Origin of the sequence: Citrobacter sp. CK202, assembly GCF_030333225.1 — a bacterium.
In the GTDB taxonomy this organism is placed as follows: domain Bacteria; phylum Pseudomonadota; class Gammaproteobacteria; order Enterobacterales; family Enterobacteriaceae; genus Citrobacter_B; species Citrobacter_B koseri.
The window spans coordinates 397257-454486 of record NZ_JAOWGI010000025.1; the positions used below are offsets into that span (position 1 = coordinate 397257).

Here is a 57230-nt window from a genome sequence, read left to right on the forward strand (position 1 = left end):
GCCCACTTCATCCTGGAACTTGTTCCACGCCTGTGGGGAGTTCCAGCCTGGCGCCCAGGCAAACGGAATCTGCGAACGCGGCGCGCCCGGCTGGTTGTTCCCTTCCATTGAGAAGGCGAACATGGTGTCTTTATCCTGCGGCTGACGCGGCTCGTGAACGCTGATGTTAGCGCGCATCGCGGTACGACCGCTGTAACGGTGCGGCTCACGCGCCAGTTTCTGCCCGCGAATGCGGAAGGTCGCGTCCGGCGCGGCATCTTTAATGCCCGCCAGTTGCGGCATTGCGGCGATCGCGGCGTCAATAACGTGGTCCAGTTGCGTCCAGTCCACCTCGCGGTTCTGCACGGTGCTGTGCAGCGAGTGCAGCCAGCGCCAGCTTTCCAGCATCACGGTGTTGCTGTCGTAATAGGCCGGGTCATAAACCTGGAAGAAACGCTGCGCGCGGCCTTCGTTGTTGATGACCGTACCGTCGCTTTCCGCAAAACTTGCGGCGGAGAGCACCAGATGCGCATTCTCCATAATTGCCGTGCGCTGATGGTCAACCACCATCACCAGCGGCGCTTTTGCCAGCGCGGCATTTACGCGAACGGCGCTTGCATGACGGTGCAGATCGTTTTCCAGCACCACGACAGCGTCGGCACGACCGGTTTCCAGTTCGGTCAACGCGTCATCCAGCGAACCGCCGCCCATCATGCCCAGCCCCATGCTGTTGACCGAGCGGGCAATCATGGTGATGCCGACATCCGAACCACGGCCTTTCAGCGCTTTCGCCACGTTGGCGGCCGCCTGAATCACTTCCGCGCTACCGGCGTTGGTGCCGGAGATAATCAGTGGTTTCTTCGCACCTGCCAGCGCCTGAACGATGACGTCGATTTTGTTCTGCAAATCGCTGCTGATGCCGTCGACCACCGGTGCGCTGTCGTCCAGCGCATGAGCGATGGCAAAGCCTAAACGCGCCTGATCTTCCACCGGCGCACGGTAAGTCCATGCCGCGATGTCGTCCAGACGGGTGTTGTCAACGTTGGTCACAAACAGCGGATGCTTAGCGCGCTGGCCGATATTGAGGATGGCCGCAATCTGCCAGTCGGCCACTTTCTGGGCCGCCGCCATTTCACGTGCTTTGCCTTTCACCGCCTGGCGAACCGCCAGCGCAACGCGCGCGCCGGTCTGGGTAATATCTTCGCCCAGCACCAGTACCGCATCGTAAGATTCGATGTCACGCAGCGCCGGAGTATGAATGCCGCCTTCGCGCAGCACTTTCAGCGCCAGTTGCAGACGTTCCTGCTCGCCCTGAGCGATACCGGTATAGAAGTTATCCGCGCCCACCAGTTCACGCAGCGCGAAGTTGCTCTCAACGCTGGCGCGCGGAGAACCGATGCCGATCACTTTCTTCGACTGACGCAGAATATCCGCCGCGCCCTGCATCGCCTGTTCGGCGTTGAGGGTGATCAGGTCATCGCCACGACGCTGAATCGGCTGACGAGGCCTGTCTTTCAGGTTCACATAACCATAACCGAAACGACCACGGTCGCAGAGGAAGTAGTGGTTAACGGTCCCGTTGTAACGGTTCTCGATACGACGCAGTTCGCCGTAGCGCTCGCCCGGGCTGGTGTTACAACCGATGGAGCACTGCTGGCAGATGCTTGGCGCAAACTGCATGTCCCACTTACGGTTATAACGCTCGGAGTGCGTTTTGTCGGTGAATACGCCGGTCGGGCAGATTTCTACCAGGTTGCCGGAGAATTCGCTTTCAAGCGTACCGTCTTCAGGACGACCGAAGTAGACGTTGTCATGCGCGCCATATACGCCCAGATCCGCGCCGTCTGCGTAGTCTTTGTAGTAACGCACGCAGCGGTAGCAGGCGATGCAGCGGTTCATTTCGTGAGAGATGAACGGCCCCAAATCCTGGTTGCGGTGAGTACGCTTAGTGAAACGGTAACGACGGAAGTTGTGGCCCGTCATCACGGTCATATCCTGAAGGTGGCAGTTACCGCCCTCTTCACAGACCGGACAATCGTGTGGGTGGTTGGTCATTAACCATTCCACCACGCTTTCGCGGAACTGTTTCGCTTCTTCGTCATCAATAGAAATAAAGGTGCCGTCGGTGGCAGGCGTCATACAAGACATCACCAGGCGACCACGCGTATCTTCCGCGTTTTGATATTGCTTCACCGCACACTGGCGGCAAGCACCGACGCTACCCAGCGCCGGGTGCCAGCAAAAGTACGGAATATCAAGGCCGAGGGACAGACATGCCTGTAGCAGGTTGTCTGCGCCGTTGACCTCATATTCTTTGCCGTCTACATGAATCGTAGCCATAGTCAGCATGCTTCCAGTTGGCTTAGTCAGGGACTAAGCGTTAATCGAATGACTTATCGCGATGCAGGGGTAAGCCCGCAATTACCAGCGCTCTTTCAGCAGGTTCGGCTGTATACCACCAATCACATGGGTATTGCTGAACGGCTGCTTGATGCCAGCTTCGAATTCTTCGCGGAAATATTTAATGGCGCTCTGCAACGGTTCGACCGCGCCTGGCGCATGCGCACAGAAGGTTTTACCCGGCCCGAGGAAACGACACAGTTGCTCAAGTGTCTCGATATCCCCAGGCTGGCCTTCGCCGCGTTCCAGCGCACGCAGAATTTTTACACTCCACGGCAGACCGTCGCGGCACGGCGTACACCAGCCGCACGATTCACGCGCAAAAAACTCTTCCAGGTTACGCACCAGCGACACCATGCCAATTTCGTGGTCAACGGCCATCGCCAGCGCCGTACCCAGACGGCTGCCCGCTTTACCGATGCTTTCAAATTCCATCGGCAGGTCGAGGTGCGCTTCGGTCAGGAAGTCAGTTCCCGCGCCGCCTGGCTGCCAGGCTTTGAATTTCAGGCCATCGCGCATGCCACCGGCGTAATCTTCGAGGATCTCACGCGCGGTAGTGCCGAACGGCAGTTCCCACAGTCCCGGATTTTTCACGCGACCGGAGAAGCCCATCAGCTTGGTGCCCGCATCTTTGCTCTTCGAAATGTTCTGATACCACTCCACGCCGTTCGCGAGGATCGCCGGGACGTTACACAGCGTTTCCACGTTGTTGACGCAGGTCGGCTTGCCCCATACGCCGGAGCTTGCCGGGAACGGCGGCTTAGAGCGCGGGTTGGCGCGACGACCTTCGAGGGAGTTAATCAGCGCGGTTTCTTCACCGCAGATGTAACGCCCTGCCCCGGTGTGGACAAACAGTTCGAAGTCGAAACCGGTGCCCATGATGTTTTTGCCGAGCAGACCGGCTTCGGTCGCTTCCGCGATTGCGCGGCGCAGATGCACAGCCGCTTCGATGTATTCGCCACGCAGGAAGATGTAGCCACGGTACGCTTTCAGGGCAAAGGCGGAGATCAACATACCTTCCACCAGCAGGTGCGGCAGTTGCTCCATCAGCAGACGGTCTTTATAGGTGCCCGGCTCCATTTCATCGGCGTTACACAGCAGGTAACGGATGTTCATGGATTCATCTTTCGGCATCAGGCTCCACTTCAGACCGGTGGAGAAGCCCGCGCCGCCGCGCCCTTTCAGGCCAGCGTCTTTCACCTGATTGACGATCTCGTCAGGAGACAGCCCGGTCAGCGCTTTACGCGCGCCTTCGTAGCCGTTTTTACTACGGTATTCGTCCAGCCATACCGGCTGCTTGTCATCGCGCAGACGCCAGGTCAGCGGATGCGTTTCGGGAGTACGGATAACGTTTTTCATTTATACCGCTCCAGTAGTTCGGGAATGGCTTCCGGGGTCAGATGGCTGTGAGTATCCTCATCAATCATCATGTTCGGCCCTTTGTCGCAGTTCCCCAGGCAACAGGTCGGCAGCAGCGTAAAGCGACCGTCAAAGGTCGTCTGCCCCGGCTTGATATTGAGTTTTTTCTCCAGCGCGGCCTGGATCCCCTGATAACCGGTGATATGGCACACCACGCTGTCACAGTAGCGGATCACATGGCGACCGACCGGCTGGCGGAAGATCTGGCTGTAGAATGTAGCGACGCCTTCGACATCGCTCGCCGGAATACCCAGCACGTCGGCGATCGCGTAGATCGCGCCATCCGGCACCCAGCCACGCTGCTTCTGTACGATTTTCAGCGCTTCAATGGACGCCGCACGCGGGTCTTCGTAGTGGTGCTTCTCGTGCTCAATGGCTTCACGCTCTGCCGCACTCAGCTCAAAAGCCTCGGTTTGTGGTTGTTGATTCTCGTGCATAATTAGCGGTCCACATCTGACATAACAAAATCGATACTACCTAAATGAACGATCAGGTCAGACACCAGGCTGCCGCGCACCGCCACCGGAATCTGCTGCAAATGCGCATAGCTCGGGGTACGGATACGAGTACGGTAACTCATGGTGCTGCCATCGCTGGTCAGGTAGTAACTGTTAATACCCTTGGTCGCCTCTACCATCTGGAAGGATTCATTCGCAGGCATGACCGGGCCCCACGACACTTGCAGGAAGTGGGTGATCAGGGTTTCGATATGTTGCAGCGTGCGCTCTTTCGGCGGCGGCGTCGTCAGCGGGTGATCCGCTTTGAACGGGCCTTCCGGCATGTTATTGAGGCACTGCTCAAGGATGCGCAGACTCTGACGCAGCTCTTCGACTTTCAGCATCACGCGGGTATAGCAGTCGGACACGCCGCCGCCAACCGGGATTTCAAAGTCAAAGTTCTCGTAGCCAGAGTACGGACGTGATTTACGCACGTCGAAATCAATACCGGTCGCACGCAGCGCGGCGCCTGTACAGCCCCAGTCCAGCGCTTCTTTCTTGCCGTAAGCGGCAACGCCCTGAGAACGCCCTTTCAGGATGGTGTTGCGCAGCGCCGCTTTCTCGTAGGAGTCCAGACGCTTCGGCATCCAGTCCAGGAAATCACGCAGCAGGCGATCCCAGCCGCGCGGCAGGTCGTGCGCGACGCCGCCGATACGGAACCAGGCCGGGTGCATACGGAAACCGGTGATCGCTTCCACCACATCGTAAATTTTCTGACGGTCGGTAAAGGCGAAGAAGACCGGGGTCATCGCGCCGACGTCCTGAATAAACGTCGAGATGTACAGCAGGTGGCTGTTAATGCGGAACAGTTCGGAGAGCATAACGCGAATCACGTTTACGCGATCCGGTACGGTGATACCCGCCAGTTTCTCTACCGCCAGTACGTACGGCATTTCGTTGACGCAGCCGCCGAGGTATTCGATACGGTCGGTATACGGAATGTAGCTGTGCCAGGACTGGCGTTCGCCCATTTTCTCAGCGCCACGGTGGTGGTAGCCGATGTCAGGCACGCAGTCGACAATTTCTTCGCCGTCAAGCTGAAGTACGATACGGAATGCGCCGTGTGAGGACGGGTGGTTCGGACCGAGGTTGAGGAACATAAAGTCCTCGTTTTCGGTGCCGCGTTGCATCCCCCAGTCTTCCGGTTTGAAGGTCAGCGCTTCCATCTCCAGATCCTGCTTGGCTTTGGTCAGCTCAAACGGATCGAATTCGGTGGCGCGCGCCGGGTAGTCTTTACGCAGCGGATGCCCTTCCCAGGTCGGCGGCATCAGCAGACGCGTCAGGTGCGGGTGGCCGTCAAACGTGATGCCAAACATCTCCCAGGTTTCACGCTCGTACCAGTTGGCGTTCGGGAAGAGTTTGGTAAACGTCGGCACATGCAGGTCGTTTTCAGACAATGCCACCTTGAGCATGATGTCGCGATTGCGGTCTATTGAGATCAGGTGGTAGAAAACGGAAAAATCCGCAGCGGGTAATCCGTCGCGGTGCGTGCGCAGACGCTCGTCCATGCCGTGTAAGTCAAACAGCATGACGTAAGGTTTCGGCAGTTTCTTTAAGAAATCGCCAACTTCCAGTAATTGTTCACGCTTGACCCAAACAACGGGTACCCCGGTGCGGGTCGCCTGAACGGTAAAGGCATCCGGCCCAAAACGGTTGCGCAGTTCGCCAATGACCGGGTCATCCAGATGATCCCGGGTTTGCCATACAGCGTCTTGCGCGGTTAAGTCGGTCATATTGTTCACCATTGCAAATGGTCCGTGGTAGTCGGCAGTGCTTCGCGTTATTTATGTAGTGATAAGCGAAGTGAAGTCTGCTGCCGACAGGCGCAAATTAAATCTCGTCTGGTGTACGTAGATTCGTTACTGCAATGCGTTCGCCGCGTTTACGTTCGCGCTCTGACTGCATATTGGCGCGATAAACGCCCTGATCGCCAACCACCCAGGAGAGCGGACGACGTTCTTTGCCAATAGATTCCTGCAACAACATCAGCGCCTGCATGTACGCTTCAGGGCGCGGCGGGCAGCCCGGGATATACACATCTACCGGGATAAATTTATCAACGCCCTGCACAACCGAATAAATATCGTACATACCGCCAGAGTTAGCGCATGCCCCCATGGAAATCACCCACTTCGGCTCCAGCATCTGGTCATACAAACGCTGAATGACAGGCGCCATCTTGGTAAAGCATGTTCCCGCTACCACCATCAGGTCGGCCTGACGCGGCGAAGCACGCAGTACTTCCGCGCCGAAGCGCGCCACGTCATGCACGGCGGTAAAAGAGGTCACCATCTCGACATAGCAGCAGGAAAGGCCGAAGTTATACGGCCAAATTGAATTCTTACGACCCCAGTTAACCATGTCATGCAGCGCATGTTCGAGCTTGCCCATGTACACGCTTTTGTTGATTTCTTGCTCCAGGGGGTCGGTTACGATCTCCTGTTTTTGCAGGGGGTAACGGTCATTCTCACCGTTGGGATCTATGCGGGTGAGCGTATAATCCATCTTAATGCCTCGCGGTTAGCGTTGACGATTAGCGATACTGTTCGTTTCCGGGTTCATACGCTCGCGGCGTGAACGCGCGGGCGTCCAGTCCAGCGCGCCAATACGCACCAGATAAACCAGACCAGCCAGTAACACAAAAATAAAAATTGCAGCTTCCACAAAGCCTACCCAACCGCTTTCACGGATAGAGGTCGACCATGCGAACAGATACAGCGCTTCAACGTCGAAGATAACGAAGAACATGGCTACCAGGTAAAACTTGGCAGACAGGCGTAAGCGGGCGGAGCCGACCGAGTCGATACCTGATTCAAACGGGGTGTTTTTCGACCTCGCGCGTGCGCGACCGCCTAAAAACCAACCGCCGACGAGCATCAGGCAGCACAGGCCAATGGCAATAATAAGAAAGATAGCGAATGCCCAGTGATGAGCGATGATTTCAGTGGATGTTGACATACTCATTGCTTACTCATCAAAAGTAGCGCCAAATTCTCTGCTCTTTTCGGCAGATGAACGCCACATCGATTCATGGGGAGGAATAAAAAAAACCTTACAATCACTGTAGAAAATGATTAAACAGCTAATTGATGTGGTTTTTTACTCCTTTCTATAACCTTTTGTCAACTTTAACAAAAGTTTCCTCACATTAATTTACATCGACCCAACACCATTAACATTTAATGCCATTTTGACTGATTTCGATCGCATCACCAGCCCGAATTTAATGTTGTTGAATCGTGTCCGTTGTGAAGTAAATGAGATAATACACTCCTATTTTGACAGGATTTTACGCAGATGCCTCCCCCTAAATGGGAGTATTTTCTTGATCTGTGACACGCTTTTGTTAATCCGCCATAAAAAACAGCAACAATTTCTCTAGTTTTTTAACATGGAAACAAAACCAGACCGTCAGTGCCTATTTTTCATCCAAATTAACAGGTTAATGACTACTTACTGATTTTTTAGGCTTTTTCCCGCATTTACGTCCGAAACGCCGGTAAATTGTATAAAAAAAGAACCGCTGGATGTTTTTTCAGCATCAGCGGCCCTTTTTTACACTTACATTTTATAACGTTTTTTTTGTGACTGGCTACTCAAAGTCACCTTCAACCATCAGCGAATCGTCTCCTCCTTCGGGAGTAAACTGACTGTATTGCCAGGGGTTTTGGTAACTGTCCATCGCCTGATAGATAACCTGCGCCAGTTCGTTCTGGCCTGATGGATCGCGACACAGTAAGTATTCCGTGTCTGGCAACGGCGGTAATCCATCCGCAGCGCCGAGCACGCGTAAATCCGGGCTCATCATCTCAACCGGTCGCGCGGTGATTCCCAGTCCGGCTTTTACGGCCGCGCGTACCGCCGCTAACGTTGAGGCCACATAGGCAAGGCGCCAGGGAATATTCGCCGCATTCAACGTCGCTAATACGATATCGCGGAACGGGCTGGGATCGTCTAACAACACCAGCGGGATCGGTTCCCCCTTCTGTAACACATATTCCGCCGCGCAATACCAGTGTGTCGGCGATGTGCGCAGGTTCAGGAACTCGAAAGATCCCGGACGGTGCGTAGTGACAATCAAATCCACTTCCTGCGATTTCAGCATATCCACCATAAAGGCGTTACGTTTCACCCTCACATCCAGAGCAAGCTTCGGGTAAACCGAACTGATCCGATTGAGCAAGAAAGGCAATATCGTATCGGCGGATTCATCAGAAGCGCCAATTGTTAATACGCCCTGAAGATTGCTAAACATCAATGATGAGCACGCCTCATCATTAAAGCGCAGGATTTTTCTGGCGTAACCCAGAAGCTGAATACCGTGTTCAGTCAACAGCTTGTTACGACCATGACGGGCGAACAACTCCTTACCCACAAGCTGCTCAAGACGCTGCATTTGCTGGCTCACCGCAGACTGAGTACGACATACCGCCGCCGCCGCAGCGGCGAACGTGTTCAGATCGGCAACAGCAACAAACGTTCTCAGCAGATCGAGGTCGAGGTTAATTATCGGACGATTTGCATTTATCATAATTTTTCACTTACTGGCGGGTCATACCATGCTGACCTGGTTAATGCTGTGTGTTCATAAACAAACAATTCCATTTGTAATGTGCTTCCCTCGCCGTTTCACTTGCGTAACCAAGTGAAAGTAAAAATGTATTTGGTGCTGCTAACAACCTCTTCTCCTTTCTTTTCGAATAATCCCAGAGGTCATTACCAGGGATATATCGAGGAGAAGACGCATACCTTTTTAGGTAACAACGGAATTCTGCTAAGGATAAACGTGTAATTTTGTAAATGTAAAAGAAGTTAACGGACATTTACCGACACAAAAAAAGCCTACTGAGCAACAAGTTAGTTATAGATGCTCGTCATAAAAATTAGCAGACAACGCAGACTGCGCACCATTTCCTGGGGCTTATCTTAACCCAAAACCACTATATTTATAAGCCTTAATACGAATAATCTGAAGCGTGATTATGTTATCTTAACTAAGAAAATTATGTATTATTAATCTCACCAGCAAGTGCTTTTTAAATATTAAATAATAATTAATTAAGATCGCCACTACTCATTAATTCTACTTAACAATAGATTTACACCCTAACGTTTACAGATCATGGCGATAACAGTAGTTTCGTAAAAGCATTCAGTATTTTCCTGATAATTGAGTTATGCTGACGCCGCTAACACTTTCCTCCCTGAGTTTAGACTATTTTTTAACAAAACATACAACCACACAAAAGCCTGATACCAAAAACAAAAAACCAATAAAATAAATAAAAGCAGTAATAAAAACTGCAAGAATGGCATTAAAGCAGGACTTAACAGCACAATCCCACACTAAGCCTGAGCAAAATCTTCTACTGCTGACCCTTCAAAACTCACCGCTGTGGGAGTACATTGTTCCGTGCTGACTTCCACGGCAGGGAGTGGCGATAACAGCTAAAAAGGTCAAGATTCATGTCCCCCATTGAAAAATCCAGCAAACTAGAAAATGTCTGTTATGACATCCGCGGCCCTGTTCTGAAAGAAGCGAAACGCCTGGAAGAAGAAGGCAATAAAGTTCTGAAACTGAACATCGGCAACCCCGCCCCTTTTGGTTTTGAAGCGCCTGATGAGATCCTGGTCGATGTCATCCGCAATTTGCCAACGGCGCAGGGGTATTGCGATTCAAAGGGTCTGTATTCCGCACGCAAAGCGATCATGCAGCATTACCAGGCGCGCGGCATGCGCGACGTCACCGTAGAAGATATCTATATTGGTAACGGCGTATCCGAATTGATCGTGCAGGCAATGCAGGCGTTGCTGAACAGCGGGGACGAAATGCTGGTTCCCGCGCCGGATTACCCGCTGTGGACAGCGGCAGTCTCGCTCTCCAGCGGCAAAGCGGTACACTATCTTTGCGATGAATCTTCTGACTGGTTCCCGGATCTCGACGACATCCGCGCCAAAATCACGCCGCGTACCCGTGGCATTGTGATAATCAACCCGAATAACCCAACCGGCGCGGTTTACTCCAAAGAGTTGCTGATGGAGATCGTTGAGATTGCCCGTCAACATAATCTGATCATTTTCGCCGATGAGATTTACGACAAGATCCTCTACGACGACGCTGAGCATCATTCTATCGCCGCGCTGGCGCCGGATCTGCTGACCATTACGTTCAACGGGCTGTCCAAAACCTATCGCGTCGCCGGATTCCGCCAGGGCTGGATGGTGCTGAATGGGCCGAAAAAACACGCCAAAGGCTACATTGAAGGGCTGGAGATGCTGGCGTCAATGCGTCTGTGCGCCAACGTTCCGGCGCAGCACGCGATCCAGACGGCGCTGGGCGGCTACCAGAGTATTAGCGAATTCATCATGCCGGGCGGGCGTTTGTATGAACAACGTAACCGTGCGTGGGAGCTGATTAACGATATTCCGGGCGTTTCCTGCGTGAAACCGCGCGGCGCACTGTATATGTTCCCGAAAATAGATGCGAAACGCTTTAACATCCACGATGACCAGAAGATGGTGCTCGACTTCCTGTTGCAGGAAAAAGTGCTGCTGGTGCAGGGAACCGCGTTCAACTGGCCCTGGCCGGATCACTTCCGCATTGTAACGCTGCCTCGTATTGACGACATTGAAATGTCGCTGAGTAAATTCGGGCGCTTCCTGTCAGGGTATCATCAGCTGTAACCGTAAACTGGCCGTCGGATGCAACGTGAGAAAGACGAGTATTTGCATCCGATGGCCTTCTCTGCGCACAATGCCCCTCAGGTTGTCATCATGAAAAGGTCACTATGAAGCAGAGCCATTTTTTTGCCCACCTCTCCCGCCTGAAACTGATTAACCGCTGGCCATTGATGCGCAACGTGCGCACCGAAAACGTCTCCGAACACAGTTTGCAGGTGGCGATGGTCGCCCACGCGCTTGCCGCTATCAAAAATCGCAAATTCGGCGGCCAGGTCAACGCCGAGCGTATTGCGCTACTGGCGATGTACCACGATGCCTCTGAAGTGTTGACCGGCGATCTCCCGACTCCGGTGAAATACTTCAATTCGCAAATCGCGCAGGAATACAAAGCGATTGAGAAAATTGCCCAACAAAAACTGGTGGATATGGTTCCTGACGAACTGCGCGATATTTTTGCACCGCTGATCGACGAGCATGCTTACAGCGAAGAAGAGAAATCGGTTGTGAAGCAAGCCGACGCGCTTTGCGCCTATCTGAAGTGTCTGGAAGAGTTATCGGCGGGCAATAATGAATTCCTGCTGGCAAAAACGCGACTGGAAAAAACCCTGGCGTCGCGCCGCAGCGAAGAGATGGACTATTTTATGGCGGTGTTTGTGCCCAGTTTTCACCTCTCGCTGGATGAAATCAGCCAGGATTCGCCGCTATAAATCGTTTTGCCGGATGGCGACGTAAACGTCTTATCCGGCCTACTGCTACATTTGTAGGCCGGATAAGCGAATAGCGCCATCCGGCAAAAAATCAAAACGGAAACAGCACCGGGATCATCACCACGCATACCGCCATAACGATTATCGTAAACGGCACCCCAATCTTAACAAAGTCGCTAAAACTGTAGTTCCCCGGCCCCAAAACCAGCGTGTTTACCGGCGAGGAGACCGGCGTCATGAACGCCGCCGACGCCGCCATTGCCACCACCATCGCGAAAGGATACGGTGACACCCCCATCGACTTCGCTGCCGCAAGGGCTATCGGCGCCATCAGCACGGCGGTCGCGGTATTGGAAATAAACAGCCCGATGGTGGCGCACAGCACAAACAGACATGCCAGCATCATATAAGGGCCATAGCCGCCGCCGACATCCATCAATCCTTTAACGACCAGATCAACGCCGCCGGTCTTTTGCAACGCCAGCGCAAAAGGCATCATCCCGACAATCAGGATAATGCTCGGCCAGTGAATCGCTTTGTAGGAGCTTTCTGCATCAATACAGCGGAATTTCCCCATCAGCAGGCAAGCAATGATTGCCGCGATCGGGTTAGGGATCTCATCGGTCAGCATCAGCGCAACCATCAGCACCAGACAGAAGATCGCATGCGGCGCCTGGCTGTGCGCCGGGGAGGCGTCACTCACTTCCACAGGCATATTCAGCACCACGAAGTCACGGCCCTGCTTCGCCAGTTGACCAATCAGCTTCCAGTTTCCCACCACCAGAATAATGTCGCCCATTAACAGCGCTTCATCCGCAAGCGACCCTTCGATTGCCACGCCGTCACGCTTCAGACCGACGACATTCAGGCCATAGCGCGTACGAAAACCGATCTCGCGCACCGATTTGCCAATCAGTTCCGATTCGGGAATCAGGGAGATTTCCGCCATCCCCACGTCCAGCGCCTGATCGGAAAAATACTCGCCGCGTAAAACCATCGGCTCCAGCAGTTGCTCGCTGCAAAATTCCCGGAGATCCACCTCTGCGGCAGACATATCGATCAGTAACACATCGCGGGCGCGAAATTCCGACACCCCATTGACGTTAACAATAACACGCCGAAAGCGCCGCCAGCGTTCAACGCCGATCACGTTCGCGCCATAGCGCTCACGCAGCTTAAGGTCATCCAGACGCTGGCCGACCATCGGCGAACCCGGGCGAATGGCAAGCCGACGAGCGCGACCGGTCAGACGGTACTCTTTGATTAAATCGCGAAAGGCGCGACGCTTCCAGCCATCACGCTGCTGTGACGCATCATCCCCTTTCAACATAAAGCGCATCACCAGCATGTAGATAATGCCGAGGAACAGCACCACCAGCCCAATCGGCGTGACGCTAAAGAAGCTAAAACCGTGCAGCCCTTCGCGCAGCAGTTCACTGTTCACCACCAGGTTGGGCGGCGTCGCCACCAGCGTCATCATGCCGCTGATAAGACCGGCAAAACTGAGCGGCATCATCAGGCGTGAAGGCGAGGTCTGCATACGCATAGAAACGCTTAACACCACCGGGATGAAAATCGCGACCACGCCGGTTGAACTCATAAACGCGCCAAGCCCGGCAACGGTGATCATCAGCAGCACCAGCATTTTGACTTCGCTGCTACCGGCCATTTTCACCAGCCAGGCGCCCATGACCGTCGCGACGCCGGTACGCACCAGCCCGTCGCCGATAATGAACAAGGCGGCAATCAGAACAACGTTAGGATCGCTGAAGCCGGAAAAGGCCTCTGAGATGCTCAATGTTCCACTCAGAACAAAGGCGACAATGACCAGCAAAGCAATCGCGTCCATGCGCACTTTGCCCGTCGCAAACAAGATAACGGCAATCGCCAGTAAGGAGAGAACCCATATCAATTCACCGTTCACAACATATCCTTGTTAAATGAGAGGGATGGACTGATTCTGCCATAAAAAAGCCCCAACAATGCGGGGCTAAATCATGTTCAGGTATTTCTAAGAACGACCACGTTTCCGTTGGGCTGTTTGGTCACGGAAATGTGCTCAAGGCTGCTCAGGGCAAAATCGACGTCCGCAATGCGGGGCGTGTCCTCAGGCGCATTGACCGCAATGACATGACACCCGGCGGCCAGCCCGGAGAGAATCCCGGCAGGCGCGTCTTCCACCACCGCGCATTCCTGCGGCGAGAGGCCGAGCAGTTGGGCGCCCAGCAGATAGGCATCCGGTTCCGGTTTGCCGCGTTTCACGCGTTCAGCGGTAACAAACACCTCTGGCGCAGGAAGGCCGGCCGCCTGATGGCGCGCCCGCGCAACCGGCATCGAGCCTGAGGTAACGATAGCCCAGGGGATACCGGCTTTATTGAGATGGTTCAGCAATTCGACCGCGCCCGGCAACGCCACAATCCCTGCCGTATCCGTCGCTTCTATCTGTTCCAGACGGGTAAACTCTGCGGCGATCTCCTCTTCCGGCTTTCCCGCCATGAAGTGTCGCAGAGAAGTGATAGCCTGCTTGCCATGAATAAAGCTCAGCACTTCATCATGCGTGAGGCCAAAACGATCGGCCCAGTTGCACCATGTCCGCTCTACAACGGGTAAGGAGTCAACCAACGTTCCATCCAGATCAAACAGAAAGCCTTTGCACTGCACGCTCACCCCCTCAGGCATTGATAATCTGATTAATTTCGTTCGAGCTCAGGTGATACTGGCGCGGGCAGGAGTGCCAGACATTCAGCATACGCTGGTATTTTTCCCACATCGGCGTCTGGGCATTAAAGCCATGCGTACCGGCATCAAAGTGGGTATAGCGCCCTTCCACGTTCACCATAAAGCGAACGTAGCCCAGATAACGCGCTTCGGTTGCGGCATCAAACCCGAGGAACGTCACACGACGCTCGTCAATGGTCTGCGCGTCTTTCAGGTTAGTCCAGGACACATGTAAGGCGTGATACATCTCCATGATATCGATAATCGTGCGGCAGGTTTCTTCCTTCAGTTCGCCAAACTCACGATCCAGCTCACGCATCTGCAAGCCGTAGCCGCGTTCAATGATCGTTTGCAGACGGCGATAACGCTCGGCGTTGGTCGGGTCGAGCATGGTCATCATTTTGTACTGGTTAGACAAAATCAGACGTTGAGCGTTGGTCATTTCCATTTTGGGACTCCTGTATCACTCTACTGCGGTCAAAAAAAGAAGGCATTGGTATGCCTTCTTTTATATGCGTAATCAGGGGTCAATTACAAATCATCAAGGAAAGTTTTATCCAGTTGTTTGAAGGCGCGCTTAAGCGTGTCAGCTAATGCCTGGTAATCCGGCTTGCCTTCTACTGGCGACAACGCCTGCCCGGCTTCCTGCAATTTTCCCCGAACCTCATAGAACCAGTTCAGGATGGAAGGCGGGAGTGGCGTAACGGAGCGTTTTCCCAGCCACCACATGCCTTGCATCGGTAAACTGAGCGCAAACAGAGCTGTGGCAACCGCCGGGCCTAACTGACCGCCCAGCGCGATTTGCCAGCACAGCGTAAACACCGCGATCGGCGGCATAAAGCGAATGGCGTAACGCGTCATACGAATCACGCGGTTCTCAACAAAGACCGGCGCAAGGCGCTTTTCCATCGGCCACGTCTTTGCGTAGTGCTGCCCCCGGCGAAACAAACTAAAAAAATTCACGGAGCGATTATCCGGTGTCGACATGGCTTTACCTCAACTTCACATATAAAAATTCAAAAATTTGTGCAAAACAACAACTGCAAGGGACATCGTTCAAAACATTTTGTCATTGATACCCACTATCAGGTATCCTGTGTCGGCCTCTAAGGCCAGTAGTCCAAAATCATTGAGTCGTCAAATTTACATATAGTATGCCATTGGCTGAAAAATACGCAAAATGGCATAGACTCAAAGGTATTTCTTCCATCATGCCGAAAAAGATTATTGCGCATGATGTTAATCATAAACGTCAGCGTCATCATGCGTTACGCTCTATGGCTCACTGACGTTTTTTTAGCCACGTATCATAAATAGGTACTTCCATGTCGAGTAAGTTAGTACTGGTTCTGAACTGCGGTAGCTCCTCACTGAAATTTGCAATCATCGATGCAGCGAACGGTGAAGAATACCTTTCTGGTTTAGCCGAATGTTTCCATCTTCCTGAAGCACGTATCAAATGGAAAATGGACGGCAATAAACAAGAAGCGGCTTTAGGTGCAGGCGCCGCTCACAGTGAAGCGCTGAACTTTATTGTTAATACTATTCTGGCACAAAAACCAGAACTGTCTGCGCAGTTGACCGCAATTGGTCACCGTATCGTACACGGCGGCGAGAAGTATACCAGCTCCGTGGTCATTGATGACTCCGTTATCCAGGGCATCAAAGACGCTGCGCCGTTCGCTCCGCTGCACAACCCGGCTCACCTGATCGGGATTACTGAAGCGCTGAAATCCTTCCCGGAACTGAAAGAAAAGAACGTTGCAGTGTTCGACACCGCGTTCCATCAAACCATGCCGGAAGAGTCTTACCTGTATGCCCTGCCGTACAGCCTGTACAAAGAACACGGCGTACGTCGTTACGGTTTCCACGGCACCAGCCACTACTATGTGACTCAGGAAGCCGCAAAAATGCTGAACAAGCCGGTTGAAGAACTGAACATCATCACCTGCCATCTGGGCAACGGTGGTTCCGTTTCTGCAATCCGCAACGGCCAGTGCGTTGACACCTCTATGGGTCTGACCCCGCTGGAAGGTCTGGTGATGGGCACCCGTACCGGTGACATCGACCCGGCAATCATCTTCTTCCTGCATGACAACCTGGGCATGAACATCGATCAGATCAACAAAATGCTGACCAAAGAATCAGGTCTGTTGGGTCTGACCGAAGTCACCAGCGACTGCCGTTATGTTGAAGACAACTACACCGCTAAAGAAGATGCGAAACGTGCGATGGACGTATACTGCCACCGTCTGGCGAAATACATCGGCTCTTACACCGCGCTGATGGAAGGTCGTCTGGACGCAGTGGTCTTCACTGGCGGTATCGGTGAAAACGCGGCGATGGTGCGTGAGCTGTCTCTGGGTAAACTGGGCGTGCTGGGCTTTGAAGTCGATCACGAACGTAACCTGGCTGCCCGTTTCGGCAAATCTGGTTTCATCAACAAAGAAGGTACCCGTCCTGCGGTGGTTATCCCAACCAACGAAGAACTGGTTATCGCGCAAGACGCGAGCCGTCTGACTGCCTGATTTTACACCGCCAGCCTAGCTGGCGGTGCTGTTTTGTAACCCGCCTGAAACCGGCGGTAACGAAAGAGGATAAACCGTGTCCCGTATTATTATGCTGATCCCTACCGGAACCAGCGTCGGCCTGACCAGCGTCAGCCTTGGCGTCATCCGTGCTATGGAACGCAAAGGCGTTCGTCTGAGCGTCTTTAAGCCAATCGCCCAACCGCGCGCGGGTGGCAATGCGCCAGACCAGACTACCGCTATCGTTCGTGCAAACTCGTCTGTCCCGGCGGCTGAACCGCTGAAGATGAGCCACGTTGAATCTCTGCTGTCCAGCAATCAGAAAGATGTGCTGATGGAAGAGATCATCGCGAACTATCACGCGAACACCAAAGATGCGGAAGTGGTGCTGGTTGAAGGCCTGGTTCCGACGCGTAAACACCAGTTCGCTCAGTCTCTGAACTACGAAATCGCGAAAACGCTGAATGCGGAAATCGTCTTCGTGATGTCTCAGGGCACCGACACCCCGGAACAGCTGAATGAGCGTATCGAACTGACTCGCAGCAGCTTCGGCGGCGCGAAAAACACCAACATCACCGGCGTTATTGTTAACAAACTGAACGCACCGGTTGATGAGCAGGGCCGTACCCGCCCGGATCTGTCTGAGATTTTCGACGACTCTTCCAAAGCGAAAGTGGTGAAAGTCGATCCGGCTAAACTCCAGGAATCCAGCCCGCTGCCGGTTCTGGGCGCGGTGCCGTGGAGCTTCGATCTGATTGCAACCCGTGCAATCGACATGGCGCGTCACCTGAACGCTACCGTTGTGAACGAAGGCGATATCAACACCCGTCGCGTGAAGTCTGTCACGTTCTGCGCACGCAGCATTCCGCACATGCTGGAGCACTTCCGTGCAGGTTCTCTGCTGGTGACTTCTGCTGACCGTCCTGACGTACTGGTTGCGGCTTGCCTGGCGGCAATGAACGGCGTAGAAATCGGCGCTCTGCTGCTGACCGGCGGCTACGAAATGGACGCGCGCATCTCTAAACTGTGCGAACGTGCTTTCGCAACCGGCCTGCCGGTATTCATGGTGAATACCAACACCTGGCAGACCTCTCTGAGTCTACAGAGCTTCAACCTGGAAGTTCCGGTTGATGACCATGAGCGTATCGAAAAAGTTCAGGAATACGTTGCTAACTACATCAACGCTGACTGGATTGAATCCCTGACCGCGACCTCTGAGCGCAGCCGTCGTCTGTCTCCGCCTGCATTCCGCTACCAGCTGACCGAGCTGGCGCGTAAAGCCGGTAAACGCGTCGTTCTGCCGGAAGGCGACGAACCGCGTACCGTTAAAGCGGCAGCCATCTGTGCTGAACGTGGCATCGCGACTTGCGTCCTGCTGGGTAACCCGGAAGAGATCAACCGCGTTGCCGCCTCTCAGGGCGTAGAACTGGGCGCTGGCATTGAAATCGTCGACCCGGAAGTGGTTCGCGAAAGCTATGTCGCTCGTCTGGTTGAGCTGCGTAAGAGCAAAGGCATGACCGAGACCGTCGCCCGCGAACAGCTGGAAGACAACGTGGTTCTCGGTACGCTGATGCTGGAACAGGATGAAGTTGACGGTCTGGTTTCCGGTGCGGTTCACACCACGGCAAACACCATTCGTCCGCCGCTACAGCTGATCAAAACAGCGCCAGGCAGCTCTCTGGTCTCTTCCGTATTCTTCATGCTGCTGCCGGAACAGGTTTATGTTTACGGCGACTGCGCGATCAACCCGGACCCGACGGCAGAACAGCTGGCTGAAATCGCCATCCAGTCTGCGGAATCCGCAATTGCCTTCGGTATCGAACCGCGCGTTGCGATGCTCTCCTACTCCACCGGCACCTCTGGCGCAGGCAGCGACGTAGAGAAAGTGCGTGAAGCGACCCGTCTGGCGCAGGAAAAACGCCCTGACCTGATGATCGACGGCCCGCTGCAATACGACGCCGCAGTCATGGCTGATGTTGCGAAATCCAAAGCGCCGAACTCTCCGGTTGCAGGTCGCGCGACCGTGTTCATCTTCCCGGATCTGAACACCGGTAACACCACCTACAAAGCGGTACAGCGTTCTGCCGACCTGATCTCCATCGGGCCGATGCTACAGGGTATGCGCAAGCCGGTGAACGACCTGTCCCGTGGCGCGCTGGTAGATGATATCGTCTACACCATCGCCCTGACCGCGATTCAGTCTTCACAGCAACAGCAGTAATCTGCTTTGTGTGCCGGATAGCGACGCTAAGGCGTCCTTATCCGGCCAGCACTTCATACCTAAGGTCTGGAAATAGCGATTATTTCCAGATTTTTTATGCCCGCCGAACCGGCATGAACGAAATCCTATTTTCCTGCTTAGCTGCGCTGTATCAATGAATAACTATTCCTCTGTTCGCATAATTATCTCTTTGCCTTGCAACAGGGATAGTGTGTTATGTCCGCAGTAACAGAATCGCAATCGCGGCCTGCCAAAAAATGGGCGATGCCCGATACGCTGGTGATTATTTTTTTCGTCGCCATTCTGACCAGTCTTGCCACCTGGGTTGTTCCCGTCGGAATGTTCGACAGCCAGGAGGTGCAGTATCAGGTTGACGGGCAGACGAAAACCCGCAAAGTGGTCGATCCCCACTCTTTTCGTATTCTCACCAACGAAGCCGGTGAAGCGCAGTATCACCACGTCCAACTCTTTACAACCGGCGATGAAAGACCCGGCTTAATGAATTTCCCGTTCGAAGGATTAACCTCCGGTTCTAAATTCGGCACGGCCGTCGGCATCATCATGTTTATGCTGGTGATCGGCGGCGCGTTCGGCATCGTCATGCGTACAGGCACCATTGATAACGGTATTCTGGCGCTGATACGCCATACGCGCGGCAATGAGGTGTTGTTTATCCCGGTGCTGTTCATCCTCTTCTCACTGGGCGGCGCGGTTTTTGGCATGGGGGAAGAGGCCGTCGCCTTTGCGATTATTATCGCGCCGCTGATGGTGCGCCTGGGCTATGACAGCATTACCACCGTACTGGTCACCTATATCGCCACCCAGATTGGTTTTGCCAGTTCATGGATGAACCCGTTTTGCGTCGTGGTCGCGCAGGGGATTGCGGGCGTACCGGTCCTTTCCGGCTCAGGCTTGCGCATTGTTGTGTGGTTCGTTTCCACGCTGATTGGTCTTCTTTTTACCCTGACCTATGCCGCGCGGGTGAAAAAGAATCCCCATCTGTCGCGCGTCCATGAATCCGATCGCTATTTTCGTGAGAAGCAGGACGAAATCGCCCAACGTCCTTTCACCGCTGGCGACTGGCTGGTGCTGATTGTGCTGACCGGAGTGATGATTTGGGTTATCTGGGGAGTGATTGTTCACGCGTGGTTTATTCCTGAGATTGCCAGCCAGTTCTTCACGATGGGCGTGGTCATCGGCATCATTGGGGTTATTTTCCGCCTCAACGGTATGACGGTGAACATCATGGCCTCCTCGTTCACCGAAGGCGCCAGAATGATGATTGCCCCGGCTCTGTTGGTCGGCTTCGCCAAAGGTATTTTATTGCTCGTGGGCAACGGCGAGGCGGGCGACGCCAGCGTGTTAAATACCCTGTTGAACAGTATTGCTCACGGTATTAGCGGTCTGAACAACGCTGTCGCCGCATGGTTTATGCTGCTGTTTCAGGCCGTATTCAATTTCTTTGTTACCTCCGGTTCCGGTCAGGCAGCGTTAACGATGCCGCTTCTGGCTCCGTTAGGCGATCTGGTAGGCGTAAACCGTCAGGTTACGGTACTGGCCTTCCAGTTTGGCGATGGCTTCAGTCACATCATCTATCCAACGTCCGCATCGTTAATGGCGACATTAGGCGTGTGCCGGGTCGATTTTCGCAACTGGCTGAAGGTTGGCGCGACGCTGCTGGGGTTGCTGTTTATCATGTCCAGCGTGGTGGTTATCGGCGCGCAGTTGATGGGATACCATTGATCAAAAATGCCGGATGGCGACGCTGGCGCGTCTTATCCGGCCTACGAGTCAGGTTATTGTAGGCCGGATAAGCGGTAGCGCCATCCGGCAACAACACATCATTATTACAGCAGCGTTTTCGCCGCTTCCACAATGGCTTCTGCGGTCAAACCATACTCCTTCTGCAAGAAATCCTGCGTCCCGACCTGACCATAACGTTAACTAGTGCGTCTTATCCGGCCTACGAGTCAGGTTATTGTAGGCCGGATAAGCAGTAGCGCCATCCGGCAACAATACATCGTTATTACAGCAGCGTTTTCGCCGCTTCCACAATGGCCTCTGCGGTCAAACCATACTCCTTCTGCAAGAAATCCTGCGTCCCGACCTGACCATAACGCTCTTTAACGCCGACGCGGAGCATGGGCACCGGGCACGTTTCAACCAGCACTTCAGCCACGGCCGACCCAAGTCCATTATGAATGCTGTGGTTTTCACAGGTGACGATTCGCCCGGTTTTCTCCGCGTAATTTTTCACCAGCATGCGGTCGATAGGCTTGAGGGTAAACATATCGATAACCGCCGCGTTCACGCCATCCTGCTCCAGCTGGCGCGCCGCCTCCAGCGCCTCGGCAACCATAATGCCGTTGGCAATCAGCGTGATATCACTGCCTTCACGCAGAACATTCCCTTTACCGATGGTGAACGTCGATCCCGGCGCATAAATGCTCGGGGCCTGTTTGCGGATAGTTCGAACCCAGTAAAAACCCTCAAGATCGATAAGCTGGCGCAAAATATCCTTAAACATGACGGCATCGGTCACTTCCAGCACAACCGAATGCGCCAGCCCGCGCACAATGCCCATATCTTCAAAAGACATATGGGTACCGCCGTTATGGCAGGCAGTCACGCCGGCATCCGACGCGATCACCTTGACGTTGTTGCGCTGGTAATCGAGCGACATAAACAGCTGATCAAAACAGCGACGGCTGGCAAAGGCGGTGAAGGTATGGACAAACGGTTTGCGTCCGGTGAGCGATAGCCCTGCCGCAGTGCCGATCACATTGGCTTCCATGATGCCGCAGTTGATCACATGCTGAGGATAATCCCTCGCAACACCATCCATCGCCATAGAACTCATGAGATCCGCTTCAAGTGCGATAATCTGGCTTCCGGCCTCTATCTGCTCCGCCACAAATCCGGCGTACACTTTACGCATTTCCATGCTCTCTTTTTGTCCCGCGGGTGCAACCTTAATCATGCGCGGCCTCCAGTTGGCGAATCGTCTCGTTAAGCGCCTTTTTCATCTCATCGGTCAGACGCAGGTGGTGGGAGTTGCTTAATTGCTCCAGGTAGGGCACGCCCTGTCCTTTAATACTGTCGAGGATCACCACGCGCGGACGGGCATCCGCCGCCGGAACCGGCTGAACGACCTCCAGCAGCCGGGCAATGTCATCGCCTTTCACGGTGACAACATCAAAACCGAAAGCGCGGAATTTCCCTTCCAGATCGAACGGGCAAATAATCTCATCCAGTTCGCCGTCCAGCTGCTGCTTGTTCCAGTCGATAAACACCGTCAGGTTGTTCAGGCGATGATGGGCGATAAACTGAAACGCTTCCCAGCACTGCCCTTCGTTCAGCTCGCCGTCGCCGACGATACAAAATACCCGATTCGGGCGCCCGGCAAGTTTGTGCGACAGCGCCATCCCCCCGGCAATCGAGATCCCCTGCCCCAGTGAACCGGTCGTCGCATCCACGCCGCGCGTTTTTAACCTGTCTGGATGGCTCGGCAAACGGGTGCCGTTCTGGTTAAGCGTGTTCAGTTCTTCTGTCGGAAAGTAACCTTTAATCGCCAGCGTGCTGTAGAGCGCCGGGCCAGCATGACCTTTAGACAGCACAAAGTAATCGCGCTCCGGCCAGTCGGGGTCGGCCGGGTCAATCTTCATCACCGCGCCGTACAGCACCGCCAGCGTCTCCACTACCGACATGCTGCCACCGTAGTGGCCAAAGCCAAGCTGCGTCAATGACTTAAGAGTGGCAACGCGAATATCGCGCGCCAGTTGAGTAACTTCATTCACATTCATAATTTGGCTCCGGTATTCTCCTGCGTGTTACCCCCCGCAGATTTGTTTTTCGCAAACACGTTGTACGCCACCAGCAGCACGAACAACGCTACAACAAGCCCTGTGATGGCAAGCGGCGACAGGTAGCGCGCCAGATTGCCCAGCACAATCCCCACAGCGCCGAAATCAGCGTCTGAGAAAGTCGTATTCGCAAAGCCGATCGCCCCCAGCACGGGCAGCAGCAGAACGGGCAGGAAAGTAATCAACAGACCGTTGGCAAATGCGCCGATCATCGCGCCGCGACGCCCGCCGGTGGCATTACCAAATACGCCAGCCGTCGCACCGGTAAAGAAGTGCGGCACCACGCCCGGCAGGATCAGCACCAGCTTCATCTGTCCGAGCAGGAACAGACCGACCAGGCCGCCGAGGAAGCTAAACAGGAAGCCAATCAGCACCGCGTTAGGCGCATACGGATAGACGACCGGGCAGTCCAGCGCCGGGCGGGCGTTCGGCACCAGTTTTTCTGAGAATCCGGTAAAGGCCGGTACGATTTCCGCCAGAATCAGACGTACGCCCTGTAGGATGATGAACACACCCGCCGCAAAGGTGATCGCCATAATGATGGCGTAGACCAGGTAGTTCTGACCGCCGCTGAAGGTGCTCTCGACATATTCACGCCCTGCGCTCACCGCCATGATCAGATAGATAATCATCATGGTCAGAGAGATAGAGATCGAACTGTCGCGCAGGAAGCTTAAGTTTTTAGGCAGGTTCATCTCTTCGGTAGAGCGGGAACCTTTACCACAAAGGCTGCCGATCCAGCCGGACAGCACATAACCCAGCGTGCCGAAGTGACCAAACGCGATATCATCAGTGCCGGTGATACGCTTAATATAGCGCTGCGCCAGCGCCGGGAAAAAGGCCATCACCAGCCCCAGAATCAGCGATCCGGTAAAGACGAGACCAACGCCGTCAAAACCGGCAACCGTCAGGATTACACCGATCATACAGGCCATATAAAACGTATGGTGTCCTGTCAGAAAGATGTATTTCAGACGGGTAAAACGGGCGACCACAATATTTGCCACCATGCCAAAGGCCATGATCAGCGCCGTAGACGCCCCGTATTTTTCCAGAGCGATGGAAACAATCGCTTCGTTATTTGGAATAATCCCCTGGATATTAAACGCATGTTCAAACATTCCGCCGAGTGGATTTAAAGACCCGACCAGTACCGTTGCGCCGCCGCCCAGTACAATAAAACCTAAAATAGTTTTAATCGTGCCTTTCACCACATCGGAAAACGCTTTTTTCTGCGCGACAAGGCCAATTAAGGCAATTAACCCCACCAGCACCGAGGGCACTTTTAAGATATCAACAACAAAATTCAGCGTTTCAAGGATAAACATATCCGCCTCGCTTGCAATAAGGTTATTGTTTGGCGAACCAGGCGCGCAGCTGCGCTTCAAGTTCATTAATATCGATAATGTTATTAATCACCACCAGCTGACTTTCCGGCACGCTGGCGCTGGCGGCAATATCTTTCGCCATGACAAACAGATCCGCAGCGCCAGGCGTCGCCGAGGAGAGGTCGGAATGCTCAACATCGGCATCAATTTCAAGCTTCCTGAGCACTTTTTTAATATTCATTTCGACCATAAAACTACTGCCCAGGCCAGAACCGCAAATAGCCATAATTTTCATTATCATCACCTTCTTTTAAGTAGAGTACGCCCGCATCACGCAGGCGCGTAATGTGTCAGGTAATTCGGAATGCGTAATTAAATTAGAAACGTGCGATTATTGTTTTTATTTCCTCCAGCGACTTCGCCTGATGTAATTTATCCATATCGTCATCGCTGGAAAATAACTCTGCCAGCGCCGAAATCATTTCAATATGGCTGTGTTTGTCGGGTGCCGCGAGCATCACGATGATATCCACCGGATCGAACTCGCCCGCCCCAAATGAGACACCCTGCTCCAGCTTTAACAACGACAAGCCTAATCCCTTTGCTCCCTCTTCCGGTCGCGCATGCGGCATCGCCAGACCCGGCGCCAGAACGTAATACGCGCCCAGCTTATGATGCTGCTCAACAATCGCCGTCACATATTCAGGTGTGATAACGCCAGCATCCAGCAACGGTCTGGCGCATATTTCCAGCGCCTGCGGCCAGTTTTCCACTCTCGCCTGCCGCATGATGGTTGCATCAGTTAGCCAGTGATTGAGCACATATCCTCCTCGCGTGATTGCCAGATATGAGCAAACTTTATTCAAGCGCTGAAACCTTATCTGTGATCATATTCACAAAGATAGCGCTATCAAAAGTTATCAGTCAGATATGTGATAGCGCTATCAAAATACAATCAACGCGTGAAATCACAGCCTTAAACCGGATTTAAGGCGTATACTGCTATTCCCGTGAAGCGATGAATGACAATAAAAAAACATCTCAATACGTTGTAATTGCGCAGGAATCTGTATGTCTATAACTCGAAAACGGCGTAGTACTGGTAAGGTGACCATCGCCGATGTTGCTCAGCTTGCCGGTGTCGGCACCATGACCGTGTCCCGTGCGTTACGCACGCCTGAGCAAGTTTCCGATAAACTCCGGGAAAAAATCGAAGCCGCAGTGAATGAACTCGGTTACATGCCCAATCTTGCCGCAAGCGCGCTGGCTTCCGCCTCGTCACGGACCATCGCGATGGTCGTCCCGAACCTCACGGAAGCCGGTTGTTCAGAAATGTTTGCCGGACTTCAGCAAGTTTTACAGCCTGCGGGATACCAGATTATGCTGGCGGAGTCCCTTCACCATCTCGAACAGGAAGAGAAACTGCTGGAGACGCTGCTGGCCTCCAACATCGCCGCCGCCATCTTACTCAGCGTCGAGCACAGCGACACGGTGCGTCACTGGTTAAAAAACGCGTCGATTCCGGTGATGGAAATTGGCGCCATTCGTACCGATCCGATCGATATGAATATCGGTATCGATAACGTCGCGGCAATGTACGAACTGACCGAAATGCTCATCCAGCGCGGTTATCAGAATATTGGCCTGCTTTGCGCCAATCAGGAGCAGTGGATCTTTCAACAGCATTTGCAGGGCTGGTACAAGGCGATGTTGCGCCACCATATGTCGCCCAATCGAGTGATTAACGCCGCCCTGCCGCCAAACTTTTCCACCGGCGCTTCGCAGCTTCCCGAATTTATTCTGGCGTGGCCCGAGCTGGACGCGCTGGTGTGCGTATCCGATGAGCTGGCTTGCGGTGCATTATATGAGTGTCAGCGCAGACGGATCAAAGTCCCTGACGATCTGGCGGTGGTAGGATTCGGCGACAGCGATGTGAGCCGGGTTTGTCAGCCGCCGTTAACGACAATGGCCGTACCGCATCGTAAGATAGGCCTTGAAGCCGGACGCGCGCTGCTGGAACGTCTGAAGGATGGCAACTGGAGCGATCGGAAACAGATCGCCTCCAGTTTATGCCTGCGGGATAGCTGTTAGAGACCTTATTCCGTCTCTTCTTGCTTCTCTTGCTTTGCCGATTCATTGTTGGCATTGCGGGTCATCCACAACGCCAGCGCTTTCAATGAGTCCGGGGTGAACTCATCGCAACGCGCCGTAATTTCTTCCGGCGTCAGCCAGCAGACTTCGCTGACCTCTTCTTCCTGAAGCGCGAATGGCCCATGAGAAACGCAGCTAAATAACCCGCCCCAGACACGGCAATTATCATCTTCAAAATAGAACTGACCGTGCTCAGCAAACGGCACGCCTGCGATACCCAGTTCTTCTTCCGCTTCACGTCGTGCAGACTCCAGCAGTTGCTCATCGGCCTGCACCACTCCACCTGCGGTGGCATCTAACATGCCGGGCAAAAAGTCTTTTGTCTCAGTACGGCGTTGAACCAGAATTTTGCCCATACCATCATGCACGACGATATACGTTGCACGATGACGTAAGCGCTGCGCTCGCATTTGCTCCCGGCTGGATTGCGCAATGACTTCGTTCTCTTCATTCACAATATCCACCCATTCAGTACTTGCCAAACGACGCTGTTCCACCATCAGGAAACCTTCTTTTTCTGGCGCTCTTACGGCGCATTTACAATTGTGGGGTAAATTACGGATTAATCGCGACCTGCGCAATGATACTTTGATCATTGAGTGCGATTACGCTCAAAACATTATCATCCAGAATGCCGTAGCTTGCTGCAAACCCACCTTTCGGGATGCTGACTGAGCCTGGATTAAAGTGATACAGCTCGCCGCGTTTTTCAGCGACCGGCAGATGAGTATGCCCATAAGCAAGAACGTCGCCCGCATTTAACGCGGGTACATTATCCGCCCCGAACAGGTGTCCGTGGGTCAGGAAGATGCGCCGGTTTTCCAGCAGCACTTGCTGCCACGGCGCGGTTATCGGGAAGTGGAGCAGCATCTGATCCACTTCGCTGTCACAGTTTCCCCGTACCGCAATAATACGCGCCGCCTGCTCGTTCAGGCGTTCTGCCACCTGCGCCGGTGCGTAGCCTTCCGGCAGCGCGTTACGCGGCCCGTGATAAAGCACATCACCCAGTATCACCAGCCATTGCGCGCCACTTTGCGCAAACCGTTCAAGTACGCGCTCTGTCGCAGGTAACGAACCATGAATGTCCGATGCAAACATCAGTTTCATCACTCACTCCTCGTCATAAAAAACCGTTCTATGATACTGGATTATACGCGGATTATCAGCCGTAACGCTTTGCGGAAAGCGCAATAAAACGTTGAACGGAGGCGCGCTGCCACTGGAATGCTGCATATTCCGCCAGTGCCTCAGGAATCTCGTCGCCGTTCAGTACGAGGCGGTTAAGCATGAGCGCCAAATCGGTATCCGCAATACACCATTCGCCAAATAAATTCGGCTTACCGTGAGCGAGCAAACCACTGGCCGTCGTCACCAGTTTTGCCGCGCTCTCTTTCCCCGCTTCGCTTAACGGGCCTTTCCTGGCCGCCGCAAAGACCACATCCGTCGAACGTTCCTCGCGAATGGGCATTAAATCACTGCGTAACCACGCCTGAATCTGGCGCGCGCGGGCGCGTTTTTGCAGATCGTGCGGGTAGATGCGCTCCCACTGCGGCGGCGCAAAGCGATCTTCCAGATACTCGGTAATCGCCGACGACTCGCTAAGCTCGAAGCCATCGATTTCCAGCACCGGGACGCGGCGCGTTAACGCGTAGCCCTGCCATGAGGGCTGCAAATGCTCGCCGCTGCTCAGGTCAACGGTTTTGAGGGTAAAAGGCAGTCCTTTCTCCTGCAAGGCAACATAAACGGATAAGACGTAAGGAGAGAAAAAGTTAGCGTCTGACCAAAGCGTAATCTCGGGTTTGCTCATAATGTCCTCTTCGTTCTTTGGGCTTTCTCTCAAAATATAGAGTCTTTCGCATACTGTCACCTGATGAAAACTCATACTGAGCCCGGCAACAGAACGCGCAAGACTGCGGCCTTAGCAGAAGCCTGAGAGTCAGAGCGAATAACGCGGCCGGGTTCTCGTGTATCATGCAAAGGTTCAACCATGGAGGACGCCTGCAATGTCACAACCTGACGCTATTATTCGTATAAAAAACCTTCGTCTGCGCACGTTTATCGGTATCAAAGAGGAAGAGATCCTCAACCGCCAGGATATCGTTATTAACGTTGCCATTCACTATCCGGCGGAAAAAGCCCGCGTAAGCGAGGACATCAACGACGCGCTGAATTACCGCACCATCACAAAAAACATTATTCAGCATGTGGAGAGCAACCGATTCTCGCTGTTAGAAAAATTAACTCAGGATGTGCTCGACATCGCACGCGAACATCACTGGGTCACTTATGCTGAAGTAGAGATCGACAAACTTCATGCGCTGCGTTATGCCGATTCCGTCTCCATGACGCTCAGCTGGCGACGTTAAGCGCTATCCGGGAGGAAACATGCAGATTCTGATTACCGGCGGTACTGGCCTGATAGGACGCCACCTGATTCCCCGTCTGCTGGAGCTGGGGCATCAGGTGACGGTCGTCACACGGAGTCCCGATAAGGCGCGTCAGCTTCTCGACTCCCGAGTTGCGCTGTGGAAAGGGCTGGAGGACAGGCAAAACCTCAACGACATAGACGCCGTGGTCAACCTTGCTGGCGAGCCTATCGCCGACAAACGCTGGACCGCGCAGCAAAAAGAGCGTTTGTGTCAAAGCCGCTGGTCCATCACGCAAAAGCTGGCAGATTTGATCAACGCCAGCGAGACGCCCCCGGCCGCGTTAATTTCCGGGTCTGCCGCAGGCTATTACGGCGATCTGGGCGAAGTTGTCGTAACGGAAGAAGAGCCGCCGCATAACGAATTTACCCATAAGTTATGCGCGCGTTGGGAGCAGATTGCCTGTAGCGCGCAAAGTGATAAATCGCGCGTTTGTCTGCTACGCACCGGCGTCGTCCTGGCGCCGGAAGGCGGCATTCTGGCCAAAATGATCCCGCCGTTTCGCCTGGGGCTGGGAGGGCCAATTGGCAATGGGCGTCAGTATCTGGCCTGGATCCATATCGATGATATGGTAAACGGTATTCTCTGGCTGCTGGATAACGACCTGCGCGGCCCGTTCAATATGGTTTCGCCTTATCCGGTTCGTAATGAACAGTTCGCCCATGCGCTGGGTCATGCGCTGAACCGCCCCGCAATCCTGCGCGTTCCCGCGACCGTCATCCGCCTGTTAATGGGGGAATCATCGGTACTGGTGCTGGGCGGACAGCGCGCATTGCCAAAAAGACTGGAGGCGGCGGGGTTTTCATTTCGCTGGTACGATTTAGAAGAAGCGCTGGCCGATGTGATCCGTTAAACCATTCACCTGGTCACTGTAGCCATTCCAGTGGTAAGGTAGTATGCCTGACTTCTGGAATGGCGATTTTATGGCGATAATAACCACCTCCCGATTGACCCTCTCCCTTTTTCAACCTACTGACTGGTCCTTTTTTCTCGCACTGCGTGAAAACCCTGAAATCATGCGTTATATGGCTGATATCACGCCGGAAAAAGACACTCGCCTGCTGTTCGCCCGTCGCCTCGTCTCAAAGCATACCTTCGTCATCCGCCTGCATAACAGCGATAAGCCTTTGGGCGACATTGGCTTACAAATTAGCCACCATTATCCGCAGGAAGCCGATATCGGCTATACGGTGCTCCCGGAAGCGCAAGGGAGAGGGATCGCCACAGAAGCCTTATATGCCGTCTGCGATTACGCCTTTACGCATACCAGCGTGAAAGCGATAAATGCCTATGTGCTGGCAGAGAATCACGCGTCTGTGCGCGTGCTGGAAAAGCGTGGTTTTACGCGGACTCAGGTGCTGGAAAACGCCTATGAGGTGAACGGCATCCGGTATGACGAATGGGTATACCGTCTGGAAAGCGAAATGGGGCGATAATCGCCGGATGGCGGCGATGCCTTATCCGGCCTACGTGTCGGCCCGGTAAGCACAGCGCCACCGGGCAAAATTGTTTCTCTGAGCGACGGATAAACCGCTACTTCAGCGAGCCTTTCAGGAACTGTTGCAAACGCGGGCTTTGCGGGTTGCCGAATACCTGCTCTGGATCGCCTTCTTCTTCGATTTTCCCCTGATGCAGGAAAATCACATGGGTGGAAACATGGCGGGCAAACCCCATTTCATGCGTCACCACCACCATCGTTTTCCCCTCTTCCGCTAACTGCTGCATGATACGCAAGACTTCGCCTACCAGTTCGGGGTCAAGCGCCGATGTCGGCTCATCAAACAGCAGTACCTCAGGTTCCATCGCCAACGCGCGGGCAATTGAGACGCGCTGCTGCTGACCACCTGAGAGGTGTACCGGGTATTTTCCCTGCGCACGTTCATCAATACCAACTTTCGCCAGGTATTTCACCGCACGCTCGCGCGCTTCATGTTTGCTTAATCCCAGCACCTGAATCGGCGCTTCCATAACGTTCTCCAGCACCGTCATGTGGCTCCAGAGATTGAAGTGCTGAAATACCATCGTCAGGCGCGTACGCAGCAGCCGCAGTTGGTTTTTATCGGCGACCTTGAGCTGGCCGTCTTTATCACGCACCAGGGAAATATTCTGGCCGCTCACCACAATCGACCCTTCGCTCGGTTTTTCGAGGAAGTTAATACAGCGCAGAAAGGTACTCTTACCGGAGCCAGACGATCCGATAATACTGATCACATCTCCGGCGTTAGCCTGTAGCGATACCCCTTTCAGCACCTCATGTTCGCCGTAGCGCTTGTGCAAATCGATAACGTTTAATTTATTCTCAGACATCGTATTCTCAGTGCGTTGAAGAAGGTTTCACATGCTGGAGCCAGCGCTTTTCCGCTTTACGGAACAGGCTAATCAGGACATACGAAATAATCAAATACAGCACAGCGGCAATGCCGAATGCGGTAAACGGTTGATAGGTTGCCGAGTTAATATCACGGGCGATTTTCAGCAAATCCGGCACCGTCGCGGTAAACGCCAGCGCGGTTGAGTGCAGCATCAGGATCACTTCGTTACTGTATGCTGGCAGCGCGATACGCAGCGCGGAAGGTAAAATAATACAGCGATACATTTTGAACGATGAGAAGCCATACGCCCGCGCCGCTTCAATTTCCCCGTGCGGTACTGAACGGATGGCGCCAGCGAAAATCTCCGTGGTATAGGCGCAGGTATTCAGCGTCAACGCCAGAACGGTACAGTTAAGACCGCTACGGAAAAACGCGTTGAGGAGATCGGTTCCTTTTACGATCTCCAGCGTGTACATCCCGGAATAGAACACCAGCAGTTGCACATACAGCGGCGTACCACGAAAAACATAGGTAAACAACCAGATGGGGAACTGGATAAATTTGTTGCTGGAAACGCGGCCAATCGCCAAAAACAGCGCCAGAATGCCGCCCATCACCACCGAGGAGATCAGCAACCACAGCGTAATGGCCACGCCGGTAAAGCGATAGCCATCGCTCCAGAGCAGGGATTTCCAGTACTCCTGAATAATCTCGATCACAGGTCAGCCCTCTTCACACCCACGGAGTAGCGGCGCTCGAGGAACAGCAGCACACCATTGGAAACCGTTGTAAATACCAGATAAATCAGCCCGCACACTACGGCGAAATAGAATGGCTCCCAGGTGCTCTTGCCGGCCAGCTGCGTGGCTTTGACCACATCTTCCAGCCCGAGCAGCGAAACCAGCGCCGTCGCTTTGAGGATAACCTGCCAGTTATTACCAATCCCCGGTAAGGCGTAGCGCATCATCGCCGGGAACATAATCCGCCGGAATATTTGCGAACCGGTGAAACCGAATGCCGTCGCCGCTTCAATATGCCCTTTTGGCACCGCCATAAACGCGCCACGGAAGGTTTCCGTAAAGTACGCGCCATAGATAAAACCCAGGGTGATAATACCGGCGACCATCGGATCAATATCAATCTGCCCTATTCCCATCGCGTCGGTCACCGCATTGAGCGCGATTTGCAACCCGTAGAAAATCAGCAGCATTAAAACCAGATCCGGCACCCCGCGAATCAGGGTGGTATAGCCTTCGAAAATAAGTCCCGTCACCCGGTTTTGCGAAAGTTTCGCGCCCGCGCCGACAAGACCGATCAGCACGGCCAGCACAACTGAGCTGAGGGCCAGCTCAAGCGTGACAAGCGCGCCCTGAAAAATAACACCTGAAAACCCGTACAACATGCTGCCTGTCCTGTCGTGTGTGGTGAGTAAGACGCCTCTTTTGATCTCAGTCGAGCCGTTAAATGCCGGATGGCGGCTTTGCCTTATCCGACCTACAAAATCTCTGTAGGCCTGATAAGCGCAGCGCCATCAGGCATAAAATCAGCGCGTCAAAAATCTGCGGGCGTTATCTGCACCAGCGGCGATTAACCGCCGTAAACATCAAAATCAAAGTACTTTTTCGCCAGCTTCTCGTAAGTACCGTCAGCACGCATTTCCGCAAATGCTTTGTTCAGGGCTTCGCGCAGTTCGTTATCCTCTTTGCGCAGCCCCATACCCGTACCCACACCGAACAGTTTCTCGTCTTTCACCGACGGGCCGCCGAATTTGTAATCTTTGCCTACAGGCTGCTTCAGGAAGCCTTCGCTGGCTGCGACTTCATCCTGGAAAGCGGCATCGATACGCCCTGCCGTCAGGTCGGAATAGATATTGTCCTGACCCTGGTAAGAGACGATTTCAATGCCTTTCGGCGCCCAGTGCTCATTACCAAACGTTTCCTGCGTGGTGCCCTGCAATACGCCAACACGCTTGCCTTTCAGGGACTCAACGGTCGGCTGAATATCAGAATCTTTGGCGACGACCAGGCGAGAGTCTGCTGCATAGAACTTGTCGGTAAACGCGATTTCCTGCTGACGCTTTTCGGTGATGGAAAGCGAGGACATGATGGCATCGATTTTCTTCGCTTTTAACGACGGGATCAGCGCATCCAGCGGGTTTTCCACGAAGGTACATTGTGTATTAATGCGTTTGCACAGCTCTTTGGCCAGATCGATATCAAAACCGACCAATTCACCCTGTGCATTTTTCGATTCAAAAGGGGCATAAGTCGGATCGGTACCGATACGAACTTTTTGCGGAATGGCTGCAAATGCTGCGGTAGCACTGGAGAAAGCCAGGACCAGAGAAAGAGACAACACCAGTTTTTTCATAACTATCCTCAACAGACTGTCTTTTATAGGGGATCTTTACAGGACCAGGTGTAGTTATCGTGCCATTAATCGGGCCGACAAGGCAAAGCATTCTACCCTGTCAGCCGGTTTATTTTGCATGAAAAGCGCTTAAGTATGCATTCATGCTCATTTTGACAGCGACAAACGCACCATGATGGTGCAAATCTCTCATCACGCACCGTGATGGTTAACCAAAACGGTGCGCAACACTCCCCCGCAGCGACCGGTCAGTCGCCGTAGACGTTAAAGTCAAAGTACTTTTTCGCCATCTTGTCGTAGGTGCCGTCAGCACGCAGATCGCTCAGCGCTTTATCAAACGCCGCTTTCAGCTCGGTATCGTCTTTACGCAAGCCAACCCCGGTGCCGTCGCCAAAGTACTTTTTATCTTTCACGGAAGGACCGGCAAACGCATAGTCCTTGCCCGCAGGCTGTTTGAGGAACCCTTCGCTGGCCGCAACTTCATCCTGCAATGCAGCATCAAGACGGCCCGCCGTCAGGTCGGAATAGATGAGATCCTGGTTCGCGTAGGCCACAACATCCACACCTTTGCTACGCCAGTTATCATTCGCATAGGCTTCCTGAGTGGAGCCTTGCAGTACGCCAACGTGCTTGCCCTTCAGCGAGTCAATCGTCGGCTGGACAGATGAGCCTTTCGCGGCAATCAGGCGCGAGTCGGCGGCATACAGTTTGTCGGAGAAGGCAATCTCCTGCTGGCGTTTCTCGGTAATGGAGAGCGATGAAATGATGGCATCGATTTTCTTCGCTTTCAGGGAAGGAATCAGCGCGTCAAAATCGCTGCCGACCCAGGTGCATTTGATCTGCATACGCTTGCACATCTCATTGCCCAGATCGATATCAAAACCGACAAAATCCCCTTTGGCATCTTTCGATGAGAAAGGCGCATATGTCGCGTCTGTACCAATACGAACCGTCTGCGGTAGCGCTGCGTAGCTGGCCGCCGTTGCGGAAAGTCCTACCAGCAAAGACAAAGCGAGAACTGTCTTCTTCATACATAACCCTCAAGTGGCGTAATTTTATTATGTTTTGCATTGTGTTGTGTGTTTGCAGACTTTTTCATGCAGGTCTTATGCCATTTTCACGTCGGCGTCCCTATTTGACGTTAAATATGTTAATAAAACGTTGCAATATTGTCCTGATGTTGAAGATAGCAGGTATGACGGTTGAACCGCAGCGTTTCGGTCGCTTTTAGCGAATTAAATGTTGAGGATATGATCGCGGTTACAAAATTGCCCTGAAACAGGGCAATTTGTGCAAAAACGCACTGTGAACGGGCAGCGTTATGCGCCCTGCCAACGGGTGAAAAGATCGTGCGGCAACGTGATATCAAACTGATCCAGAACTCGATTAACCGTCTGATTAATCACATCATCCAGCGTTTGCGGGCAATGATAAAACGCGGGAACCGGTGGCATAATAACGGCGCCAATTTCAGCCGCCTGAGTCATGAGGCGCAGGTGTCCTAAATGCAGCGGCGTTTCCCGCACGCACAACACCAGCGGGCGGCGCTCTTTCAGGACAACATCCGCCGCACGGGTGAGAAGTCCGTCAGTATAGCTGTGTACAATACCGGAGAGCGTTTTGATCGAGCACGGTAAAATCACCATCCCCGCCGTCTTAAAGGAGCCAGAAGAGATACTGGCGGCAATATCGCGCGCATCATGGGTGACATCGGCCAGAGCCTGCACCTCCCGCAAGGAAAATTCGGTTTCCAGCGCAAGCGTCTGACGCGCAGCCGGACTCATCACCAGGTGGGTCTCCACATCCGCCACGTCACGCAGAACCTGCAACAAGCGCACGCCATAAATCGCGCCGCTGGCGCCGCTAATCCCTACAATGAGTCGTTTCATGATTTTTGCCCTTTCTTGCGTCTGGGCTGACTTTGCAGGATTTTACGGGGCGTTGCAAGCAAGGGCGCGGATTGCGCGCCCTTGCCGGGAGGAGAGATTAACCTTCGTTATGCATTTCCAGGTTTTCCACTTCGTTCTGACGCTGCATCGCTTTGACATCGTCGTTACGCAGGGAATCCAGATAATCGAGATACTGCTGGTCAACGTCTTTCGTGACATACACGCCGTTAAAGACCGAACATTCAAACTGCTGAATATCCGGGTTCTCAGCGCGAACAGCTTCAATCAGATCGTCCAGATCCTGGAAGATAAGCCCATCAGCGCCGATGATCTGGCGAATTTCATCCACTTCACGACCGTGAGCAATCAGCTCATTTGCCGTTGGCATATCAATACCGTAAACGTTCGGGAAGCGAATTTCCGGCGCAGCAGAAGCCAGATAGACCTTCTTCGCGCCTGCTTCACGGGCCATCTCAATAATCTGTTCAGAGGTGGTGCCGCGCACGATGGAGTCATCCACCAGCAGGACGTTCTTATCGCGGAATTCAGCGCGGTTGGCGTTCAGCTTGCGACGCACGGACTTACGGCGCAACTGCTGGCCCGGCATGATAAACGTCCGGCCAACGTAGCGGTTTTTCACAAAGCCCTGGCGGTACGGTTTACCCAGAATGCGGGCGATTTCCAGCGCGATATCGCAGGAAGTTTCTGGAATCGGGATCACCACGTCGATATCCAGATCTTCCCATTCACGGGCAATTTTTTCGCCCAGCTTCGTCCCCATATTCACGCGGGCGCTGTAGACGGAAATTTTGTCGATGAACGAGTCCGGGCGCGCAAAGTAGACGTATTCGAACAGGCACGGATTGCTGACCGGGTTATCCGCGCACTGGCGGGTAAACAACTGGCCTTTTTCGGTGATATACACCGCTTCGCCCGGCGCCACATCGCGCAGGAATTCGAAGCCCAGCGTATCAAGCGCCACGCTTTCGGACGCAACCATATATTCAGTGCGACCATCGCCAATGTCGCGCTTGCCCAGCACCAGCGGGCGGATGCCGTTCGGATCGCGGAAAGCCACCATACCGTGCCCGATAATCATCGCCACGCAAGCATACGCGCCGCGAATCTGGCGGTTGGTCGCGGCAATGGCGGCAAAGATGTTATCGGCTTCCAGCGGGTAATGACGGAAGTTATCCAGCTCGCTGGCAAAAATATTGAGCAGGATTTCAGAATCTGACGTGGTGTTGATGTGACGACGTTTTTCTTCAAACAGCTTTTTACGCAGCTCATGCGCGTTGGTCAGGTTGCCGTTATGAGCAAGCGTGATGCCATACGGCGAGTTGACGTAAAAAGGTTGAGCTTCGGAGGCGCTGGAGCTGCCAGCCGTTGGGTAACGCACATGCCCGATGCCCATATTGCCCTGCATACGCTGCATATGGCGAGCTTCAAAAACATCGCTCACCAGTCCGTTTGCCTTACGCAAGCGGAAGCAGTTGTTGGCATCAATGGTGATGATGCCAGCGGCATCCTGACCACGATGCTGGAGCACCGTTAACGCGTCATAAATCGACTGGTTTACCGGCATAACACCGGCGATACCGACAATACCGCACATACGTCTTTTCCTCGTTAAGCCACATCTCAGAACCGTTACGTTCTGGGCAAGAAACTTGACGAGCTTTGCAGATAGTCAAAGAACCATCTGATGATGAAACTGAACTGCGGGATAAGCTGCGACTTGCTCCAGTCTTCGCTTTTCGACAGGCCGGTAAACGTATCGAGAAAGAACAGAATGGCGGCGACGATTAACGCTCCTCGCAGCGCGCCAAAACAGATCCCCAACACCCTGTCAGTACCCGACAGGCCGGTTTTCTCCACCAGCTGACCTATCACAAAGTTCACGATAGCGCCGACGATAAGCGTCGCGATAAACAGTATCGCGATAGCAATCCCATTTCGAACCAGTTCGTCTTCAAAGCCCGTAAACCAGACAGACAGGTAAGTGTAGTAATGGCTGGCGACAAAGAAAGCACAACCCCATGTCACCAACGATAACGCTTCACGAACAAAGCCACGGATCAGGCTAACCAGACAGGAAAAACCAATCACCGCGATAATGGCGTAATCAATCCAGACCATATGTGTCCCACGATTTTACGCCCTGTCGTCCTGTTCGGGGCGCATTCTAACAGAAAAAGAAAACGTTTGCGTAGGGATTTCCTTCCCGTGCGTAAATAAAAATGGCGCTGAAAAAATATTCAACGCCATCAAACTTTTTGCCTCTTCGGGCATTGCCGGATGGCGGTGCAAGCACCTTATCCGGCCTACAAAACAGTACACCGTAGGCCTGGCTGAACTCCGCGCGGATGGCGGGCAAGCACCTTATCCGGCCTGGAAAACAGTACATCGTAGGCCTGATAAGACGCGCAGCGTCGCCATCAGGCAGCGGTGGCTTAGTTCGGGCTGTAACCCATCACCACGCCACTCAAACCGGAGATCTGCTGTAACTCGCCAAGAGAATTTTTCAGCTTGTCTCTTGAGGCGTCAGGCCCGACGAGGATACGGGTTATTTTACCCTGTACCGGCGTTGACGGAGAAGTATATACCCGGAAGCCCGCGCCACGAAGTTTACCCACTATCTCATTGACCTTATCGGCATTTTTCAATGCCCCCAACTGCACAACGTACGCTTTACCCGTTGGCGCGGGTTTTTCTTCAGCAGCAGGTTTCGGCTCAGGCGCCGGTGTCGGCGTTGCCGCTACCGGTTGCTGCGGCTTCGGCTGTGGCTTCGGTTTTTCAACCGGTTTCGGCTTCGGTGGCTCAACAGGTGCGGGGACAGGATCGAAACTGGCGTTGTTTTCCGCAGCAAAACGGGAAGGGTCCAGAGACGGCGCTGCCGCATCTCCGGCACGCACCTCCTCAGCAGCGCCTTCAGGCGGCTGGGTCGGTAACGCCTGTGTTGCGGCTGGCATCATATCAGGCTCATCGCGATCGCCAGGCTTTGGCACCAGCGGGATCGCCGCAAACTCATCCTGATAGTGTTTTTTCTGCCCGTCGAGCAACCCGGGAAGCACAATCACCCCGAGAGCGACCAGCACGATTGTGCCAACTAAACGATTCTGAAACTTACTCGCCACCGCTTCTCCCCGCGTCCATCACTTCCATGACATGTGCAACCGTGTGAAATGATCCACACACCAGCACGGTATCTTCTGGTTTCGCCTCTGCCAGCGCTGCATGCCACGCCAGCGCGACACTGTCATAGACAGTGCCTTTGCCCAGATGTTCCAGCAATTGCTCCGCCGTCGCGCCGCGCGGCCCTTCCAGCGGCGCGCAATACCAGCCGTCGACCACGCTTTTCAGCCAGGCTAACGTCCCTGCGATATCTTTATCATGTAGCATACCGATAACGGCAAGTATACGCCCGTTTTTCGGCAACATTTTCAGGCGCTCTGTCAGATATTCCGCAGCATGGGGATTATGTGCGACATCCAGAATCACCCGTGGCGATTCGCTCACTATCTGGAAACGACCGGGCAAAATCGCCCGGGCAATACCGTCACGAATCGCCTGCTCGCTGATGTTCAGCCCGCTGGCGCGCAGTGCCGCCAGCGCGGTGGCGGCGTTAGGCTGAGGCACCTGCGGCAGCGGAAGATTCGCCAGCGTACCTTCGCCGTCCGTAAACGACCAGCCGTCGCCCGTCACATCATAATGCCAGTCCACGCCGCGACGCTGTAACTGCGCCCCGGTTTCCTGCGCCACATCGGCGATGGTATACGGCATTTCCGGTTCGCCGACGATAGCCGGTTTTTCCGCCCGGAAGATCCCCGCCTTCTCACGCCCGATACTTTCGCGGTCCGGCCCCAGCCAGTCGGTATGATCCAGCGCAATGCTGGTCACTACCGCAACATCCGCATCAACAATATTGGTCGCGTCCAGACGTCCGCCCAGCCCGACTTCCAGAATCACCACGTCAAGCTGAGCCTGCTTAAACAGCCACAGCGCCGACAGCGTGCCGTATTCAAAGTAGGTCAGAGAAATGTCTTCGCGCGCGGCCTCAATCTCGGCGAACGAGGCGGTATGAGCAGACTCCGGCAACTCGTTCCCCTGTACGCGAACGCGCTCGGTATAGCGCACCAGATGCGGAGAACTGTAGACGCCCACTTTATAGCCCGCCGCCGTCAGCACAGACTCCAGCGTGCGGCAGGTTGTTCCTTTACCGTTAGTACCCGCCACCGTAAAGACAAACGGCGCGGGTTTCAGCACGCCCAGACGCGCCGCAACCCGGCTTACGCGTTCCAGACCCAAATCGATAGTTTTACTGTGCAGGTTTTCCAGATAAGAAAGCCACGCTGCCAGGGGCGACGCGGCTTGGGGAATGCGTTTATTGTCCATGATGCCTGTAAATTCGTTACGTTGAGAAAAGCAAAAGGCAGCGCCAGCTGGCCCTGCCCTTTTGTACTCGTCGTCTTTCAAGCTGCAGGTGTGTTGGCTGCTCTCGCTCACCCGAATCACTTGCCTGTGCAAGCTCATCGGGATTCGCTCTCTTGCCGCCTTCCTGCAACTCGAAATCCATAGAGTAAATTATCAGGCCTCGGGTTCCTGATCGGGTACCGGCGGCACCACCTCGCCTTCGCGCGGCGCATCCGGGTTCGGCGCCGGAAGATTCATCAGCTTCGCCAGAACGCTTGCCAGTTTCAGGCGCATTTCCGGGCGGCGGACGATCATATCGATAGCGCCTTTTTCAATCAGAAACTCACTGCGCTGGAATCCCGGCGGCAGTTTCTCACGTACGGTTTGTTCAATAACACGCGGGCCCGCAAAACCGATTAACGCTTTCGGTTCTGCAATGTTGAGATCGCCGAGCATCGCAAAACTTGCGGAAACGCCGCCCATTGTCGGATCGGTCAACACGGAGATATACGGCAGACCACGCTCCTGCATTTTCGCCAGTGCAGCGGAGGTTTTCGCCATCTGCATCAGCGACATCAGCGCTTCCTGCATACGCGCGCCGCCGGAAGCGGAGAAGCAGATCAGCGGGCAGTTATCTTCCAGCGCCTGCTCAACGGCACGGACAAAACGCGCGCCGACCACAGACCCCATAGAACCGCCCATAAAGGAGAACTCAAACGCCGCCGCGACAATCGGCATATCGTGGAGCGTACCTTTCATCACCACCAGCGCGTCTTTCTCGCCGGTTTCCTTCTGCGCGGAAGCCAGACGATCTTTATACTTCTTGGAGTCGCGGAACTTCAGTACATCTTTCGGCTCAAGTTCGCTGCCCAGTTCCACAAGGCTTCCTTCATCTAACAGGCTATGCAGGCGATTGCGCGCCGACATGCGCATATGATGGTCACACTTCGGACAGACCTCAAGATTACGTTCCAGCTCAGCACGGTATAAAACCTGACCGCAGCTATCACACTTGGTCCACACCCCTTCAGGAATGCTTGCCTTGCGGGTGGGAGTAATGTTGCTTTTAATTCGTTCAATCCAGCTCATTAGTGACCTTTCTGCCTGAACCTTAGTCGTCAGCTTTGTTATCAGGAGCGCATAATGCCATTTTTGCCCCCAACAGACTATGAATGTTGCACATTAAAACATAACAGCCCGAAACTTTGGATAAAAAAGTGGTCGAACCGCTGAGTTACTTTCTATTTTGCGGCACGCGACGCAGCGCGCTTATGACGAATGATTTCAACCACGCCTGGCAATATCGACACCACAATAATCCCTACAATCAGTAACTTAAGGTTATCCTGAATCATAGGGATCGTACCGAAGAAATACCCCGCATATGTGAAGAGCAGCACCCATAAAAGCGCGCCAATGACGTTATACGCGGCAAAATGGCGATAAGACATATGTCCCATACCCGCAACAAACGGCGCAAAGGTTCTGACAATCGGGACAAAACGGGCCAGAATAATGGTTTTCCCGCCATGCTTCTCATAAAACTGGTGCGTCTTATCAAGGTAACTGCGACGGAAAATTTTTGAATTCGGGTTACTGAATAACCGTTCGCCAAACAATCTGCCGATCGTGTAGTTCACCGCGTCGCCGACAATCGCGGCGATCAGCATTAACATCACCATAATATGTACGTTGAGATCGTTGGTTTCCAGCGACGCCAACGCGCCCGCCACAAACAGCAACGAATCCCCCGGCAGAAACGGCGTCACCACCAGTCCGGTTTCACAAAACAGGATCAGGAACAGAATGGCATATACCCAGACGCCGTATTCCGCGACCAGCTCCGCCAGGTGCATGTCAATGTGCAGGATAAAATCAATCAGAAAATAAATCAGGTCCATATTGATGCCTTATACGACTCAAATTAGTCCGCCAGAAACAGCGGGCCCAGTGGCGTTTTGGGAAGGTCAAACCGTTCCGGGTAATCAACCGCAACCAGATACAACCCTTCCGCTTTCGCCGTTGCTGCTGAAAGCCGCCTGTCCTTAGCCGCCAGCAACTCTGCTATCCAGCTCTCCGGCTGGTTGTGGGCGCCTACTTCCATCAGGCTACCGACAATATTCCTGACCATATGATGTACAAAGGCATTGGCTTTGATATCGACCACCACATACGCACCGTGACGCGTCACGTTAATGTGCATCACGTTTCGCCACGGCGTACGTGACTGGCACTGTACCGCGCGAAACGAGGTAAAATCATTTTCACCAATCAGACACTGCGCCGCCCGGTGCATACGTTCTGCGTCCAGCGGCTCATAAAAGTGCGTAACCCCATGACCTAAAATCGCCGGGCGCAACCGATGATTGTAGATGATGTAGCGATAACGGCGAGCCGTTGCGCTAAACCGGGCGTGAAAATCCTCAGGTACAGCTTTAACCCAACGAACCGCGATGTCACCAGGTAAATTCGCATTTACACCCAGCGTCCACGCCGCGTCTTTACGCAACGCGGTGGTTTCAAAATGCACCACCTGCCCCGTTCCGTGTACGCCAGCGTCTGTCCGCCCGGCGCAAAACACGTTAACAGGTTCGTTGGCAACCTGAGAAAGCGCTTTTTCCAGCTTTTCCTGAACGCTACGCACTTCGTTCTGGCGTTGCCAGCCATAATATTTGCTGCCGTCGTACTCAATGCCCAGCGCAATTTTATAAACTGGCGGTTGTTCCACTGCTGACATCAGTACAGGTACTCCTGCACCAGTTTTTCCGCGGTTTTAACCGCCATCAACGCGCCGCCAAAGCGAACGTTATCGGCCACCGACCAGAACTGAACCTGCTCCGGCATGCCATAGTCGTTACGCACACAGCCGACAGAAAGCTGCGGATTGCCTGACGCATCGCCCACCTGAGTCGGGAAGTCAGTCTCTTCAGACAGCACAATATCTTCGCCGCGAGAAAAGGCATCGCGCGCCTCTTCCGCCGCCAGCGGGCGCAGCGCTTCAAAACTGACCATTTGCGCATGGCCATAAAATACCGGCGACTGAATGCAACTGGCGGAAATCATCAGCCCGTCGTCCTGCAAAATTTTACGCACTTCGTCAACGATACGGCGCTCTTCGCGCACGCTGCCTTCACTGTCCGGCAGGAGCGGCAGCATGTTAAACGCCAGTTGACGACCAAAGAAATCATCTTCGTCGATAGGGATACCGTTGAGCAGTTTCGCGCTCTGACCGGCCAGCGCATCCACCGCTTTTTTCCCGTGTGCCGAAGCGGAAAGCAGGCTGGTGACGCTAATGCGCGACAGACCGCCTTCATCAATCAGCGGCTTCAGCGAGGCCAGCAACTGGCTGGTCAGGCTGTTGGCTACGGCGATCACATTGCGGTTGCGGTAATCGGCCAGCACAGACGGGTTCACTTCCGGCACCACTAATGGCACATCCGGTTCCAGGGCAAACAGGCCGCTGCTGTCGATCACCAGACAGCCCGCATTGGTGGCTTCCTCAACCCATGCGGCAGAGGCTTCAGCGCCAGCGACAAAAAACGCCAGCTGCGCCTGCGTCCAGTCAAAATCAGCGACATCCTGCACAATGACCGACTTGCCGCTATAGCGCAGATGTTCGCCCGCACTTTCATTACGCGCCAGCGCATAAATCTCACCGACCGGGAACTGACGTTCAGCCAGCGTTTCGAGCAGGGCTTCGCCTACGGCGCCTGTTGCGCCCAGGATGGCAATGTTCCAGCCTTCAGACATGGTGGTTTACTCCAGAAATAGCAAAGCTCCCCGCGCTATGCAGGGAGCGACAAAAAGAATGTTAATGGGCCGGATGATGAACGGCGTTGAAACCGAGCTTATGCAGCAGCGTGGCGGCACTGGCATCGTCGCACATCACGTACAAGGAAGACCATTCACGGCGCTCAAGGTAATTCTTACGCAGCTTATCAAACTCGCCCGGAATTCCGGCGACTTTACGCAGTGGCGCATCATCGCGGCGCACATCATACACCAAATGCGCCAGCCTTTTCAGCGTCGGCTGATCCAGCGGGCCATGCAGCGTAATACGCCCAAACTCCGGCGCGGGTAGCAGCGTATCCAGCGCCACTTTTTGCGCCCGTCCGATAAACGTACTATAGGCTTCAAAGACCTGCGTGGTGCCGCGCGCCTTCCCTTCCAGGGTATAACCGGCAATGTGCGATGTGCCGATATCAATTTTTTCCAGCAGCGCCACGTTAAGATCGGGCTCCCCTTCCCAGACATCAAGCACCACGCTCAGCGACTGCCCGGCATTCAGGCGCACCAGCAGCGCGGTATTATCCACCACCGGGCCGCGACAGGCGTTAATCAGAATCGTCCCCGGTTTCAGCCGCCCGATCAGCGCCTCATCCGCCAGGTGCAGCGTCTTGTAAGGCCCCTCTTTATACAACGGCGTGTGGAACGTCAGAATATCCGCTTCCTGGACCAGTTCATCCAGCGAGCGGAAATCACCTTCATCGCCCCGGTCCGCACGCGGCGGATCGCACAGCAAAGTACGAATGCCCAACGCTTCCAGCCTCGCCTGCAAGCGAGCGCCAACATTACCTACGCCGACAATCCCCACGGTGCGGTCGCTTAAAGCAAAACCGTCACGCTCCGCCAGCATCAGTAAAACGGAAAAGACATATTCAACAACAGCGATAGCATTGCAGCCAGGCGCCGCTGAAAACCCCACGCCAGCCTGCTTAAGCCACGCCTCATCCACATGATCGGTACCGGCGGTTGCGGTGCCGACAAATTTGATGGATTTCCCCCCAAGCAGCGCTTCATTCACTTTGGTGACTGAACGCACCATTAACGCATCCGCATCATCAAGTTCTGCAACGGGAATGGGGCGACCGGGAACCGCTTTGACCTCGCCCAGACGGCTAAATAATTCGCGGGCATAAGGCATATTTTCATCAACGAGGATTTTCACGTCTGCGTACCTGTTTGAGAACGAGAGTTAACCGGGCAAGTGTGCCATAATCTGGCCGCCAGGCATACTTTGCTAAGATTTATGGTTTAAGGATAAGTGATGATGCAACCCATTTCCGGTACTCCCGCACGCCCTCCCGGTGAAGGTCAGACTGCGCCTTCCGTTGCCGGAGAACAGCCGCTATCCACCCAGCAGCGCACGGTGCTGGAACGCCTGATTACGCGTCTGATTTCACTGACGCAACAGCAAAGCGCGGAAGTCTGGGCCGGAATGAAACACGATCTGGGCGTAAAAAGCGACACGCCGTTGCTGTCGCGTCACTTCCCCGCCGCAGAACAAAATCTCACGCAACGCCTGAGCGTCGCTCAGCAGAACCACGCGAATCGTCAGGTACTCTCGCAGTTGACGGAATTATTGAGCCAGGGGAACAATCGCCAGGCCGTCAGTGATTTTATTCGCCAACAGTACGGTCAGACGGCGCTCAGCCAGTTAACGCCCGAGCAGTTAAAGAATGTGCTGACGCTACTGCAACAGGGGCAACTTTCCATTCCTCAGCCTCAACAACGTCCGCCAACCGACAGACCGTTATTGCCTGCCGAGCATAATACGCTCAACCAACTGGTGACGAAGCTGGCCGCCGCGACGGGCGAATCGGGCAAACTTATCTGGCAGTCCATGCTGGAACTTTCCGGTGTGAAAAGCGGCGAGCTGATCCCTGCAAAACAGTTCACGCACCTGGTCACCTGGCTGCAAGCGCGCCAGACCCTCAGCAACCAGAGCGCGCCCACCCTACAGACGCTACAGGCGGCGCTAAAACTGCCGCTGGAGCCGAATGAATTCACGGCGTTAAGAGATTACGCCCAGCAGACATATCAGGCGTTGCCGCATACAATTCTGACAACCGCTCAGGTTCAGGATCTGCTGAACCTGGTCTTCCTGCGCCGCGTTGCGCGCGAAAGAGAGTTAACCGAGCCGCATCACATTCAGCCGATATACAGCCCGTTCGCCCCGATGATTGAAACCATCAAATCCGTAACGGCGCGACCGGGGCTGATCTTTATCGCACTGGCGGTTGCCTTCATTCTGTTCTGGCTGGTGTCTTAACCCCGGCGAAACGACAGCAGCGTTACCACAATCCCCACGACGGCAGAAATCGCCCCGGCGAGAAACACGGAAGAGTAGCCGCACGAGGTGGCTAACAGCCCGGCCAGAGGGCCGGTAATGCCGTAGGAGATGTCCTGAAACGCGGCATAGCCGCCAAGTGCCGTACCGCGTACCTGAGAAGGTACGCGCTTCACCACTTCAACGCCCAGCGCCGGGAAGATGAGCGAGCACCCTGCCCCGGTTAACGCCGCGCCCAATAGCGCAATCCAGGCCACAGGCGCCAGCCAAAGCAGCACCAGCCCTGCCGTTTCGACCAACAGGGACGCAACCGCCACCTTCACACCGCCAAAGCGATCCGGCATCCAGCCAAACAACACGCGCATCAGCACGAAAGCGCCGCCAAACGCGGTCAACGTAAAACCGGCCATCGCCCAGCCTTTACTGGCGAAATAGAGTGAAATGAAGGTGCCGATAACGGCGAAGCCAACCCCCTGTAGCGCCAGCCCCAGGCCCGGCTTCCAGATGAGGCCGACGACGCTCCACAGCGACGGACGTTCGCCCGCGTGCGCAGGTACTTTACGCACGGTGCCATTAAATGCCCAGGCCAGCAACGGCAGCGCCATTGTTGTTCCTGCCAGCGCCGCAAAACCGTAATGGCTGTGAATCAGTAAACCAAGCGGCGCACCGGCAGCCAGCGCGCCGTAAATCGCCATGCCATTCCACGACATCACTTTACCGGAGCACGAAGGCCCAACCAGCCCCATCCCCCAGGTCAGGGTTCCGGTCAGTAGCTGGCTTTCGCCAAAACCCAGGATCAGTCGCCCGACGATCAGCAACGCGAATTTTACAGGTACAGAAACAGGTAACAACGCCGCCAACAGCCACGCGCCCCCCGCCAGCGCGCAGGCCAACATCCCCTGTAGCGCGGAACGTTTGGCGCCATATTGATCGGCCAGTCGCCCGGCGTAACCACGGGTCAATACCGTTGCAAGGAATTGAATGCCCACCGCGATGCCGACCATCGTGTTGCCATAGCCCAGCTCATGGTGAACAAAAAGAGGGATTACAGGTAACGGTAAACCGACCGTCATATAGGTCAGAAAAACCGCAAAAGCGATACGAAAAAGCGAAAAATTCGCAGAAGGTGTTTTTTCTTTTTGGGATACAGCTGTCATGCGTTACTCCAGAATGCAGAGTAAGGCGAGGAAATGCCACGCCCCCTCCACCTGACCATCAGGATTAAGGTGCGTTGGATAACGTTAAACGCTTACGCATTATCATGGGGATAATGTTGAGCGTGAAGTCTGCCTGTGAGTCGCTAAACTTGTCAACCTTGAAGTCTCAGGAAGTTGTATCAAAACGAAGACTTGTCATCGAACAGAAAGGGAAAGACGGCATCGATTCCCTTTGTCCTGAACAGCCCAGTCACCTGTATACGTTGCCCCGGCGTCAGTAGCCTGAATATCATATCCCAGATCTCTTTGGGTTCCACTTCCTGGTCGAAGGCATTCTCCAGCGTTAGCACTGCCTCATTTTCGTTCAAATAAGGACGGAGGTAGAGAGGAAAAACAGAAATATGGTACTCCTCAGCTTTCGATTTAGCACGCTTACGTTTGACACTCTCTTTCCCCTCACTGTACTTATTCAAACGTTCACGAACCGCAGGCACACTTCCAGGAAACCCCGGTAATGCAAGACACTCCTTAACCGTGAACCACTCTTTTGCCATCAGTTTCTTTCCTTTTCCCTGATGAAATAAAAATATTTTTTCTTTTTCGCGAAATTTCAGGTTTATTCTGGCAATATTCTTATAATGAAAAAGAAAGTAACGTTCTTTTTGTCGCGCTAATTTATAACCTGAAAAATATCGGCGCCGATAACACATCTTCTTAGGATTACAGAATGGAACACAAAAGCCAAGACTGGCATCGTGCAGATATTAAAAGTGCACTGGAAAAAAGAGGAATTACGCTCAGAGATCTTTCACGAGCAGCTGGATTATATCCCGACTCGTTACGCAATGTATTTACCCGCCATTGGCCCAGAGCAGAGTTGATCATTGCGGTGGCGCTGGAGACCACACCAGATGTGATTTGGCCTTCGCGCTACATTTCTGGTCATGAGGAACCACATCAGCGTTCAGAAGAATAAAACACTATAAATCCAGAAGTATTTTTCAGGTCAATATTATTTGGCATATTAAATACAATCACATTATTTATAATACTTTTTTATAGCACATATTACCTATATAGCCCATTATTACAGTGATAATTAATTAACGGCTCACGTAATAACACCCAAAGGATATAATATGGTCTGGGATATAAGAACAGCAACAAACTATGCAAAGCATCACGCTCATACACACTCAATCAAAAAATGTGCTGAATATACACGAAAGGCAATCCGTGCCGGAGGCATAGATATAGGGAACACTGGGCACGCCAAAGATTATGGTTCTCTTTTAATGCACGCGGGTTTCAGACCCGTCTCTCCTTATGAGTCCCCGCGAGCAGGTGATGTTGTCATTTTGCAACCGTATGAGGGAGGAAACCCAAGCGGTCATATGGCTATATTTGATGGACAAGACTGGTATTCCGATTTCAAACAACGTGATATGTGGGCAGGTCCTGGTTACAGAGCAGCAAAACCACAATATACGATATACAGGAGGAACTAATGCGATTTATTCTCCCATTAATCCTTTTACTGTTATCCGCATGTAATGTTCACAATGATACAAGTAGTCGTAACATGGTGAGTCAATTCTACCCCCAGTACATGGCAATATACGCCAGCGATAACGATAAGAGCCTTATCAATTACACCAATCCTATTTATGAAAAATATGTTTCAACTGAAATTATTCGCAGATTAAAGAAAATTGACGATTATTATGAGCAGGAAATCGTGGCGTCAGACTACTTTATGTACGTGCAGGACTACGCGCCGGAATGGATCGCTAAATTCCACGCAGGAACAGCCAGTGCTTTTTTGGGAGGTGAAAAAGTGGATGTATGGCTTGGCGATTCCGATACCCGCCTTATCCATTTAATGGTGTATACTCGCCGGGAAAATGGCCAATGGAAAATTTATCGGGTACGCGATCTTACCCACCAGTTTGAACACCCGATCTACGATGCAGGCGCTATTGCCCGCGCCAGGGCGTGGTCGGCAAAAGTCGCGCAGGAATACGAAAACAAGCAATAAAAAAAGGAGCCATTATCGGCTCCCCTGTAGGCCTGATAAGCGAAGCGCCATCAGGCAAACGTTGATGTCGGATAGCGGCGTAAACGCCTTATCCACCCAACGTCTTCAGATTTACGCTTTCAGCTTACGCATAACCAGCGTCGCGTTGGTGCCGCCAAAGCCGAAGCTGTTGGACATGACGGTCGTCAGTTCGCGATCGGTGGCTTCGGTTACGATGTTCAGACCTGCCGCTTGCTCGTCCATCTCTTCAATGTTGATGCTCGGCGCGATAAAGCCGTGTTCCAGCATCAGCAGCGAATAGATAGCTTCCTGCACGCCAGCCGCACCCAGAGAGTGACCGGTCATCGCTTTGGTCGCGGAGATAGCCGGGCTCTTATCGCCAAAGACTTCACGAATTGCGCCCAGCTCTTTCACGTCGCCTACCGGCGTAGAAGTACCGTGGGAGTTCAGGTAGTCAATCGGAGTGTCAACGCCGTGCATCGCCATCTGCATGCAGCGCACTGCGCCTTCGCCTGACGGTGCAACCATGTCAGCGCCATCGGACGTTGCGCCATAACCGACGATTTCCGCATAGATGTGCGCGCCGCGCGCCAGAGCATGTTCCAGTTCTTCAACCACAACCATACCGCCGCCGCCCGCGATAACGAAACCATCACGGTTCGCATCATAGGTACGGGAAGCTTTAGACGGATCGTCGTTGTATTTGGTGGACAGTGCGCCCATCGCGTCGAATTCACACGCCATTTCCCAGCACAGCTCTTCGCCGCCGCCGGCAAAGACGATGTCCTGTTTGCCCAGTTGAATCTGTTCAACCGCGTTGCCGATGCAGTGTGCAGAGGTCGCGCAAGCAGAGCTGATGGAGTAGTTCACGCCGTGGATTTTAAACGGCGTAGCGAGGCAGGCAGAAACGCCGGAGGCCATCGCTTTGGTCACTACATACGGGCCAACGGCTTTCAGACCACGCGGGCTACGCATGGCATCTGCGCCAAAGACCTGGAATTTCGGGGAGCCGCCGCCGGAACCTGCAATCAGGCCAACGCGCGGGTTATTCTGGTAAGTTTCTACAGAGAGACCAGCATCAGCAATCGCCTGCTCCATAGAAAGGTAAGCATAGATGGATGCGTCGCTCATAAAGCGCACTACTTTGCGGTCAATGAGGCCAGTGGTATCCAGTTTGACGTTACCCCAAACATGGCTACGCATGCCGGAGTCCTTCAGCTCCTGAGAGAAAGTGATCCCTGAACGTCCTTCACGCAGAGATGCCAGGACTTCCTGCTGGTTATTACCGATGCTGGAAACGATGCCCAGGCCAGTAATCACTGCACGTTTCATTCAATACCTCTGTAAGTCGCACTATTTTAAGATTCGACTCGCACAATAGCGTACACTTGTACGCCGAACAAGTCCGATCAGCCAATTAATATGGAAATTTGCGCCTCCAGGCGCACATCGCTAAGATCGTGACACTGCCTGTCAGACGAGTAACTTACGTGAAACAATACGCTATACAACCTGCCAACCTTGAATTCAACGCTGAGGGTACACCTGTTTCCCGAGATTTCGATGACGTCTACTTTTCCAATGATAATGGGCTGGAAGAGACGCGTTATGTTTTTCTCGGCGGCAATCAGCTTGAGGAGCGTTTTCCGCTGCACCCTCGCCCATTATTCGTGGTGGCGGAGAGCGGTTTCGGCACTGGCCTTAACTTCCTGACGCTCTGGCAGGCATTCTCGCAGTTTCGCGACGCTCACCCTGAGGCTACGCTACAAAGATTACATTTTATCAGTTTTGAAAAATTTCCCCTGACGCAGGCCGACCTCGCTTTAGCCCATCAACACTGGCCAGAGCTTGCCCCCTGGGCACAGCAGCTACACGCGCAGTGGCCGCTGCCGCTGGCCGGGTGCCATCGTCTGATTCTTGATGACGGTCGCGTGACGCTGGATCTCTGGTTCGGCGATATTAATGAGCTGACGGGGAAACTGGATGAATCCCTGAACCAGAAAGTGGACGCCTGGTTTCTGGATGGTTTTGCCCCCGCGAAAAACCCTGACATGTGGACGCAGAATCTGTTTTCCACCATGGCGCGACTGGCTCGCCCCGGCGGAACGCTGGCGACGTTTACCTCTGCGGGATTCGTGCGCCGGGGGTTGCAGGAGGCAGGGTTCACGATGCAAAAACGCAAAGGTTTTGGCCGCAAGCGTGAAATGCTTTGCGGCGTCATGGCGCACGCGCTGACGTTCCCCTCTCCGACGCCGTGGTTCACCCGCAGCGGCAGCGCCAAACGAGATGTCGCAATCATCGGCGGCGGCATCGCCAGCGCGCTGCTGTCGCTGGCGCTTCTGCGCCGCGGCTGGCAGGTAACGCTCTATTGCTCAGATGAGCAGCCCGCGCAAGGCGCATCCGGCAATCGCCAGGGGGCGCTTTATCCCCTGCTCAGCAAACACGATGCGGCGATTAACCTCTTTTTCCCGAGCGCGTTTACGTTCGCGCGGCGTCTGTATGACGCGTTGCCGGTGACTTTCGACCATGACTGGTGCGGCGTCACGCAACTGGGCTGGGACGAAAAGAGCCAGCACAAAATCGATCAGATGCTGTCGCTGGCGTTGCCCGATGCGCTCGCAGTGGCTGTAGATCCAGACCAGGCGCAGCAGGAAACAGGCGTGGCGACACACTGTCGCGGAATAACGTATCCGGCTGGCGGCTGGCTGTGCCCCGCACAATTAACCGCTGCGGTGCTGGCGCTGGCGGCCACACAAGGGCTGCGGAGGCATTATACACACACGCTCACCGCCCTTTCGCGCCAGGCCACAGGCTGGCAGTTGCAGTTTGCAGAGGGTAAGGCAGTTGAACATGAGGTGGTCGTGCTGGCAAACGGGCATCAGATTAACCACGTTGACCAGACGCTTCCGTTACCGGTCTATTCGGTGGCTGGTCAGGTGAGCCATATCCCGACGACGCCTGCGCTTTCCGCATTACGCCAGGTGCTGTGCTACGACGGATACCTAACGCCGCAAAACCCTGCCACTCATCAGCACTGCATTGGCGCCAGTTACCATCGCGGCAGTGAGGAAACTGCCTATCGTGAAGACGATCAGCAGCAGAATCGCCAGCGCTTGATCGACTGCTTCCCGGATGCCGCATGGGCAAAAGAGGTTGATGTCAGCGAAAAAGCGGCGCGCTGTGGCGTACGCTGCGCCACGCGCGATCATCTGCCGATGGTCGGAAATGTGCCGGACTATGATGCAACGCTCGCACAATACGCCGCTCTTGCCAGACAGAAAGACGCCGCCGAACGCGCGCCGGTTTATCCTGATTTGTTTATGCTGGGAGCGCTCGGATCGCGCGGGTTGTGTTCAGCCCCGCTCTGTGCGGAAATTCTCGCGGCGCAAATGAGTGAAGAGCCCATTCCGATGGATGCTGACACGCTGGCGGCGTTAAACCCGAATCGTCTGTGGGTACGGAAGTTATTGAAGGGAAAAGCGGTGAAATAAGTCCATCCGTTGGATGAACGTTAACGCCACCCGGCAAGGTGAAAATGCCGGATGGCGACGCATCCGGCCTACGCGTTAATGGCCTTCTGGAACAGGTTATCCCACATCTCTTTTACTAACGCCTGGTCACGCGGCGACAACTCGCCTGCGCCAATCGCTTTTTCCAGGCTGCTGGTGACGTTGGCATACACCGCTTCTGCGGAATGGTCATCACCGCCTTCCAGTTCTGCAACTGCTAACGTCAGGTGGCCACGCAGATATCCGCTGGCAAACAGCTCGTCATCGCTTGCGTGCTCTACCATATCGTCGATTAATGCCAGAATGCGTGATTCAAACTCCGCGATCATCTTCTTTCCTCATTGTAAACGTGGCGTCGGCCTCAGTTGAGCGCTTCCGGCCACGGGAACTGTTCCGCCGTAATGTCAGGCGTGTGATAATAATTCTGTAACGCTTTAATAAACCGGGCCGGGCGTTCAGGAATGCCTTTTTCCAGGTACTCCATCACCTGGGCATGAACCCGGCGCTGAAATACCACGCGATCCGGTTCGAAGTCCCCTTCCAGGTTGTCGCAACTGACGTTAAACGGATAACCCGCCGCCACGCAAAACAACCAGTCAAAGGCCTGCGGTTTCACTTCCACGTCTTCAAACTGGCTTTGGGTTTGCGCATCACGCCCATCCGGGCAATACCAGTAACCAAAATCCACCAGCTCGCGACGCGCCTTTCCGGCAATACACCAGTGCGAAATCTCATGCAGCGCGCTGGCGTAAAAGCCGTGCGCAAAAACAATCCGGTGGTACGGCACGTCCACATCAGCAGGAAGATAGACTGGTTCGTCATCGCCTTTAATCAGACGGGTATTAAAATCGTCGGCAAAGCAGCCGTTAAAAATATCAATTAGCTGTTGGTAATGATGCGTACTGTTCATTAGTTCATCCCCAGCAAGTGGAGAATCTCCTGTCCGTGGTTATCATAAAGTAGTTTGGCGCTCATCACCGCAGAGACGATGACAATCATCGGGCGAATGAGCTTCTGTCCTTTGCTTAACACCAGTCGCGAGCCCATACGAGCGCCCAGAAACTGGCCAATCAGCATCACGAAACCTGTCGCCCAAATGACTTTACCGCCAATGGCAAACAGCAACAGGCCGCCAATATTCGAGGTGGCATTCAACACTTTGGCATGGGCGGTGGATTTCGCCAGGTTGTACCCGCACAGCGTCACAAACGCCAGCGCGTAAAACGATCCGGCAGCCGGGCCGAAGAAGCCATCGTAGAATCCGACGCAGCCCCCGGCGACCAGCGCGAAAGGCAGGCCATAAAGTCGACGCTGACGATCCTCTTCGCCGAGTTTCGGCATCAACAGGAAGTAAAGGCCAATACAAATAACCAGCACCGGTAAAATCTGCCGCAAAATGCTCGCCTGGACATATTGCACCAGTAACGCGCCGCTCATTGAGCCAATGAACGTCATCAGAATATTGAGTTTCTGATCGGCAAGATTAACCACTTTGCGACGAATGAAATAGATTGACGCGGAGAGGGAGCCGCCGCAGGCCTGCAATTTATTGGTCGCCAGCGCCTGTGCTGGCGACATGCCTACCGCCATTAATGCAGGGATCGTTAATAAGCCGCCTCCCCCCGCCAGCGAATCAATAAATCCAGCCAGCATTGCCACGAAAAAAAGAACAATCAATAACAGCGGGGACACCATAAACAGATTTAAAAAATTGTCCATTAGAGTACATGCTCATCCAGTAGCGCCTGGCAGGAAGGCGGCAACGGTGGCGGTGTCTTCTTCTCAGGCTTTGTTGTTCCAGGTTCAGGAGGTTCAAACCAACTTTGTAGTTCTGCGCCGCATCCATCGCCAGGCGGAGGCAAAGGCTGATCTTCGCACTCCAGGCTGTCGGCAGGGCAACGTAATCGTACATGCATATGCGCACGATGCTGGAACCAGGGTCGCACTTTACGCAACCAGTCACGATCGGTTCCGGCATCCAGGCATAACTGCTGTTTAATGGCAGGATTAACAAAAATACGCGTGACGTCGTTATCTTCCGCCGCCAGTTTGATCAGGCTGGAAATTTCCGGCTTCCACAGCGAAGGCACCACATGTTTGCCGTCGCGGGAGACCAGGTCAATTGCCTGAGGTCGCAGTAGCTGCGCCTGCGTCCAGCGTGTTTTCGGCAGTTGCAGAAAAATATCGACATCGAGCCCGGTCTGGTGGCTGGCATGTCCGCCGTTGAACCGCCCGCCCGCAGGCATCCCCATATCGCCGATCAACACCGTTCCAAACCCAAGGTTGCTGACCTGAGTGCTCAGTCGTTGAATAAACATCACGAGATCGGGATGACCAAAATAGCGGCGCTGATCGGTACGCATCACCTGATAGTGTTCGGACTGCACGGGAAGCGTGTCTGCCCCAACAATGCAGCCATTCGAAAAGCCGCCGATGGATTGCGCACTTCCGGGAACAGGATGCGTAATTTTCTGCCAGGGCGTCGCCGCCAGGCTGGCGCTGCTGACCAGAAGAGCCAGCAACGCGAGTGCCGTTTTTTTCATTGATTACCAGCGTGGAATATCAGTCTTTACATCCGCATTTTGCGCGCGCTGACGCAGAAGGTGATCCATCAGCACGATCGCCAGCATGGCCTCAGCGATCGGCACGGCGCGGATCCCAACGCACGGATCGTGACGCCCTTTGGTGATCATCTCGACTTCTTCACCAAAGCGGTTAATCGTACGTCCCGGCACCGTAATACTGGAAGTGGGTTTCAGCGCCATATGTGCAACAATTTGTTGCCCGCTGCTGATACCGCCGAGAATACCGCCCGCATGGTTGCTCAGGAAGCCCTCTTTGGTAATTTCATCGCGATTCTGGCTGCCTCGCAACGCGACCACATCAAACCCATCGCCAATCTCCACGCCTTTTACCGCGTTGATGCTCATCAGCGCATGAGCGATGTCCGCATCCAGACGGTCAAAGACCGGTTCGCCAAGCCCTGCCGGAACGCCGTTTGCCACGACGGTCACTTTTGCCCCAATCGAATCGCCCTCTTTCTTCAGGGCGCGCATCAGTTCATCCAGCGCGTCGATTTTATCTGGATCAGGACAGAAAAACGGGTTTTGTTCAACCTGCTGCCAATCTTTGATTTCAAGCGGAATATCGCCCATCTGGGTCAGACACCCCTGAATGACGATGCCGTGTTTCTCCGCCAGATATTTTTTAGCAATCGCGCCAGCCGCGACGCGCATCGCCGTTTCACGGGCGGAAGAACGACCACCGCCACGGTAATCGCGCAGACCGTATTTCTGCTCGTAGGTATAGTCGGCATGGCCCGGGCGGAAAACGTCCTTAATGGCGCTGTAATCCTGTGAACGCTGATCGGTATTTTCAATCAACAGGCCAATGCTGGTGCCCGTCGTCACGCCTTCAAAGACGCCGGAGAGAATTTTCACCTGGTCCGGTTCACGACGCTGGGTCGTGTAACGCGAGGTTCCCGGACGGCGTCTGTCGAGATCGTGTTGCAGGTCGGCTTCCGTTAGCGGAATGCCCGGCGGAACGCCATCAACGATACAACCGAGCGCCAGCCCGTGTGATTCACCAAAAGTCGTTACGCGAAAGAGTTGTCCAAGTGTATTTCCTGCCATCACGGCTCCGTTATCGTTGTTGTGTTGTTGACCGTTGATTAATCTTTATAGATGCTGAAATGCTCGCGAGCCGCAATGAGCTGCGCTTTCGTCAGCATAAAGACGCCGTCGCCGCCGTTATCGAACTCCAGCCAGGTAAACGGTACATCGGGATATTGTTCTATCAGATGTACCATGCTGTTTCCGACTTCACAAATCAGAATACCGTCATCGGACAAGTAGTCCGGCGCGTTGCCCAGAATACGGCGGGTCAGTTTTAAACCGTCAGTGCCGGACGCCAGGCCCAGTTCGGGTTCATGACGATATTCATTCGGCAGATCGGACATATCTTCCGCATCAACGTACGGCGGGTTCGTCACAATCAGGTCATACTGCACTTTCGGCAGATCGCGGAACAGATCGGAGCGAATCGGCGTGACATGGTTGAGCAGACCGTGCTCTTCAATGTTGTGTTCGGTTACGGCTAACGCGTCGCTGGAGATATCAACGGCATCCACTTCCGCCTCCGGGAAAGCATAAGCACAGGCGATAGCGATACATCCGCTGCCAGTACACATATCCAGAATGTGGTGCGGCTGCTCGCTGATAAGCCCCGCGAAGCGGTTATTGATCAGCTCGCCAATCGGCGAACGCGGCACTAATACGCGTTCATCAACATAGAATTCATGGCCGCAGAACCAGGCTTTATTGGTCAGGTAGGCCACCGGAATACGCTCGTTGACACGGCGAATGACCCGTTCAACAATGCGGTGACGTTCGCTGGACGTCAGGCGCGCGGTACGCATGTCTTCTGGAATATCCAGCGGCAAATAAAGTGACGGCAGCACCAGCTGTACGGCCTCATCCCACGGGTTGTCCGTGCCGTGACCATACCAGATATTCGCCGCGCTAAACCGGCTTACCGCCCAGCGCAACATGTCCT

Annotated in this window: 56 protein-coding genes and 2 pseudogenes (2 of these 58 cut by a window edge); 14 read left to right on the forward strand and 44 right to left on the reverse strand. The window is 54.0% G+C overall.

The window, feature by feature from the left end; all coding sequences use genetic code 11:
* From nuoG to lrhA, 7 genes are all read right to left on the reverse strand, one after another.
* Positions 1-2319, reverse strand: the 5' portion of a protein-coding gene (nuoG, locus tag OGX84_RS11420; protein ID WP_112002097.1) for an NADH-quinone oxidoreductase subunit NuoG. Its footprint begins 408 nt before the window's first position; the window shows 2319 of its 2727 coding nt (coding positions 1-2319); it begins with the start codon at positions 2317-2319; its stop codon lies beyond the left edge, outside the window.
* A gap of 81 nt (positions 2320-2400) precedes the next feature.
* A complete protein-coding gene (gene nuoF, locus OGX84_RS11425) occupies positions 2401-3738 on the reverse strand; it encodes an NADH-quinone oxidoreductase subunit NuoF (protein WP_012131494.1) in 1338 nt (445 codons plus the stop codon).
* Positions 3735-4235 carry an NADH-quinone oxidoreductase subunit NuoE gene (gene nuoE / locus OGX84_RS11430; RefSeq protein ID WP_012131493.1) on the reverse strand — a complete coding sequence of 167 codons (501 nt, stop codon included), beginning with the start codon at positions 4233-4235 and terminating at the stop codon, positions 3735-3737. Before nuoE ends, nuoF begins: the two co-directional genes overlap by 4 nt.
* Before the next feature lie 2 nt (positions 4236-4237).
* Positions 4238-6040: an NADH-quinone oxidoreductase subunit C/D gene (nuoC, locus tag OGX84_RS11435; RefSeq protein WP_012131492.1), complete on the reverse strand. Its 1803-nt coding sequence runs from the start codon at positions 6038-6040 to the stop codon at positions 4238-4240.
* 85 nt (positions 6041-6125) lie between these two features.
* On the reverse strand, positions 6126-6800 hold the full coding sequence (nuoB, locus tag OGX84_RS11440) for an NADH-quinone oxidoreductase subunit NuoB (RefSeq protein ID WP_012131491.1): 675 nt from the start codon (positions 6798-6800) through the stop codon (positions 6126-6128).
* A 15-nt stretch (positions 6801-6815) separates the two neighbouring features.
* On the reverse strand, positions 6816-7259 hold the full coding sequence (gene nuoA / locus OGX84_RS11445) for an NADH-quinone oxidoreductase subunit NuoA (protein ID WP_012131490.1): 444 nt from the start codon (positions 7257-7259) through the stop codon (positions 6816-6818).
* A 628-nt stretch (positions 7260-7887) separates the two neighbouring features.
* On the reverse strand, positions 7888-8826 hold the full coding sequence (lrhA, locus tag OGX84_RS11450) for a transcriptional regulator LrhA (RefSeq protein WP_012131489.1): 939 nt from the start codon (positions 8824-8826) through the stop codon (positions 7888-7890).
* A 935-nt stretch (positions 8827-9761) separates the two neighbouring features.
* Here lrhA and alaA point away from each other — a divergent pair.
* Together alaA and yfbR are read left to right on the forward strand one after the other, a co-directional pair.
* Complete coding sequence (gene alaA, locus OGX84_RS11455; protein WP_012131487.1) at positions 9762-10979, forward strand: alanine transaminase AlaA; 1218 nt, start codon at positions 9762-9764, stop codon at positions 10977-10979.
* Between the two features lie 104 nt (positions 10980-11083).
* Positions 11084-11683: a 5'-deoxynucleotidase gene (gene yfbR, locus OGX84_RS11460; RefSeq protein ID WP_012131486.1), complete on the forward strand. Its 600-nt coding sequence runs from the start codon at positions 11084-11086 to the stop codon at positions 11681-11683.
* Between the two features lie 91 nt (positions 11684-11774).
* Here the strand turns inward: yfbR and OGX84_RS11465 are convergent, their stop codons facing one another.
* The 4 genes from OGX84_RS11465 to yfbV all read right to left on the reverse strand — a co-directional run bounded on the left by OGX84_RS11465 (position 11775) and on the right by yfbV (position 15388).
* Positions 11775-13607, reverse strand: a complete 1833-nt coding sequence (locus tag OGX84_RS11465; RefSeq protein WP_012131485.1) for an SLC13 family permease — start codon at positions 13605-13607, stop codon at positions 11775-11777.
* Between the two features lie 77 nt (positions 13608-13684).
* Positions 13685-14362 carry a sugar phosphatase gene (locus tag OGX84_RS11470; RefSeq protein ID WP_012131484.1) on the reverse strand — a complete coding sequence of 226 codons (678 nt, stop codon included), beginning with the start codon at positions 14360-14362 and terminating at the stop codon, positions 13685-13687.
* Positions 14355-14849, reverse strand: coding sequence for a YfbU family protein (locus tag OGX84_RS11475; RefSeq protein WP_012131483.1), 495 nt, complete (start codon positions 14847-14849; stop codon positions 14355-14357). Before OGX84_RS11475 ends, OGX84_RS11470 begins: the two co-directional genes overlap by 8 nt.
* 83 nt (positions 14850-14932) lie before the next feature.
* Positions 14933-15388, reverse strand: coding sequence for a terminus macrodomain insulation protein YfbV (gene yfbV, locus OGX84_RS11480; RefSeq protein ID WP_003028087.1), 456 nt, complete (start codon positions 15386-15388; stop codon positions 14933-14935).
* 338 nt (positions 15389-15726) lie between these two features.
* Between yfbV and ackA the strand changes: the two genes are divergently transcribed.
* The 3 genes from ackA to yfcC all read left to right on the forward strand — a co-directional run bounded on the left by ackA (position 15727) and on the right by yfcC (position 20893).
* Positions 15727-16929, forward strand: a complete 1203-nt coding sequence (ackA, locus tag OGX84_RS11485) for an acetate kinase (protein WP_012131481.1) — start codon at positions 15727-15729, stop codon at positions 16927-16929.
* 76 nt (positions 16930-17005) lie between these two features.
* Positions 17006-19150: a phosphate acetyltransferase gene (gene pta / locus OGX84_RS11490; RefSeq protein ID WP_024130156.1), complete on the forward strand. Its 2145-nt coding sequence runs from the start codon at positions 17006-17008 to the stop codon at positions 19148-19150.
* Between the two features lie 216 nt (positions 19151-19366).
* Positions 19367-20893 carry a putative basic amino acid antiporter YfcC gene (gene yfcC / locus OGX84_RS11495; protein ID WP_286458014.1) on the forward strand — a complete coding sequence of 509 codons (1527 nt, stop codon included), beginning with the start codon at positions 19367-19369 and terminating at the stop codon, positions 20891-20893.
* A 104-nt stretch (positions 20894-20997) separates the two neighbouring features.
* On the opposite strand, the pseudogene OGX84_RS22815 reads toward yfcC, so the two are convergent.
* The 6 genes and pseudogenes from OGX84_RS22815 to OGX84_RS11520 all read right to left on the reverse strand — a co-directional run.
* Positions 20998-21090: pseudogene (locus tag OGX84_RS22815) on the reverse strand (transketolase); the annotation flags it as partial.
* A gap of 86 nt (positions 21091-21176) precedes the next feature.
* Positions 21177-22130 carry a transketolase family protein gene (locus OGX84_RS11500; protein ID WP_275165851.1) on the reverse strand — a complete coding sequence of 318 codons (954 nt, stop codon included), beginning with the start codon at positions 22128-22130 and terminating at the stop codon, positions 21177-21179.
* Positions 22123-22953, reverse strand: coding sequence for a transketolase (locus OGX84_RS11505; RefSeq protein WP_049008599.1), 831 nt, complete (start codon positions 22951-22953; stop codon positions 22123-22125). The genes OGX84_RS11500 and OGX84_RS11505 overlap by 8 nt, the downstream gene beginning before the upstream one ends.
* Positions 22950-24341 (reverse strand): PTS ascorbate transporter subunit IIC, encoded by a 1392-nt coding sequence (locus OGX84_RS11510; RefSeq protein WP_275165850.1) that lies wholly within the window; start codon positions 24339-24341, stop codon positions 22950-22952. Before OGX84_RS11510 ends, OGX84_RS11505 begins: the two co-directional genes overlap by 4 nt.
* Before the next feature lie 22 nt (positions 24342-24363).
* Positions 24364-24636 (reverse strand): PTS sugar transporter subunit IIB, encoded by a 273-nt coding sequence (locus tag OGX84_RS11515; RefSeq protein WP_024130155.1) that lies wholly within the window; start codon positions 24634-24636, stop codon positions 24364-24366.
* Between the two features lie 82 nt (positions 24637-24718).
* Positions 24719-25162, reverse strand: coding sequence for a PTS sugar transporter subunit IIA (locus tag OGX84_RS11520; protein ID WP_024130154.1), 444 nt, complete (start codon positions 25160-25162; stop codon positions 24719-24721).
* 250 nt (positions 25163-25412) lie between these two features.
* Between OGX84_RS11520 and OGX84_RS11525 the strand changes: the two genes are divergently transcribed.
* On the forward strand, positions 25413-26432 hold the full coding sequence (locus OGX84_RS11525) for a LacI family DNA-binding transcriptional regulator (RefSeq protein WP_012131471.1): 1020 nt from the start codon (positions 25413-25415) through the stop codon (positions 26430-26432).
* Between the two features lie 5 nt (positions 26433-26437).
* On the opposite strand, the gene yfcD is transcribed toward OGX84_RS11525, so the two are convergent.
* From yfcD to yfcF, 3 genes are read right to left on the reverse strand one after another with little or no spacing between them, the layout of a single operon-like run.
* Positions 26438-26992, reverse strand: coding sequence for an NUDIX hydrolase YfcD (gene yfcD / locus OGX84_RS11530; RefSeq protein WP_058667767.1), 555 nt, complete (start codon positions 26990-26992; stop codon positions 26438-26440).
* A 55-nt stretch (positions 26993-27047) separates the two neighbouring features.
* Positions 27048-27599, reverse strand: coding sequence for a phosphodiesterase (yfcE, locus tag OGX84_RS11535; protein WP_047462326.1), 552 nt, complete (start codon positions 27597-27599; stop codon positions 27048-27050).
* A 55-nt stretch (positions 27600-27654) separates the two neighbouring features.
* A complete protein-coding gene (gene yfcF, locus OGX84_RS11540; protein WP_200023497.1) occupies positions 27655-28299 on the reverse strand; it encodes a glutathione transferase in 645 nt (214 codons plus the stop codon).
* 196 nt (positions 28300-28495) lie between these two features.
* Between yfcF and folX the strand changes: the two genes are divergently transcribed.
* The 3 genes from folX (at position 28496) to OGX84_RS11555 (ending at position 30354) form a co-directional block, all read left to right on the forward strand.
* Positions 28496-28858 (forward strand): dihydroneopterin triphosphate 2'-epimerase, encoded by a 363-nt coding sequence (gene folX / locus OGX84_RS11545; RefSeq protein WP_012131467.1) that lies wholly within the window; start codon positions 28496-28498, stop codon positions 28856-28858.
* Positions 28859-28877: 19 nt separating this feature from the next.
* Positions 28878-29771 (forward strand): TIGR01777 family oxidoreductase, encoded by an 894-nt coding sequence (locus tag OGX84_RS11550; RefSeq protein ID WP_286458015.1) that lies wholly within the window; start codon positions 28878-28880, stop codon positions 29769-29771.
* Positions 29772-29841: 70 nt separating this feature from the next.
* A complete protein-coding gene (locus OGX84_RS11555) occupies positions 29842-30354 on the forward strand; it encodes a GNAT family N-acetyltransferase (RefSeq protein ID WP_049008706.1) in 513 nt (170 codons plus the stop codon).
* A 97-nt stretch (positions 30355-30451) separates the two neighbouring features.
* On the opposite strand, the gene hisP is transcribed toward OGX84_RS11555, so the two are convergent.
* From hisP to pdxB, 15 genes and pseudogenes are all read right to left on the reverse strand, one after another.
* Positions 30452-31225 carry a histidine ABC transporter ATP-binding protein HisP gene (gene hisP, locus OGX84_RS11560; RefSeq protein ID WP_049008687.1) on the reverse strand — a complete coding sequence of 258 codons (774 nt, stop codon included), beginning with the start codon at positions 31223-31225 and terminating at the stop codon, positions 30452-30454.
* A gap of 7 nt (positions 31226-31232) precedes the next feature.
* The gene (hisM, locus tag OGX84_RS11565; RefSeq protein ID WP_012131463.1) at positions 31233-31949 is read right to left on the reverse strand and encodes a histidine ABC transporter permease HisM; all 717 of its coding nucleotides are present in this window, start codon (positions 31947-31949) and stop codon (positions 31233-31235) included.
* Complete coding sequence (locus tag OGX84_RS11570) at positions 31946-32632, reverse strand: histidine ABC transporter permease HisQ (protein WP_012131462.1); 687 nt, start codon at positions 32630-32632, stop codon at positions 31946-31948. Before OGX84_RS11570 ends, hisM begins: the two co-directional genes overlap by 4 nt.
* A gap of 185 nt (positions 32633-32817) precedes the next feature.
* The gene (gene hisJ, locus OGX84_RS11575; protein ID WP_012131461.1) at positions 32818-33600 is read right to left on the reverse strand and encodes a histidine ABC transporter substrate-binding protein HisJ; all 783 of its coding nucleotides are present in this window, start codon (positions 33598-33600) and stop codon (positions 32818-32820) included.
* A 248-nt stretch (positions 33601-33848) separates the two neighbouring features.
* The gene (gene argT / locus OGX84_RS11580; RefSeq protein WP_012131460.1) at positions 33849-34631 is read right to left on the reverse strand and encodes a lysine/arginine/ornithine ABC transporter substrate-binding protein ArgT; all 783 of its coding nucleotides are present in this window, start codon (positions 34629-34631) and stop codon (positions 33849-33851) included.
* A 288-nt stretch (positions 34632-34919) separates the two neighbouring features.
* Positions 34920-35495 (reverse strand): annotated as a pseudogene (locus OGX84_RS11585) (UbiX family flavin prenyltransferase); the annotation flags it as partial.
* A gap of 91 nt (positions 35496-35586) precedes the next feature.
* Positions 35587-37104 (reverse strand): amidophosphoribosyltransferase, encoded by a 1518-nt coding sequence (gene purF / locus OGX84_RS11590; RefSeq protein WP_012131457.1) that lies wholly within the window; start codon positions 37102-37104, stop codon positions 35587-35589.
* A gap of 35 nt (positions 37105-37139) precedes the next feature.
* Positions 37140-37628 (reverse strand): colicin V production protein, encoded by a 489-nt coding sequence (cvpA, locus tag OGX84_RS11595; protein WP_012131456.1) that lies wholly within the window; start codon positions 37626-37628, stop codon positions 37140-37142.
* Between the two features lie 314 nt (positions 37629-37942).
* Positions 37943-38626 (reverse strand): cell division protein DedD, encoded by a 684-nt coding sequence (gene dedD / locus OGX84_RS11600; RefSeq protein ID WP_012131455.1) that lies wholly within the window; start codon positions 38624-38626, stop codon positions 37943-37945.
* A complete protein-coding gene (gene folC / locus OGX84_RS11605; RefSeq protein WP_112001882.1) occupies positions 38616-39884 on the reverse strand; it encodes a bifunctional tetrahydrofolate synthase/dihydrofolate synthase in 1269 nt (422 codons plus the stop codon). The genes dedD and folC overlap by 11 nt, the downstream gene beginning before the upstream one ends.
* Before the next feature lie 192 nt (positions 39885-40076).
* Entirely contained in the window at positions 40077-40991 is a 915-nt protein-coding gene (gene accD / locus OGX84_RS11610) for an acetyl-CoA carboxylase, carboxyltransferase subunit beta (protein ID WP_012131453.1), read from the reverse strand.
* Between the two features lie 152 nt (positions 40992-41143).
* A complete protein-coding gene (locus tag OGX84_RS11615) occupies positions 41144-41803 on the reverse strand; it encodes a DedA family protein (RefSeq protein ID WP_112001881.1) in 660 nt (219 codons plus the stop codon).
* A gap of 23 nt (positions 41804-41826) precedes the next feature.
* Entirely contained in the window at positions 41827-42639 is an 813-nt protein-coding gene (gene truA, locus OGX84_RS11620) for a tRNA pseudouridine(38-40) synthase TruA (protein WP_012131451.1), read from the reverse strand.
* Positions 42639-43652: an aspartate-semialdehyde dehydrogenase gene (locus tag OGX84_RS11625; RefSeq protein WP_012131450.1), complete on the reverse strand. Its 1014-nt coding sequence runs from the start codon at positions 43650-43652 to the stop codon at positions 42639-42641. The genes truA and OGX84_RS11625 overlap by 1 nt, the downstream gene beginning before the upstream one ends.
* A 61-nt stretch (positions 43653-43713) precedes the next feature.
* The gene (gene pdxB, locus OGX84_RS11630; protein WP_286458017.1) at positions 43714-44850 is read right to left on the reverse strand and encodes a 4-phosphoerythronate dehydrogenase PdxB; all 1137 of its coding nucleotides are present in this window, start codon (positions 44848-44850) and stop codon (positions 43714-43716) included.
* A 102-nt stretch (positions 44851-44952) separates the two neighbouring features.
* Here pdxB and flk point away from each other — a divergent pair, with 102 nt between their 5' ends.
* Complete coding sequence (flk, locus tag OGX84_RS11635) at positions 44953-45954, forward strand: flagella biosynthesis regulator Flk (protein WP_115626775.1); 1002 nt, start codon at positions 44953-44955, stop codon at positions 45952-45954.
* On the opposite strand, the gene OGX84_RS11640 is transcribed toward flk, so the two are convergent.
* Positions 45951-47129, reverse strand: a complete 1179-nt coding sequence (locus OGX84_RS11640) for an MFS transporter (RefSeq protein WP_275165844.1) — start codon at positions 47127-47129, stop codon at positions 45951-45953. The two genes, flk and OGX84_RS11640, sit on opposite strands and share 4 nt — an antisense overlap.
* A gap of 179 nt (positions 47130-47308) precedes the next feature.
* A complete protein-coding gene (locus OGX84_RS11645; protein WP_104868399.1) occupies positions 47309-47683 on the reverse strand; it encodes a MerR family transcriptional regulator in 375 nt (124 codons plus the stop codon).
* Between the two features lie 173 nt (positions 47684-47856).
* Between OGX84_RS11645 and OGX84_RS11650 the strand changes: the two genes are divergently transcribed.
* From OGX84_RS11650 to OGX84_RS11660, 3 genes are all read left to right on the forward strand, one after another.
* Complete coding sequence (locus OGX84_RS11650) at positions 47857-48105, forward strand: helix-turn-helix domain-containing protein (RefSeq protein ID WP_286458018.1); 249 nt, start codon at positions 47857-47859, stop codon at positions 48103-48105.
* Between the two features lie 163 nt (positions 48106-48268).
* Entirely contained in the window at positions 48269-48637 is a 369-nt protein-coding gene (locus OGX84_RS11655) for a hypothetical protein (RefSeq protein ID WP_058667779.1), read from the forward strand.
* The gene (locus OGX84_RS11660) at positions 48637-49167 is read left to right on the forward strand and encodes a YqhG/Tai3 family protein (RefSeq protein WP_047462296.1); all 531 of its coding nucleotides are present in this window, start codon (positions 48637-48639) and stop codon (positions 49165-49167) included. The genes OGX84_RS11655 and OGX84_RS11660 overlap by 1 nt, the downstream gene beginning before the upstream one ends.
* 111 nt (positions 49168-49278) lie before the next feature.
* Here OGX84_RS11660 and fabB read toward each other — a convergent pair whose 3' ends face one another.
* The gene (fabB, locus tag OGX84_RS11665; protein ID WP_047462293.1) at positions 49279-50499 is read right to left on the reverse strand and encodes a beta-ketoacyl-ACP synthase I; all 1221 of its coding nucleotides are present in this window, start codon (positions 50497-50499) and stop codon (positions 49279-49281) included.
* Positions 50500-50657: 158 nt separating this feature from the next.
* Between fabB and mnmC the strand changes: the two genes are divergently transcribed.
* Positions 50658-52658 (forward strand): bifunctional tRNA (5-methylaminomethyl-2-thiouridine)(34)-methyltransferase MnmC2/FAD-dependent 5-carboxymethylaminomethyl-2-thiouridine(34) oxidoreductase MnmC1, encoded by a 2001-nt coding sequence (gene mnmC, locus OGX84_RS11670; RefSeq protein WP_286458019.1) that lies wholly within the window; start codon positions 50658-50660, stop codon positions 52656-52658.
* Between the two features lie 68 nt (positions 52659-52726).
* Here mnmC and OGX84_RS11675 read toward each other — a convergent pair whose 3' ends face one another.
* The 6 genes in view from OGX84_RS11675 to prmB are tightly spaced (at most 38 nt apart) and all read right to left on the reverse strand, a layout consistent with a single transcriptional unit that may run on beyond the window.
* Positions 52727-53005: a YfcL family protein gene (locus OGX84_RS11675; RefSeq protein ID WP_012131443.1), complete on the reverse strand. Its 279-nt coding sequence runs from the start codon at positions 53003-53005 to the stop codon at positions 52727-52729.
* Positions 53006-53037: 32 nt separating this feature from the next.
* On the reverse strand, positions 53038-53586 hold the full coding sequence (locus OGX84_RS11680) for an elongation factor P hydroxylase (protein WP_199971647.1): 549 nt from the start codon (positions 53584-53586) through the stop codon (positions 53038-53040).
* Positions 53586-54395 carry a sulfite exporter TauE/SafE family protein gene (locus tag OGX84_RS11685; protein ID WP_286458020.1) on the reverse strand — a complete coding sequence of 270 codons (810 nt, stop codon included), beginning with the start codon at positions 54393-54395 and terminating at the stop codon, positions 53586-53588. Before OGX84_RS11685 ends, OGX84_RS11680 begins: the two co-directional genes overlap by 1 nt.
* Positions 54395-55219: a penicillin-insensitive murein endopeptidase gene (mepA, locus tag OGX84_RS11690; RefSeq protein WP_012131440.1), complete on the reverse strand. Its 825-nt coding sequence runs from the start codon at positions 55217-55219 to the stop codon at positions 54395-54397. Before mepA ends, OGX84_RS11685 begins: the two co-directional genes overlap by 1 nt.
* Before the next feature lie 3 nt (positions 55220-55222).
* Positions 55223-56308, reverse strand: coding sequence for a chorismate synthase (gene aroC / locus OGX84_RS11695; RefSeq protein ID WP_012131439.1), 1086 nt, complete (start codon positions 56306-56308; stop codon positions 55223-55225).
* A gap of 38 nt (positions 56309-56346) precedes the next feature.
* Positions 56347-57230 carry the 3' portion of a 50S ribosomal protein L3 N(5)-glutamine methyltransferase gene (gene prmB / locus OGX84_RS11700; protein WP_012131438.1) on the reverse strand. 49 nt of this gene lie beyond the right edge of the window, so 884 of the gene's 933 nt are visible here — the last part of the coding sequence; the start codon falls outside the window, past its right edge; its stop codon occupies positions 56347-56349.

What these genes read in the sequence shown, in the direction of transcription:
- nuoF (WP_012131494.1), bottom strand. Translation starts at nt 3,738, where the DNA reads ATGAAAAACGTTATCCGTACTCCCGAAACGCATCCGCTGACCTGGCGT.
- nuoE (WP_012131493.1), bottom strand. Translation starts at nt 4,235, where the DNA reads ATGCACGAGAATCAACAACCACAAACCGAGGCTTTTGAGCTGAGTGCG.
- nuoC (WP_012131492.1), bottom strand. Translation starts at nt 6,040, where the DNA reads ATGGTGAACAATATGACCGACTTAACCGCGCAAGACGCTGTATGGCAA.
- nuoB (WP_012131491.1), bottom strand. Translation starts at nt 6,800, where the DNA reads ATGGATTATACGCTCACCCGCATAGATCCCAACGGTGAGAATGACCGT.
- nuoA (WP_012131490.1), bottom strand. Translation starts at nt 7,259, where the DNA reads ATGAGTATGTCAACATCCACTGAAATCATCGCTCATCACTGGGCATTC.
- lrhA (WP_012131489.1), bottom strand. Translation starts at nt 8,826, where the DNA reads ATGATAAATGCAAATCGTCCGATAATTAACCTCGACCTCGATCTGCTG.
- alaA (WP_012131487.1), top strand. Translation starts at nt 9,762, where the DNA reads ATGTCCCCCATTGAAAAATCCAGCAAACTAGAAAATGTCTGTTATGAC.
- yfbR (WP_012131486.1), top strand. Translation starts at nt 11,084, where the DNA reads ATGAAGCAGAGCCATTTTTTTGCCCACCTCTCCCGCCTGAAACTGATT.
- OGX84_RS11470 (WP_012131484.1), bottom strand. Translation starts at nt 14,362, where the DNA reads ATGCCTGAGGGGGTGAGCGTGCAGTGCAAAGGCTTTCTGTTTGATCTG.
- OGX84_RS11475 (WP_012131483.1), bottom strand. Translation starts at nt 14,849, where the DNA reads ATGGAAATGACCAACGCTCAACGTCTGATTTTGTCTAACCAGTACAAA.
- yfbV (WP_003028087.1), bottom strand. Translation starts at nt 15,388, where the DNA reads ATGTCGACACCGGATAATCGCTCCGTGAATTTTTTTAGTTTGTTTCGC.
- ackA (WP_012131481.1), top strand. Translation starts at nt 15,727, where the DNA reads ATGTCGAGTAAGTTAGTACTGGTTCTGAACTGCGGTAGCTCCTCACTG.
- yfcC (WP_286458014.1), top strand. Translation starts at nt 19,367, where the DNA reads ATGTCCGCAGTAACAGAATCGCAATCGCGGCCTGCCAAAAAATGGGCG.
- OGX84_RS11500 (WP_275165851.1), bottom strand. Translation starts at nt 22,130, where the DNA reads ATGATTAAGGTTGCACCCGCGGGACAAAAAGAGAGCATGGAAATGCGT.
- OGX84_RS11505 (WP_049008599.1), bottom strand. Translation starts at nt 22,953, where the DNA reads ATGAATGTGAATGAAGTTACTCAACTGGCGCGCGATATTCGCGTTGCC.
- OGX84_RS11510 (WP_275165850.1), bottom strand. Translation starts at nt 24,341, where the DNA reads ATGTTTATCCTTGAAACGCTGAATTTTGTTGTTGATATCTTAAAAGTG.
- OGX84_RS11515 (WP_024130155.1), bottom strand. Translation starts at nt 24,636, where the DNA reads ATGAAAATTATGGCTATTTGCGGTTCTGGCCTGGGCAGTAGTTTTATG.
- OGX84_RS11525 (WP_012131471.1), top strand. Translation starts at nt 25,413, where the DNA reads ATGTCTATAACTCGAAAACGGCGTAGTACTGGTAAGGTGACCATCGCC.
- yfcD (WP_058667767.1), bottom strand. Translation starts at nt 26,992, where the DNA reads ATGGTGGAACAGCGTCGTTTGGCAAGTACTGAATGGGTGGATATTGTG.
- yfcE (WP_047462326.1), bottom strand. Translation starts at nt 27,599, where the DNA reads ATGAAACTGATGTTTGCATCGGACATTCATGGTTCGTTACCTGCGACA.
- yfcF (WP_200023497.1), bottom strand. Translation starts at nt 28,299, where the DNA reads ATGAGCAAACCCGAGATTACGCTTTGGTCAGACGCTAACTTTTTCTCT.
- folX (WP_012131467.1), top strand. Translation starts at nt 28,496, where the DNA reads ATGTCACAACCTGACGCTATTATTCGTATAAAAAACCTTCGTCTGCGC.
- OGX84_RS11550 (WP_286458015.1), top strand. Translation starts at nt 28,878, where the DNA reads ATGCAGATTCTGATTACCGGCGGTACTGGCCTGATAGGACGCCACCTG.
- OGX84_RS11555 (WP_049008706.1), top strand. Translation starts at nt 29,842, where the DNA reads ATGGCGATAATAACCACCTCCCGATTGACCCTCTCCCTTTTTCAACCT.
- hisP (WP_049008687.1), bottom strand. Translation starts at nt 31,225, where the DNA reads ATGTCTGAGAATAAATTAAACGTTATCGATTTGCACAAGCGCTACGGC.
- OGX84_RS11570 (WP_012131462.1), bottom strand. Translation starts at nt 32,632, where the DNA reads ATGTTGTACGGGTTTTCAGGTGTTATTTTTCAGGGCGCGCTTGTCACG.
- hisJ (WP_012131461.1), bottom strand. Translation starts at nt 33,600, where the DNA reads ATGAAAAAACTGGTGTTGTCTCTTTCTCTGGTCCTGGCTTTCTCCAGT.
- argT (WP_012131460.1), bottom strand. Translation starts at nt 34,631, where the DNA reads ATGAAGAAGACAGTTCTCGCTTTGTCTTTGCTGGTAGGACTTTCCGCA.
- purF (WP_012131457.1), bottom strand. Translation starts at nt 37,104, where the DNA reads ATGTGCGGTATTGTCGGTATCGCCGGTGTTATGCCGGTAAACCAGTCG.
- cvpA (WP_012131456.1), bottom strand. Translation starts at nt 37,628, where the DNA reads ATGGTCTGGATTGATTACGCCATTATCGCGGTGATTGGTTTTTCCTGT.
- folC (WP_112001882.1), bottom strand. Translation starts at nt 39,884, where the DNA reads ATGGACAATAAACGCATTCCCCAAGCCGCGTCGCCCCTGGCAGCGTGG.
- accD (WP_012131453.1), bottom strand. Translation starts at nt 40,991, where the DNA reads ATGAGCTGGATTGAACGAATTAAAAGCAACATTACTCCCACCCGCAAG.
- OGX84_RS11615 (WP_112001881.1), bottom strand. Translation starts at nt 41,803, where the DNA reads ATGGACCTGATTTATTTTCTGATTGATTTTATCCTGCACATTGACATG.
- truA (WP_012131451.1), bottom strand. Translation starts at nt 42,639, where the DNA reads ATGTCAGCAGTGGAACAACCGCCAGTTTATAAAATTGCGCTGGGCATT.
- OGX84_RS11625 (WP_012131450.1), bottom strand. Translation starts at nt 43,652, where the DNA reads ATGTCTGAAGGCTGGAACATTGCCATCCTGGGCGCAACAGGCGCCGTA.
- flk (WP_115626775.1), top strand. Translation starts at nt 44,953, where the DNA reads ATGCAACCCATTTCCGGTACTCCCGCACGCCCTCCCGGTGAAGGTCAG.
- OGX84_RS11640 (WP_275165844.1), bottom strand. Translation starts at nt 47,129, where the DNA reads ATGACAGCTGTATCCCAAAAAGAAAAAACACCTTCTGCGAATTTTTCG.
- OGX84_RS11645 (WP_104868399.1), bottom strand. Translation starts at nt 47,683, where the DNA reads ATGGCAAAAGAGTGGTTCACGGTTAAGGAGTGTCTTGCATTACCGGGG.
- OGX84_RS11650 (WP_286458018.1), top strand. Translation starts at nt 47,857, where the DNA reads ATGGAACACAAAAGCCAAGACTGGCATCGTGCAGATATTAAAAGTGCA.
- OGX84_RS11655 (WP_058667779.1), top strand. Translation starts at nt 48,269, where the DNA reads ATGGTCTGGGATATAAGAACAGCAACAAACTATGCAAAGCATCACGCT.
- OGX84_RS11660 (WP_047462296.1), top strand. Translation starts at nt 48,637, where the DNA reads ATGCGATTTATTCTCCCATTAATCCTTTTACTGTTATCCGCATGTAAT.
- fabB (WP_047462293.1), bottom strand. Translation starts at nt 50,499, where the DNA reads ATGAAACGTGCAGTGATTACTGGCCTGGGCATCGTTTCCAGCATCGGT.
- OGX84_RS11675 (WP_012131443.1), bottom strand. Translation starts at nt 53,005, where the DNA reads ATGATCGCGGAGTTTGAATCACGCATTCTGGCATTAATCGACGATATG.
- OGX84_RS11680 (WP_199971647.1), bottom strand. Translation starts at nt 53,586, where the DNA reads ATGAACAGTACGCATCATTACCAACAGCTAATTGATATTTTTAACGGC.
- OGX84_RS11685 (WP_286458020.1), bottom strand. Translation starts at nt 54,395, where the DNA reads ATGGACAATTTTTTAAATCTGTTTATGGTGTCCCCGCTGTTATTGATT.
- mepA (WP_012131440.1), bottom strand. Translation starts at nt 55,219, where the DNA reads ATGAAAAAAACGGCACTCGCGTTGCTGGCTCTTCTGGTCAGCAGCGCC.
- aroC (WP_012131439.1), bottom strand. Translation starts at nt 56,308, where the DNA reads ATGGCAGGAAATACACTTGGACAACTCTTTCGCGTAACGACTTTTGGT.